Here is a 57,671-nt window from a genome sequence, read left to right on the forward strand (position 1 = left end):
GTCGTCTTTGAAGGATTCTATTTTGTCTTTTTTGTCTCAAACGGTTAAATGTCACAAGTGTACGCCATAAAACCAGCGCTAAAAAGGCTTTAAATGTCCATGAAAATATGTTTTTAACTGTAAAAAAGGCATTTTTAGGTGAGTCAAACGCTTTGGTTTCAGCAGTGATCAAGTCCTCCCCAAGGTAAGCATCCGCGGAGACAAGATTGGTTTCACAAACCAGCAAGTCGTTTAAATAATAGGAAATGCGGCCTAAAATTTCACCTTTTTCAACAGGAAGTGTAATTTGATCTTGGATGGTCTCTTGGCGGGTTAGATCAGCAACCGATATATTAGATGGCAAATCAACGGAGAGAGGTCCTTCGGTGACGAGCTGTATCGTCGTTTCTCTTTTATCCTCAAGCGTTTTTGTGGTAACGGCTTCTCCTAAATCATAAAGCTGATACGTAATGGTGCCATAGAGGCCATAATCTATCAGTTTTCTAGTATCTATATACATATTGTTGCCTTGAGATTTTATAATCACCGAAATGAAACTTCTTCCTTCTAAAGTCGCTGCGCCTACAAAGCAATGTAAGGCTTTTGTCGTATAGCCACTTTTAATGCCCGTCATAAGTTCATAGCCCTTTGTCACATTGGTATTTCTGTAAGGTATTTTTTCGTTTGAACCCGGTACACCTGGAATGAATTTATTCGTATGATTTAAAAACCTTATATCTGGTTTAACGGCATTTGCAGGAATTTCATATCGTGGGGTCATGATGATTCCTTTAAAGGTTTCATTTTGCATGGCATATTTTGCAATCATTGCCAAATCATATGACGTTGTTAAATGATCTGGATCTGGAAGTCCATGGGGATTTTGAAAATTGGAGTTCAGTGCACCCATTGAGGCTGCGCGTTCATTCATGACTTTGGCAAAGGCTTCAATGGTGCCAGAGTGTGTTTTTGCAAGTGCCTCAGCTGCATCGTTTGCACTTACCATGAGCAGGGCATGCAAAAGTTCATCGACTGTTAAGACTTCACCAGCTTCAAGTGCTATGCCACTGCCATCAACGCCTTCCATATCTTTAGTGATGGTTATTTCTTGTGTGAGCTCTAAATCCTCAAGAATGATGATGGCTGTTAATATTTTGGTTGTACTTGCTGGATACATCGGCATATTTTCATTTTTTGAAAAGAGGATTTGGCCTGTGTTTTGATCCATTAATATAGCGCTTTCTGCAACTAAGTCACTGGCCGTTAGGGTATAATCATTTTCACCTTCAGCAAAAGTGATTGCTGATATTACTATATAAAGCACTAAAAAGGGCATTATAATCGCAGTTCTAAATTTTGTGTCCAAATAAAAATGAATCATGAATCCTCCAATTGGTATATTATGGTATTTACTTTGATTATGTGATATACTGTTTTTAATAGAAAAGGGGGTAACGGCTTTGATTACAAAGAGAAAAGTGTTTATTCTTGTTTCGATGGTTATCTTGTTTAGATTTTTCAACATTTATACATCGTTACAGCACTCTATTTTATCATATAGACCAATAGAGATTCAACCCATTAAATCAAATGAAATCACAATAGATTTAAGCAATGCTGTGGCAAAGGAAACAGAAGTATTTATAAATGATCCTATAGAGCAGGATTCAAATACAGTTCACGATCCTGTTACAGATATCAATATCACTGTTGAGGCTTTTAATTTGTATACTTTAGAGGAACTCATACACTTTAAGGGGATAGGGGAGAAAACGGCACAGGCAATCATTGAATACCGAAATCAACATGGTGGTTTTACTGATTTTAAAGAACTCTTATTAGTGAAGGGGATTGGTGAAAAAAAACTAGAACAATTGTTAAATGGTAAATAATGATATTTTTATGACATCGTTTTTGGTATAATACGAGTTAGAGCGTCATAAGTCAAAAGTTGAGCAACTAACCAATACGATTAGTGCATGAATTGATGCACAGAAAGGAGGGGACACAATGGAAAATGTTAAATTGACAGCTTATACAGCCAGCGCAGGTTGAGGTGCTAAAATTGGTCCTGAGACCTTAGCACAAGTTTTGTGCGACTTACCTAAATTTGAAGATGAAGCATTATTAGTGGGGTTTGATACGTCAGATGATGCCGCGGTATATAAAATAAATGACGAATTGGCCATGATTCAAACTTTAGATTTTTTCACGCCAATTGTGAACGACCCTTATGATTTCGGACAAATAGCGGCTGCAAATGCACTCAGTGATGTCTATGCGATGGGTGGAAAGCCGACGCTCGCTATGAATATTGTGGGCTTTCCCAACTGTTTATCGCCAGAAATTTTAAAAAAAATATTAAAAGGGGGGGCTGATAAAGTAAAAGAAGCAGGTGCAATCCTCGTAGGAGGACACTCCATCGAAGATAACGAACCCAAATATGGGCTCTCTTGCACGGGCATGGTACATCCAGATCGGATTTGGCGCAATTTCGGTGCAATACCAGGAGACGTTTTAATACTCACTAAGCCCCTTGGGATAGGTGTTATTGCCACCGCACTCAAAGCGGATTTATTAAGGCAAGAAACTGTAGAAAAGGCGATCTTTAATATGAGTGAACTCAATAAATATGCAAAAGAGGCCATTGAATCTTTTTCGGTACATGCGTGCACCGATATCACGGGTTTTGGATTATTGGGACATGCGCTTGAAATGGCAAAAGGGAGTCATGTGACCATAGAGATAGAAACCTCAAAACTTGAGTTTATCGAAGAATCGAAAGAAATGGCGGCTATGGGCATAATACCAGCAGGTGCTTACAAAAACAAGTTTTTTATTCAAAAGGATGCCTCTTTTGATCAAAATGTTGAAGAGGTGATTATTGACTTGATCTGTGATCCTCAAACTTCTGGGGGCTTACTGTTTTCTATTCCCCAAGATGAAATGAGCGCTGTATTGGCTTCACTTGAAAGACATGTTAAGACGGCATATTTTATCGTTGGGAAGGTCCTAAAAAAAGAAAAACACTTTTTAAAAGTGAAATAATGCGTTAGAGTGTTAAAAGTCAAATGGTAATTTACCCATGATTAATTCATTACGATATCTTTATTAGTTTGATTATTGAGCGTATTCTTGTTAAAATAAATGAAGATACAGTAATGTAGTATTACAATTATGAGATAGTCGCTAAAAGCTTAAAGCATATTTGAAACAAAGGGACCTGATTTCTGTAGTGAGAATTTTAATAAAATAATGATTGGAGTGGCATTATGGCGGAGAAAATTTTGGTAGTTGACGATGAACCAATTCTTTTAAAGGGCTTGAAATTTAGTTTAGAGCAGGAAGGTTATGAAGTTGAAACAGCAGTTGATGGAAAAGAAGCATACGACAAAATTCTTGCCAATACGTATGATGCTGTAATTTTAGATTTGATGTTGCCAGGAATGGATGGGCTTGAGGTGTGTAAGAAAGTAAGAGAGAAGTCCATGGTTCCCATATTGATGTTAACTGCAAAAGATGATGATTCCAGTAAGGTGTTAGGCCTTGAATACGGTGCGGATGATTATATTACAAAACCATTCAACATGCTTGAATTAAAGGCAAGGATTAAGGCCATATTAAGGCGTGTTCAAGTTTCAGATCAACATTTTGCCTCTAATTTGATCAATGTTGGCGATTTCAATATCAATACTCTTGGCAGAAAAGTAGCTGTGAATGGTCAAAATGTCAATTTGACTGCAAAAGAATTTGATTTGCTGTTACTTTTGATGATGAATGAAGAACGCGTATATTCCAGAGAAGAACTTTTAGAGACGATTTGGGGGTATGAGTACTTCGGAGATGTTAGAACAGTGGATGTCCATATCAGACGGTTAAGAGAGAAAATTGAAGAAAATTCTTCTCAACCGGATTATATTTTGACCAAATGGGGAGTTGGGTACTATTTTAAGAATAAGAAAAAAAGAGTTCTTTAAAAGTATTAGGTGGAAACTTGTTTCCACCTATTTAATATTAATCGCATTTATACTCTTGCTGACGATTATTTTTATAAGAGATTATTTGATTAAATCTAACGTTTCAGAAACTCAAACAAATCAACTCGCGCAAAGCAATATTATTTCAAGTCAAATTGCACCCTTTATGAATAATGTGAACAATGCCTATACGCGCAGTTATGTTGAAGATATTATCAAGCAACATAGTCTTGATTCCAGATCAAGAGTTTTAGTGATTGATCAAGAGATGCATGTGATTTTGGATTCTTATGATGATTTTGAAAGTCAAAATCTGGACCTCGTAGAAGTAGACAATGCTTTAATGGGTATCAATTCGGCTAACATATATCGATATAAGACGGACTATATCATGTATACAGCTGTCCCTATTATCTTTCAAAATGAAATCATCGGTGTTATTTTTATGTCCGTAAATGCGGATTTTATATTTGAAAATGTTCAGAATATTTTAGATAAGTTGATCATTATTTTTTTGATTGCTTTATTTGTCTCGTTCTTCATAAGTGTTTTTTTTGCAGAAATCATTTCAACACCAATTGAGTCTTTAACAGAATCGGTTAAAAAGGTCACTTTGGGGAACTATCAGACTAAGGTTGAAGTCAAGGGAAATGATGAGATTGGTGCGCTTGGCAATGCTTTTAACTCAATGTCGGTAAAGTTGTTTCAAGTGGATGATCGGCGCAAAAAATTTGTATCGAATGTTTCGCATGAACTGAGAACGCCAATGACTTCTATGAAAATTGTCTCGGATACGTTATTATCACAAGACCATTGGGATGAAGCCATTTACCGTGAGTTTATGCAAGATATCAATAGTGAAGTAGATAGACTTAACAATATAATTGATAGTTTGCTTTATTTGGTGCGTATTGAAAAGGATGAAATTGAACTGGATTACAGCGTGACGTATGTCAATTACCTGATTGAGAAGGTCATCAAGACGATTAAACCCATTGCACAGATGAAACATATCGAGATCACTTTTATTTCTAATAATAAGATTCAGATCAATTTAGATCAAGAAAAGATGCAACAATGTCTATTGAACATTGTTGGAAATGCGGTTAAATATACACCGGAAAATGGAATGGTCAACGTTTCTTTAACGGATCGAAGAGATACCATTGCGATTTCAATTATGGATAATGGCATTGGTATACCTGAAAAAGATGTGCCATTCATATTTGACCGTTTCTATAGAGTGGATGAAGCACGTGCTCGAAAGACGGGCGGAACAGGTCTGGGTCTCTCAATTGCTCAGCAGATCGTACAGTTACATCAAGGCAGTATAGAAGTTACAAGTCATATGAATCAAGGGACAGATATAACGATTATACTGCCAAAGCATTAGGAGGACCTTATGAAATTCCCAATCAGAAGCTTTGTAATCCTCATTCTGATCGTAGCCAGTTTGATATTTGGACTCAATATCAATCGTACGTATCCAGTTGTAACGGATTCAAAGTATATATCACCAGATAAAGAGACCATTGCTTTTACGACAAAGATTTATTTTGTTTACGACCACGCGCTTCGAAGTGAAAATCGAAAAGTTGCTATACACAGCAATGATTTTGAACAAGCTGTTATCAAGGCCATTGAAGATGGCCCTAAAAATGTCAAATATAAGAGTATTTTTGATTATGATGTAGCTGTATTGTCGGTTGAATATGCCAACAATACCTGCTATCTAAATCTATCCAGTAATGTGATGCACTCAGATCTTTGGGAAAGCGATGAGCTGGATCTTTATATTTGGTCTATCGTCAATAGTCTTACAGAGATAAAACGTGTTTTTAATGTACAACTTTTGATTGACGGTGAACGTGTGGATCGAAAAGTACTTGGATACTCACTCTTAGAACCATTGCCTAAAATGGAGAGCCTTAATTATCTAAAAGAGCGTACGGCATCTGATTCGGTAATAGACTATATTGATTATATAAATTCATCCCGATTAGATCTTGCATATGATCTTTTGACCGATAGCACGAAACAAGTCTACGACTATATGGATTTTACAAAATACGCCAATACATTGAACAATGAAATCAATGGTTATACTCGGGATATGTATTTTACAAAGACCTATAATGACCGTTGGGTGATTTATGTTAAATTTGTAAAAAATTCAAGTGTTTCTGATTTCCAAGTACATTTTTATAAGAAATGGACTGTTATTTTTGTCGATGGAAATTATAAAGTTGACCTGCTGAGAAATTAAATTTAATACAATTGTCATGAGAATTTCCAATAAAAGCGACTATAATATAAGTATGTGGAGGTTCTATTTATGATGAAAAAAGTTTTGATAATAACGCTTATTTTAATGATGCTCATTTCTCAATTGTCTTTAGCGGATAATAGCGACATTCCGAAGAATCATTGGGTCAATAATTTAATAGATACACTAAAAGACGATGATATCATGATCAGCAATGAGACTATTGTTTTAGGTGGAAAAATCAAATATAAAGCATTTATCGCATGGATCAGTAGGATTGAAGAAAATGCTAAAATAAAAACACAGAGTAAAATTGAGTTTACTAAAAGTGAAACTGAGGCTTTGACTCGAATAGAGGCGGTTAAAATCAGCATCCAATATTTGGGGTTTGATTGGCTGGCGCAACAACTTAAAACTTCAAATCTCGTTTTTACGGATGTCTCTTCGGATAAAGGATATGTTCAATTAGCATTTGATTTTGGACTTGTATCTTCTGGAAAGGTGTTTAGGCCAGATGATCCATTGACTTCTGAAGAAGCGATTGCGTTCATTTATCATCTCAATAGACTTAAAAAAACGAAGATTGATAGGCTTCATTCTTATTATGCAATTAATTCTTACAGTCAACTGGATAAAGTGGCAGCATTAGATGCCTTAAGTTATGGTTGGAGTCGACTGGAAATATCTAAAGTGAATGGCGATGTGATTTTAAATTCAAGTTCTCAAAATGATAATGAATATAGAGTCCCAAGTGGTTATACCGAGGCAGTTAAAGCGGCTGATAATAATGATGTGGCTAAATACCTAATGGTAGCGGTTAAGGACGAACTCGTCTACGATGAAACTTTAAAAAAAGAATTGCCTTTAACGGAGTATATCCTAAACAATTCGGATTCGAGCTCAAAAGCGATTTCATTGATTGCTACTATGCTTGTGAAGAATAGCCAAAGAATCAATTATCAAGGTGTTTTGATTGATTTCGAATCCCTAAAAGGGCAAGAAACTGGAATAAAATTCAATTTATTTCTTTCAAATTTAAAAGTGGCACTTGAAGAAATTGACAAATCATTAATTGTTGCAGTGCATCCAGTACGAAAAGCTGGAATTGCCTATTATGATGGATATGATTATAAATCTATTGGCAGACTAGCGGATTATGTCATTTTAATGGCTCATGATTTTTATCCTAAAAAATTGACAAAAGCAGAAATGAAGTCTGGTTATACAATAACACCTTTAGTTGCAATCAATGATTTGTACTATGCCCTCAAGGGTATAACCCATAGTGAAACGGGTGTTATAGATAAAAATAAAATCATATTGCAGTTTTCTATGGATTCTGTCCAATGGAAATTGAAAGAAGGCTCAATAATTAACGAGATGCCTTATCATCCAACTTACAGTGCAATTTCGAGTAGGATTTCAAGTGGTGTAGCGATTACGTATTCAGATGGGATGAAAAGCCCCTATATTATATTTGAGGACAATGAGGATAAAACACGTAACATTGTGTGGTATGAGGATCAACGTAGCCTTCAAGCTAAGATTGACTTGATGAAATACTTTGGAATCACCAATACGTCCATATGGCGATTGGGGAGCATTGCGGATGTGTACGATCGCCCCAATGAAACGCGTCAGTATTTAAATCTTTGGGATCAATTTTTACAGAATGAATAGGGGAATGGTGCGTGTGAAACTGATTTTGACACTCTAACCTTTTAGGTAAGATATAATACGATGAAGTACGATTGTTAGCGCAATCGTACTTTTTAAAATATCGGAGGGCATTCTATGGGACAATTTCATACATTAAAAAGTTATGAAGCGGCTAAAGAGACCTTCAAGTGTGTCATAGGGGTTGCAAGAGAGCACTATAAAATATGCGAGCATCATTCGGAATCCTATAATGAAAATAAAATGCTGACCACAGAGACTGTTTATATTTGTGATTCAGATCAACCTGACAAGCTTTTGATCATAACAGCTGGAATGCATGGCGTTGAAGGGTTTGTAGGTTCAGAAATGATAAATCGAGTCATAACAAAGCACTATAAAACGATCAATGCCTCAAAAACAGCACTGCTTGTGGTTAATTTTATCAATCCTTGGGGCATGAAATATTTTAGAAGAGTTAATCAGGAGAATATCGATTTGAATCGCAATTTTCTCCAGGATCATAACGTTGTAAATCCATATTTGAATCAAGTTGACCCCCTTATAAATGCAAGCTGGCATGGAAAATGGCGCGGATTAAGCCTTATTAAGTATTATTTTACTTTGTTTAAGTGTATAATAGACAATGGTATTCTAAATACAAATCAAGCCATTTTCAGTGGACAATATGAATGCCCTCATCAGATCTATTTTGGGGGCTTAAAACCCACTTTAGAACATCAAAATGTGCTCAATATGATCACGCAGTTTTCTAAAGATTCCGTCAAGCAAGTGATTCATTTTGACCTCCATACGGGATATGGTCCTAGAAGTGAATTGTCGCTCATCAATTCCTCATACGATGCATTAAATCCTTTCTTATGGAAACGAAACTTAAAATTAGATCGTGTGGAAATTAGAGATGTAAAAGGTGATATGATTGACTATTTGTATTTGCTAGGCAAACAAAGCAATAAGGATGTATTTCATACGTGTGTTGAGTTTGGGACTTTGGGGCATTCTATTTACCACAAGTTTGAGAGCCTTAGAGTGACTATACTTGAAAATTCAATTTGGCATCAAAAAATAAAACCACAAAAGATAAAAGAAAAAATTTTAAAAAAATTTATTGGCATTTACTGTCCCAATGAAGAGAACTGGTGGCTTAAAGCTGAATCAGATTTTGATCATTTAATGGTGAATACAATATCGTATTTCAATTTATAGCATAATGAATTTAGAGAGGGGAAGTATTATAAATGAAATTTAGGCGAATTGATGACTATAAACAGTTGTTTGAGGATCAAGAATTGAAGGCTCTACTGAAGACTTGTATCTTCAATGCAACAGATGGTAAAGTACAAAATATTGCACAGTCAATTTATGCAAAGACACAGGGCCGTTTTTATGTACTCGAAGAAGACGAAATGGTTTATGGCATAATAGGGGGATCTGTGGTCGATAACGATCTTCTCATTATAAAGCACATTGCAGTACGAGAAGCGCAAAGGGGTCAAGGTTACGCTAAAAAGCTCATAAAAGAATTGACGCATTTAGGTGATTTTATGACGTTGGAAGTGGAATGTGATCATCACCTTGTCGCTTTTTATAGAGCATGTGACTTTAAATGTAGTCTCATAAAAAATGCTGATTTAACTTTAGATCAATACGCATGTGTACTCAGGATTTAAAGCATCTGTTGAGATTTCATAAAAAAAGCTGGCGTTCACGGGAACCCAGCTTTTTTGAATCTACTTTATGTTTTGGAGCCAATGGTCAATTTTTTTTCTTCGCCTCGAATCAATCGCAGTAAATTGCTGCGATGACGGTAGATCACAAATGCGCCTAGACCTGATGAAAAAATAATGATTTCAGTAGGGACAGAAAAGAGCATGCAAAGAACGGGCAATAGGACAGCACTTGTAATAGAAGCTAACGACATAAAGCGCGTAGCAAAAATAATGATAAATTGAATGACGAATAGTATTAAAAAAATCTGTGGCATCAGTATGATTAGAACACCTGCTGAGGTAGCGATCCCTTTGCCGCCTTTGAACTTTAACCAGACGGGGTAACAGTGTCCTAAAACTGCAAAGGTACCACCTACAAGGGCACCTATGTTGCCTAAAAGTAAATATCCAATCCAAGTAGGCATCAGACCCTTCAAAAAGTCGCCGATAAAGGCAAGAACCCCCACTTTTAGTCCGAGAGTTCTCACGACATTTGTGGTTCCAGTATTACCACTGCCCATCTGTCTAATATCAATTTTACTGATATACTTTGGAATTAAATAAGAAAAGGGGATGCTTCCAATAAAATAACTTATGATAGCAATAATAAATTGCATTAATAGCCTCCATGAAAATAAATTTAAGTACAACCATTATCATTTTAACATATAACCTTTTCGGTTCAAATAAGAATTTGTAAGTGTTATAATAATAATATACATCTTTATATATATTTTATGATAAAAGGGGGCAACTGTTTTGAGATATGAATTTGAATTTGATTCGTTTGAAGATTCAGTCATTAAAGGGTACAAGTGGATCGAAGATAAAACACCACTTCAAATTGTCGTTTTATCTCATGGTATGGCTGAAACGATAGAAAGGTATGATCTGTTTGCAAATTATTTGCTAGAGAGAGACATATTTGTATTTGGTCATTCTCACAGAGGACACGGAAAGACCGCGGGTTCCATAGAGCAGCTTGGACATCTTGGCGAAAATGGCTGGTTTAAAATGAAAGAAGATCTAAGGCGCGTCATAGAAATGGCTAAATCAGATTATCCAGATGCCCCCCTTGTTTTATTAGGGCATAGCATGGGATCGTTTTTGGCGAGGGATTTTATTTTAGATTACAGCTATTTACTAGAGGGGGTAATCTTATCGGGAACAGGTTATATGGATCCTTTTAAGTTAAAAGTGGCAAAGTTTTTGGCAGAGCGCGAGGGCTCAAAGATTGGCCTTCATCAAAAATCTGCATTTTTAAATCGTATTTCATTTGGTACATACAATAATCGCATAAAAAATAATACAACGGCGTTTGATTGGCTTTCACGTGATGAAAAACAAGTTCAAAAGTATATTCAGGATCCCTATTGTGGTGTCGTTCACCCTGTAAGTTTTTATATAGAATTTTTCACAAATTTGCAAAGAATACTGCATACGGATGTCTTTAAAAATCAAAAAAACAACCTTCCCATGTTGATTTTATCTGGAGATTGTGATCCAGTTGGCGCGTATGGGAAGGGTGTGAAAAAGACAAGTGCCTATTATAGTGCCAATGGCTTTGTAACCACCTTAAAACTATACTCAAAGGGACGCCATGAAATGTTAAATGAGATCAATAAAGAGGCTGTTTATAAAGACATTTGGATGTGGCTACAGGCGCTGTAGATTCTACATTTATGATGACATATGATTTTGAATGTCTTGTTCAATACTTTCAAAAAATGCATCTATATCTTGATCAGAAGTCGTGCCACCTTGTGCCATGTCGGTATTTCCGCCACCTTTTAAGCCGATCATTTGCCCATATGCCTTAAAGAAAGCATTCATTTCAAAATTAAATAAATTAGAGGCATCTTCTTTGGATTTAGATAAAACAATATGATATTTTTCATTTTCCAAAGACCTAGCGAGTACGATGAAATTGGGATTTTTACAAAGCAGTTGAACTTTTGTTCTCAAATCATTCATGCTCATGTCTTTTTCTTCAAGGCGAATGACTTTAATACCCTCTACTTCATCGAACATTGCCACAAGATCTGAAATTTCAAGTGTCATAAGTTCCACTTTAAGATCATCCAGTTCTTTTTTATCTTGTTTAGAATTTTCGATCAATTGCTTAACAAAGTCGACAATCTCATTTTCTTTAACAGACAAAAGTGTAGATAAATCATTGATGATGTCGTTGCGTGCATTAAAAACTGAAAGCGCAAAAAGGCCACAGACGAACTCGATTCGAATGCCTTGCTTATAGTTTTCTATCTTTTTGACTTTGATAATGCCAATTTCACCAGTACGCTTGACGTGGGTGCCACCGCAAGGTGAGAAATCAAATCCTTCAACTTCAATAACCCTAATATTTTCACTCACTTTAGGTTGTTTGCGAAGAGGCATTTTTGAAAGTGCCTCTGCATCTGGATAATGTGCCATAATTTCTACATTTTGATTTAAAACTTGATTTGCTAAAGTTTCCATATCGGAGACGTTTTGAGCACTTAGTTTTTGATCGAGATCAATGGTGATATAATCTTTACCAATGTGAAACCCAACTGTGTTTGCACCAAAGCGTTTTTCGGCAGAAGCGGATAGGATATGTTGCCCCGAATGCTGTTGCATCAGTGCAAACCGATTTTGCCAATCTATTTTGCAAGAGACTTCACCAGATAGCTTCGTCGCAGTTGCCACATCTCGTGGTGCTATAATATGATAAATAACGTCGTTTTCTATTTGTACATCTATAATGCTTATCCCTTGAATTTCACCTATATCAGAGGGTTGTCCACCGCCCTCTGGATAAAAATAAGTTTCATCTAAAAGGATAGCCATTTGATTTTTTGCATAAGGTACAATCTCTATTAGATTTGATTTGAATGCGCAGCAGTATGCATCTTCTAAATACTTTTTCATCTGTATTGCCTCCTAAGAAAATTAATGCTTTATTTACAAAACATTTCGTTTATAAAGTCCTTTATAGTATATAATATAATTTGATATGAATAAAGAGGAGGTCTAAAATGGACTATCAATTAATAGAAGCACAATACGAATTACTTTTTGAGTTCGCTGTTTCGCCGCAATTTAAAAAAGCCTATGATTATGCGGAGGATATTTTTACAACCGAACGCCCAAGTGATGACCTTCTTGGATTTGCAGAATGGTTTATGTTCAACTATGAGATTATAGATCAAGACAAAACAATTGCAGAAATTTTTGCAGTTCAAGAACCATCAGACATCAGAGCAGCGATAAGTCAATCTCAAAGAAGTATTTTTAAAATCTACAGGGAAAATGAAAAAGTTTATCTCAAAGATATTTTTACAAACGAGAGCCTTCTACTAGGCCATGAACTTTTTGCGGAAAGTGGCTTGCTCAATGCAAGAATTGTGATTTTGGATCACGATGCTTACATTATTGGTGATTTATTTGAGATGGATGCTTCGTTTGAAGAGGCCATTAAAAAAGCTGTATTTGAAGCCTATAATAAATTTTGTATAGATCATGATCTCATAAAAATTGATGAATTTATTAATAAAGAGAATAGAATGCTCTATAATATAGCCTCAATTATCCATGAGACAATAGAAGAGAACACCATAGATGACGATTATACGGTACATGAGGGTCTGTTTGCCTATAAATGTTCATATGATGCCCTTGTGGAATTCTTATTAAAATTGCCTTATACCTTACAGGCTGATGACGACGATGAATTTGTATACAGTCTTATATTGGACGAAGATGTGGTTGGTGAAATCGAAATCGTAAAACAAACGTTTACGATCCTCTGCTTAACAGAGCACATGCTCCATAAAATCATAGAAAATATCAACCTTTTAAAGGATGAAAACATCATTTTCATGAAGTCTCATATGTTAACTTTAGATGAATTGTTGTAGTTTTATTTGACAAAAGCCATTAATAAATAGTAAAATTTAGAGAATACCTAATTGTAGGTTGTAGAATCTAGTAAATATTCTTTGTGAATAATTGAAAGGAGTAGTTGAAAAACTATGTTAAATGCTTTATCAGATCTTCCCGCCGAGGAATATCCCGCCAGTAAAAAATTAGAGATGAATGATATTTTAAAGGATATTAAGGAGTTGCTGGAAAAGCACGATAATCCTGCTCTTGAACTTCAAAAGTATCTATCGGAAGTTGAAACAAAAATAGATTTTGAGAATCAGAGAGAGCTTGATAGTGTTGACAAAGAAATTGTTAAAAGCGTAATCGAAAAACATCCTTATTTTAAGAATCCATCATCGTATCATATTCGCTTGATCACGATTATGAAGTTTCTGAAGAAAAAAGGCGTCGACATCACCATAAGAGATTTCGATCTGCTCGTAGATGAGATCATTATGTCCGTGGATGGTGTTGAAAAAATTGGTTATGGTAAATATAGAAGAAGAAAATAAGGTACTTTATTTGGACACTTTAACTCAATATTAAAATGTATAATATAAAAAATCATTGTCCGTCGAAACTTCGTTTCGCCTGACCCGTCCTCGTCTAACCGCTTAGAGCAGGTTGAACATTCCTGCCTCTAAGCTGGACGAAAACTAATGATATTAATAAAAGTCATTGATATGGATATATCGATGACTTTTTCACAATGGAGATGACATGTTTGAAAGTTATATCAAAGCAAAGTCGAGGATATTACATGAAAGTGTAGTCCTAGGAATCAACAAAAAGCATTCAAGAGGTGCTGTTTACACACCAGAACATATTAGCAAATACATGGTCTATCTATTGGTTCGGGATTACATGTATCAACAAGATAAGCTTACAGAAGCACAAGATGCGCTTTTGAAAAGCGTATATCTGGATCAAACACTAGAAACTTGTAGCTCATATCAAGTAAGTCACAAGACACATAATGATCTCAAACATATTTTGGAAATGTTGAAACCGCTTAGTATCATGGATTTAGCCTGTGGTACAGGCCTGCTTTTATTAGCCTATCTAGAGCTCCATATGATGCTTTTGATGCTCTTAAAGGCATCTAAGGCAGACCTTTTAGAGAATCTTGGTCACATCATAGAAGGGCAATTATATGCCTATGATATAAATGAAGAGGCCACAAAGCATTTTAAGGAGACGCTCCAAATTTTAATGCGGTGTTTAAATGCAACTTATTGCTTTAAACAAGATCATATTCAAAATGGAAATAGCTTACTCTTAGATATAAGTATAAAAGTAGACCTGATGATTGGAAATCCACCGTATATCGGTGAGAAGGGCAATTTAGACTTATTTGAAGTCATAAAAGCTTCTGACTTTGGCAAAAAATATTACGAAGGCAAAATGGACTATTTTTACTTTTTCATCTATAAAGCACATCAACATTTGAAAGCCAATGGGAGTCTGTGCTATCTAACCAGTAATTATTTTTTTACAGCAGATGGTGCAACAAACTTGAGAAACTTTATCAAGAATGAGTTTAATTTTTCTCAAGTTCTCAATTTCAATGATGAAAGCATTTTTAAAGACAAAAAACTACACGCGTGTATTTACACCTTAAGCTTAAAAAAACAAGCGGAAATTCAGTTATTGGATGCAAAATTAAATTTGAAAAAAAGGCTGAGTGCTTCTGATGTCTATTTAAGTTCTAAAACGTTTCATTTCATTTCGGATGAAATCGTGACTCAAATTCTTGCAAAAATAGAGAAGCGTTTTCGGACACAGCTCGGTGCTGACTTTGACGTCAAGCAAGGCATCGTAAGTGGTGCAGACCGTTTTAATGGCTTCCCAGTATTTGTGTATAAGGAAAATGAATTATCAGAGATTCCCCAAAGTCTTCGTAAAGAGATGAAACCTTTTTTCAAAAACAGTGCGATTAAGCATTTTGAACACGATGAGCAAACCCCATTTTATGTTTTATACAGTCATAAACACCTAAAACAAGTGGAAGCCATATCCCTTTTATTAGAGCCTTATAGAGATAAACTTATGTTGAGACGTGAAGTGATCAACGGGGTGAGGCAATGGTATGAATTGACATGGCCAAGAGAAGTAACGATGTTTGAGAGACCTAAAATCGTTGTCCCTCAGCGCGGCAAAAGCAATTATTTTGCTTATTCAGAAGGTGTATTTCATGCTTCGGCAGATGTTTATTATATTTTTGAAAAAGCAAACCTGGATTCAGAGGAAGAGAAACTGCAGTCACTTAAAGGATTGACGGCCTTCTTAAATTCATACGTTATATTGATGTATTTGTATTATAAAGGGAAGCGAAAAGGGGAGGCACTAGAACTCTATGCGACGCCTTTAAAATTAATGCCTTATGAGCCATCCCTCCTAAAAGGCTTGTCTGATCTTTACGATTTAAAATGTGCTCTCTCGGATAAATTGGATGCCATCAATAAAGTGCTCTATGCATTTCTGGATCTAAATCCAGAGGAATGTGACTGGTTAAATAAATTTGGAAGGAAATTTTTATGAAGATCATCATAAAGAAACCTAAAAAGGCTTATGAAAAGTGGCTTAAAATAATGGCTGTTTTTGGGCTCGTAATATTATTTTATTTTGTTATGAAACCTGAAATTGAAGTCGTTGAAAAAAAAGTCACGACATTGCCTGAAGTTTCTGACGATGTTGTTCGTGTGAAATCGGAGGTCTTTGTCAATGGATTTGAATCCTATATTAAAGAAATCAAGTGGCTTGACAATCAAATTGTAATTATGAAAAGCAATAAAGGTGCTCAAAAGGACACTGAATTTGAGGTAGACTTAGAGGCATTAAGTGTTAATCCAGTCGATATGGATGATTTAGAATCTCGATTAATAACAATTAAAGATCATGCAATTGAGCGCTATGAAGTTTTAGACGAAGGCGCTGCGAGAACCCTTTATTTTTTAAATCAAGAGGACTATTATGGCATTTATGCCTATGATGGAGAAGGCAATTACCTCTTGGTGACAGATAAAATGAAAGTAGGGCAGAATGCTTCACCACTTTTTAAACTTTCTGAGAACCAAAAAAAAATGCTCTATGTTGAAGCTTCAACAGATAGACTTGTCACATACGATTTTGAGACTCAAAAGAAAAAGATTTTAAAGCCCGTCGTTTCAGAGCAAATGTTTTATGAAAATTATATTTTATCTCCAGATGGTGGCTTTGTAATAGAATTGATTAAGGCTGAAAAGGATGCATTTAATTGTTATGGTACTGATAGTGGAAAACTTTATATTGATAATATAGAGGGTACAAATCCAATATTCTCAAAAGAAAGTAATCGCCTTTACTATCTCTACACCGGCGATATGACTTCGCCTTTTACGGGGAGAAGGTTGGGCGTGGTTACACTTAATCAACGCGACATCCAATATCTATCCTCTGATTCTGAAGAAGTCTATTTTAATAAAATGCAACCTCTTGAGGACAATCAATTGCTTTATTTGGTGGGCGTGAACGACGGTGATCATTTTATAATTGACAGCGTTGTGATCTACTCTCCTGAAACAAACGAAAAGAAGAGTATCCGTGCTTTAAAAGGGATGCAGATTGATGAAAATTGCAATTTTGAAGTGAATCGTCAAATGTTATTGCTGCCAGAGACAGATACACAATTGACTTTGCTCAATCTTGAAATACAAGCCGTGCAGAGCTTTTATGATTTAACAAGACTCTCTGAAGATGCCCTTTATGTCAAAAACCGTGAAGGCTTTCTTTTAGGATATGGTAATGCGATTTATCGGATTGATCCAAGTGGTAAAACGCTGATTTATCAATATGAAGGTACCTATAGGACTCTATCCATATCGCCAGAAGAAGATAAAATGCTTATCATTAGTGAAAGTGACAAGGGCCTAAATTGTGTGATTACATTTAAACTCAGCATTGACTATTGATAATTAAAAGAGCATGACACAAAAAAACTCTCCTATATATTGTCAACTAAAGCGATTTATGTTACACTTTAATTGGTAATATATAGGAGGATTTTATGTTCAATCGCTTGCGTCAATTATACAACATAAAGCTCATATGGATACGAAGTATGGTGATTCTAAGTCTTGTCTGTACTTTAGCCCTTTACACTATGATGCAGTCCAATTATATGAAGAGGGTTGAAGCCTATAGAAACGCAACGCCTTCTAATATAAAACAAACCGCTAGCCTCAAAACTTTAGACGGCAATGTGGTTTCTTTAAATACTGAAAAAGGAACCTTGATTTTTAAGCCAAAAGCACTTGAACATAAAATCATGATTACTTATAATGTCGAAAACATAGATGCAAGAACCCTAGAGCATGAGATTATTGAAGAGAAAACGGCCTTTAAGATGGAAATCGATCTAAACGAAAGGCAATTTAGAGAGACGCATAATGCCTATGAATTTGATTATCAAAAGTATCTGTATGCCAATAATGTGATTGGGCAATATCATCTGAAAAGTTATGAAGTCAGTGATGGCCTTAAAAAATCGATTCTTGCTCATTTTAATTCAAGGCGCATGAAGCTGATGCGGCTTGTAGAAAACCTTAAAGTAGCAGAATACTTTAACGCACTTATTCTAGGTCATAATGACAGTCTAAGTGAGAAAGACCTTTTTAGAAGATTGGGAATTTCTCATGTGTTTGCCATATCTGGGATGCATTTTGGGCTTATATACGCTTCTTTATATAAATTGATTAAAGGACCTAGGGGTTGTAAAAGCATACTTACGATGGGCTTGTTGATTTGTTATTGGGGGCTTATTGGATTTTCCTATTCAGCGGGTAGAGCTGTTTTTTTGGTGATTTATGTTGAAGTCTCAAGAATGCTTTCAAGAAAAATAGATGCGCTCAGTGCGGTGGCGTTGACCAATTTGATCTTGTTGTTTATATTTCCAAATGCTGTTCTTGCAGTATCCTATCAACTGTCTTTTATTGCATATTTACTAATAGCTTATGTATACCAGCGGCTCAATCGCCACAAAAAGATGCATAAAATGATTGGGAGTTTTTATTTTGTTTTTTTCATCCAGATTGCATTTTTACCCATTCAGCTTTATTATTTTAATGAAGTTAATCTACTTGCGTTTTTACCGAACTTAATCATCGTGCCCCTGATTAGCGCGCTATTTCCCTTTTTCTTTTTAATCCCTCTTTTAGGAACTTCAATAGTATGGCTCTTAGAGAAGTGCCTTCATGGCATAGAATTTGTAGCCAAGCTTATGCCAATTTGGTGCGTTGAAGGGCAAATTTTGACACCAAGTCAATTTAAAATCATCTTTATTTTTGCTTTTGTCTATTTTGTCTATAAATCCATTAGAATTTCTCAAAGCCTGATTTTAAAAAAGAGCCAAATGACTTTTATGGCTTTAATGACTTCTTGGATGATTATCAGTGGCTTTAATTTTTCTAAATCCGAAATTCATTTTTTTGATGTTGGGCATGGCGATTCAGCTTTAATTATGAATGACCATCACCCTATTTTGATTGATACAGGTGATCCCTATACGGATTTAACTCAAATGCTCATCAAAAGAGATATATATAAGATTGACGCTCTCATTTTATCTCACGCACATAGCGATCACGTGGGGGGCTTAAAGCAATTGGCAGAGACCTATCCGATTTATCAAATATACTGCAATCAAGAGACCTATGAGGTTATTAAAGCAGATATAAGCGCATCCACCGAAGTGATCGTTGTGAAATCACCGATTGAAATAACGCTGGCAAATGCCAGATTGACCTTGATACCCTCTGAATCCGACGATACTAATGATAACGCCATAGCGGTTTGGTATGATTCTAAGGAGATCAAAGGCATATTTTTAGGGGATATAAGTGGGCCTGTTTATGAAAAATTTCCCAGCGTGCTCACCGAACTCGATTTTGTAAAAATTGCTCATCATGGTTCAAAGACTGGGCTCAGTAAATCTTTTCTGAAAGAACATCCAATAAAATATGCAATTATATCGCATAACGAGAAATATCTAATGCCCAATAAAAGTATTTTGGATCAATTAGAAGAAGAAGGGATAGAAATATACAAAACCTATAATTGTGGCGAGATTATTCTTAATAAAAGGGGGATTTTTTCATATTTAACGCATAAATCTACTGTAAACCCATAAGGATTTTCGAAATTGACTTTCAATTTGTTGCAATTGCTGATACTATTTTATAAGAACATTTGAGAAGGAGTCTTATTCATGGATTTTATGACCTATTACAAGCAATTGCGAAATAACGAGATTGCATCATTAAATTTGATAACGGGTAGAGAACAATATTTAATTGATAATATCATCAAAATGATTGAAAGCAATTTTTTGTCAAAAGCTTATAAGGACCTTAACTTTACCATTATAGAAGGTGTTTTTGACATAGATCAATTTTTGAACATTTCTGAAACACTGCCATTCTTTGATGAAAGAAGAATCGTGTTTATTAATAATGTGAATCTTTTTAAAAATATGAAAGAAGATGCGGAATTGAAATTATTAGATTTTCTAAAATCTATACCTGAGCAAACCGTGCTCCTCTTTGTGGAGAAAGAGGTGGACAAGCGTAAAAAACTCTATAAATTCATGGCCAAAGAGGGGACTTTGATCACGATAGACAAAATGACGCACTCTGACTTTGTCAAATGGGTTAACAAAAAATTTAAAGAGTATAATAAACCCATCTCTAATCATGCTTTAAACTATTTTATTGAGATGAGCAACTATCTTGATAAAGAATCTAATAAGAATCTTTACGATGTAGATAATACCATTAAATCTCTTGTAAACAATGAACGTGAAATTACGGAGAGCGTTATTAATCAATATCTTGAGATTCCAATAGAACATAATATTTTTAAGATGATCGACGCGATCAGTGAGAAGAAAATACAGACGAGTTTGTTGATCTTAAATGAGCTCGTAGGTAATGGAGAACCAGAAATTAAGGTGTTCTATTTAATTAATCAACAATTTAGAAATATTTTAAAAACGAAGTATTTAATAAAAAGTGGTTATTCCAGTGACAGTGTAGCCACAAAACTAGGCATTCATCCTTTTGTGGCAAAGAAAGCGGCACATTTCGCCAATCAGTATTCTTTTGAATCCCTTCATAAAATCGTGGATATTGTCGAAACTGTGGATACAGAAATGAAGTCAACAGGACTTTCGCCACACTTATTGATTGAAAAGGCCCTGTTTGAAATTCATACGGTTGGATAAAACGGATGATTTTCCCGATTAAAGTTTCAACCATCGGCTCAAATCTTGTTGTCTACAAAAAAAGACGAAAGCGTACATAAATGTACGCTTTTTAATATTTGATCAAATATTAAATTGACACGGTCTCATTTTTCGGGGAATTCCAAAATTAATATAAGTTAAACTCTATTCAGCCGCAGCGTTTAATCTTTTTCTTAATCTTGAAACTTTTCTAGAAGCAGCATTCTTATGGAATGTACCTTTAGCACCAGCTTGAGTCATTTTCTTTTCGAAGAATCTTAATTTTTCTTCAGCAAGATTTTTATCGCCAGCTGCTAATGCTTCTAAGAATCTTTTTTCAGCAGTCTTAAGAGCCGATTTTCTTGATTTATTGACAGCTGTTTTCTTGCTGATAACATTGATTCTTTTCTTAGCTGATTTAATATTAGCCATTTGTGTTCACCTCCCCGCAGTTTTTCAACAGTCTTATTTTATCACGCAGCCCCTAAGAAATCAAGTTTTTTTTAAATGTATTTGAGAAGGGGGACATCCTATGTTATAATTGATAGGTACATTTTTAGAAGAAGATTTAAACGCTTTATGTTTAGAATATACAGTCACTGTTAAGGAGGCATATAAATGTCTAGTGAAAGGCAAAAATATATAAGAAATTTTTCAATCATTGCCCATATTGATCATGGGAAATCAACGCTTGCTGATCGTCTCATTGAAAAGACGGGATTGTTGACCCAGCGCGAAATGAAGGCGCAAATACTAGATAGTATGGATCTCGAAAGAGAACGTGGCATCACCATTAAATTACAAACAACGCGCCTCGTCTACAAAGCTCAAGATGGCCATGAGTACCTTCTAAATCTAATTGACACCCCAGGCCATGTGGATTTTACTTACGAAGTCTCCAGATCACTTGCTGCCTGTGAAGGCGCTATATTAGTAGTCGATGCAACGCAAGGGGTAGAAGCACAGACACTTGCAAACGTGCATCTCGCTGATGAGCAGGGACTCGAAATCATTCCTGTACTCAACAAGATTGATTTACCCAGTGCAAGACCCGCTGAAATCATCGCAGAAATTGAAGAAATCATTGGCGTTATTGCAGAAGATGCGCCACAAATTTCAGCGAAAAATGGCATTAATATCGAAGCAGTTCTCGAGCGGATTGTTGAAGCCGTACCACCACCAGAAGGCGATGAAAATGCACCTCTTAAAGCTCTGATCTTTGATTCCTATTATGATAGCTATAAAGGTGCGGTGGCGTTTATAAGAGTTATGGAAGGCTCTATTAAAAAAGGTGACCAAATCATGATGATGGCTGCTGGTAAAAAATTTGAAGTGGTGGAAGTGGGAATTTCCGTGCCAAGTCCTCTTGCGATTCCTGAACTTTGGGCCGGTGACGTTGGTTATGTAACCGCAAGCATAAAAAATGTAATTGACTGCAGAGTAGGTGACACTATTACAAGTGCAGTGACGCCAACGGCTGAAGCATTGCCTGGATATAAAAAGGCAACTTCTATGGTTTTCTGTGGGATTTATCCTGCAGAGGGGGAAAGTTATGATGAAGTCAGAGATGCACTTGAAAAACTTCAACTCAATGATGCAGCACTTTCATTTGAACCAGAAACTTCAGTGGCACTTGGCTTTGGCTTTAGATGTGGTTTTTTAGGACTTCTTCATCTTGAAATTATTGAACAGAGAATTGAGAGAGAATTTGATCTTGATATCATTGCAACAGCTCCAAGTGTTATTTATCGTATTACCACGAACAGTGATGAAGTACTCATGATTCAAAATCCGTCTAACTTACCCCCTGTAACAGAAATTAAAATGATGGAAGAACCTATCGTAAAGGCAAATATTATTGTACCCAATGAATATGTAGGCAATATCATGGACCTTTGTCAAAACAGACGCGGTGTGATGCTTCATATGGATTATTTGGATCCAAAACGTGTTGTTTTACATTATGAGTTACCGCTAAATGAAGTTATCTATGATTTCTTTGACGCCCTTAAGTCAAAGACTAGAGGATATGGTTCTCTAGATTATGAGTTTTCTGAATATAGAGAGTCTGAGCTTGTTAAGTTGGATATATTGCTTAACAAAGAAAATATAGATGCTTTTTCAATGATTGTCCATAAAACAAAAGCAGAAGGCAGAGGCAGAATCATCTGCGAGCGTTTAAAAGAAGTTATTCCGCGTCAGATGTTTGTAATTCCAATTCAGGCAGCAGTTGGGTCTAAAGTGATTGCGCGCGAAACCATCAGTGCCATGCGTAAAGATGTTTTAGCAAAATGTTATGGTGGCGATATCTCACGTAAGAAAAAGCTTTTAGAAAAGCAAAAAGAGGGTAAAAAGAAAATGAGGCAGCTTGGTTCAGTAGATGTACCACAACAAGCCTTTTTATCCGTTCTAAAATTTGATGATAATTAATATTGGGGCAATCGGGTTTTTCCGATTGCTTTTTTGACCCTAAACATTGATATGTAAATTGTGCAATGGCCTATCAGAGCTGAAAAGGTTTCTGAGTTCGTGTTCATTTAAAAGTGATTTGAGGAGGTTCAAATGAGTTTAATGATAAACGCATTACAAGAAGATGCAATCAGTCTGTACATTCATATTCCATTCTGTGTAGAAAAATGTCTGTATTGTGATTTTGTTTCATACAAAATATCGGATACCGAAAAACAAAATTCTGTAGAAACCTATGTTCAGGCACTCAAAAATGAGATTTCAATGTATGAATCCCTTTTGAGAAGTGCTAGCATTAAAACGATCTTCATTGGAGGTGGAACACCTTCAAGTATTGAAGGCCAATATATTTTAGGTATTATCAATCACATAAAGCAGTACAACGCTCTTTCAAATCTGATGGAATTCACCATTGAAGTTAATCCCGGAACCCTTAATGACGAGAAAATAAATGCTTATCTATCTGCAGGCGTCAACCGGATCAGCATGGGGGTTCAATCGGCACAGGATACACTTTTGAAATCCATCGGTAGGATTCACACCTTTAACGAGTTTTTGACAACTTACAAAGGCATAAGAGAAAAAGGCTTTGAGAACATCAGTCTCGATCTGATGTTCGGTTTGCCAAATCAATCTATTGAGGATGTTGAATATACTTTAAAAGTCATCACAGAACTCGCACCTGAGCACATCTCGACATATGCTTTAAAACTGGAAGAAGGGACGAATATGTATCGCGCTTATGAGAGAGGTGAAATCACCTTGCCTGATGAAGAGACCGAAAGAGCGATGTATCATCTCATCGAAAAAGTTTTAAAAGAAAAGGGATATGAGCAATATGAAATTTCAAATTTCGCCAAACCCCAAAAAGAATCTAAGCATAATCTCGTTTATTGGGAAAACAAATCCTACCTGGGTCTAGGGATTGCATCACACAGTAAAATTGGACCGTTAAGATTTAATAATTTTTCAAATTTCCCTCATTATATTGAAGCTTTAAATCAAAATTTAAAACCCGTGGAAGAAGAAATCCCAATTGAAAGAGATGAAGATCTATTTGAAACCATTATGCTCGGGCTTAGATTAAATAAAGGGATTTCTATAGAAGCTATTAATACAAAATACGAAATTGACTTCGTAGAAAAATATCACACAGAAATCGAAAAACTAAAAATACAGAAACTGATCACACATCACATAGAAACCGATCGGATAGCACTCACAGCTCTAGGCAGAGACCTATCCAATCAAGTTTTCTTGGAATTTATGAAGGACTAAGTGGAAAACGGATTTGCCTTTGAAAGGGGCGGATTAAGGAAATCTGATTTTTTAACGAAATGTAAATAGACTATAAATATTTAAAAAGAAGGTTGACAACTCAATTGGTTGGCGGTATATTATATATAGATTAGCACTCCTTAGAGATGAGTGCTAACAAAAGGATGGTGACAAGATGTTATCAGAAAGGCAACTTCGCATCTTAGAGGCAATCATCGTAGACTTTATAGATACTGCTCAACCAGTAGGCTCTAGAACCATTTCAAAAAAGTATCCTTTGGGCATTAGCTCAGCGACCATTAGAAATGAAATGGCAGACCTTGAGGAACTTGGTTATTTAGAACAGCCACATACTTCTGCTGGGAGGGTGCCATCAGAGCTTGGTTATCGCCTTTATGTGGATTCGATGACAAATCTTCATACAATCGGCTTAGATCAAAAAGAGTTGATTCAATCTCTTCTTCTTAAAAAAATAATCGAAGCCAATGACATAGCGGATCAATCTGCTAAATTATTGGCGGATTTTACTGGATTGGTATCGGTAGTGACGATTCCTCAGTTTAACAAATGTCGGTTGGCAAACTTAAAAATGATCAAAGTAACTGATACTAAGGTCCTTTTAATTTTAGTGACCGATAATGGGATCGTCAAAAGTATTCAACTTGCCTTATCCAACACAGATCAGTATATTTTGGATAAGATATCAGATACAATGCTCAATTTCTTACTGGGTGAAACCATTGAGAATATAGATGTACGTTCGATAATGCGGTTGAAAGAAAAATTGAGTTCATTTGGTAATATAGTGGATTATCTAATTCCAATACTGAAAGATGCCTTAAAAAATCTAGATAACAATGAAATTCATATTGCAGGAGAGCAAAATATTCTGTCCATATTAGAATTTTCTGAATCCGAAAAAGCAAAACAAATTTTTAACTTTATGAAATCCGTTGAGAATCTGGAAAAACTGGTTCGGACTGTGGATACGAGTAAACTGGCCATTAAAATTGGTTCTGAAATTGGGATAAAAGAATTGGAAGAATGTAGCGTGATCTCATCCACCTATAAGGTGGATGGTAAGAATGAAGGCAAAATTCTAGTGATTGGCCCTAAGCGAATAGACTATGGCGCTGTCATATCCATTGTAAACTATATTAGCAATACATTATCAGATTTATTTTCGGGTATATATTTATAGGTTGTAAATAAACAAAAATGTTAAAAAGGATGAGACAGATGAGTAAAAAGAAAAAAGAAAAAATAGACGTTGAAGAAATAGTAATCGATCAAGAAGAAACCGTTTCCCAAGTGGCAGAGGAAGCAGAAATTCAAGAATCAGATGAAAGTACCCTCGAAGATCAAAATCTTGAAGCAAGTGGAGAGCAGGATTTGAAAGCAGAAATACAAAACTTAAATGATCGTTACCTTAGATTAAATGCAGAATTCCAAAATTATAGGAAACGTGTTGAAAAAGAAAAGACAGATATCTTCAAATACGGCAATGAAAAATTAATCATTGAAATGTTACCCATCATGGATAACTTTGAAAGAGCGCTATCGTCTTTTGAAGAAGATCATGCAGAAGATAAAGTCTTAAGCGGCGTAAAAATGATTAAAAAATCTTTAGATGATTTCTTTGAGAAGAATGGTGTTAAAAAGATTGAGGCGGTTAACACACCTTTTGATCCAGATAAGCATCATGCCGTAATGACTGAAGAGGTCGAAGGTGTGGCAGGTGAGACCGTCGTATCGGTATTCCAAGAAGGGTATGTGTTGGGAGATAAGGTGATTAGACCAAGTATGGTTAAGGTATCTTGTTAAAGCGTAAAATTTTAATAAAATAAGTTAAACAGGGCAACCAATCGATTGTCCGTTAAAAAAAATAAAACATGAAAAGGTTAAATTATAAGGAGGCAATACAATGGCTAAAATTATTGGTATTGATTTAGGAACTACAAACTCATGTGTGTCTGTATTAGAAGGTGGCGAAGCTGTAGTTATCCCTAATGCAGAAGGGAATAGAACAACACCGTCAATCGTCGCTTTCACAAAAACAGGTGAAAGATTAGTGGGTGAAACTGCAAAAAGACAAGCAATTACAAATCCAGATAGAACAATTATTTCTATAAAAAGAGAAATGGGTAGAGATCACAAAGTTAAAATTGATGACAAAGTATATTCGCCACAAGAAATTTCTGCAATGATTCTTCAAAAATTAAAAGCAGATGCAGAAAGCTATTTAGGTGAAACGGTAACAGAGGCTGTCATAACGGTTCCTGCATACTTTACAGATGCTCAAAGACAAGCGACAAAAGACGCTGGTAAAATTGCTGGTTTAGATGTTAAAAGAATTATCAATGAACCTACAGCAGCTTCATTATCTTATGGATTAGATAAAACAGATAAGCAGCATAAAATCATGGTATTTGACCTTGGTGGGGGTACATTTGATGTATCAATCCTCGAAATCGGGGATGGTGTTTTCGAAGTGCTTGCAACGAACGGGAATAACCATTTAGGCGGAGACGACTTTGATAAAATCGTCATGGATCACTTAGCAGAAGTTTTTAAATCGGAACATGGTGTCGATTTGAGAAACGATAAAATGGCACTTCAAAGATTAAAAGAAGCTGCCGAAAAAGCAAAAAAAGAGCTCTCTACAACGCAATCTACTAATATCAACTTGCCATTTATAACTGCAACTGCTGAAGGTCCATTGCATTTAAATATTGATTTAACGCGTTCTAAATTCGAACAGTTGACTAAAGGTTTAGTAGATCAGACAATGGAACCCACTAAAAAAGCACTTAAAGATGCTGGTTTAAATCCAAGCGATATCGAACAAGTTATCTTAGTCGGGGGTTCTACGAGAATTCCAGCGGTACAAGATGCTGTTAAAAAGTTTACGAACAAAGAGCCACATAAAGGCGTTAATCCAGATGAGTGTGTTGCACTTGGGGCAGCAATTCAAGGTGGCGTTCTTTCAGGCGATGTGAAAGATGTCTTATTGCTTGATGTTACACCACTTTCACTTGGTATCGAAACTTTAGGCAGTGTGTTTACAAAATTGATCGAAAGAAATACGACGATTCCTACAAAGAAAAGTCAAGTTTTCTCAACTGCTGCGGACAACCAAACGGCTGTTGACATTCACGTTTTACAAGGTGAAAGACAAATGGCAGGGGATAATGTCACGCTTGGTAGATTCCAACTTGATGGCATTCCACCCGCAAGAAGAGGTGTGCCACAAGTAGAAGTTACTTTTGATATCGATGCAAACGGTATTGTAAACGTAAGTGCTAAGGATTTAGGCACTGGAAAAGTGCAACATATTACGATTACAGCATCTACACATTTATCAGATGAAGAAATTGAGAAAAAAGTAAAAGAAGCAGAGTTACACGCAGAAGAAGATCGTAAGAAAAAAGAATTGATCGAAGAAAGAAATAAAGCAGACAATATGATTTATGAAATCGAGAAATCTTTGATTGATCTTGGCGAAGACGTTTCTGAAGATGAAAAAGCAGATATCAATGCTAAAATAGAAAAATTAAAAGCATCCATGATTACAGATGATGCAGACGTTATAAAAGCTGATTTTGAAGCACTTACAAATGCGTTCCAACCATTAGCTCAAAAGCTTTACTCAAAAGGTCAAGCGGAACAAGGGCCTCAAGATATGGGTCAAAATTCTTCTGATGATAATGTTGACGAAGCGGATTATGAAGTGGTAGACTAATACAGGGCACCTTAGGGTGCCTTCTTAAGATAAGAGGGTTTGAGCTCAACAGAGAGCTCAAATGTTGTTAAAAATCGGTTTCAATGAGAAAGGCGGAATTTTAGTGAGTAAAAGCGATTATTATGAGTTGTTGGGTGTCGAACGTAATGCAGATGAAAACGAACTCAAAAAAGCTTATAGAAAACTTGCGATGCAATATCATCCAGATAGAAATCCAGACAATGCAGAAGCAGAAGCTAAATTTAAAGAAATAAATGAAGCTTATGAAGTTTTAAGTGATTCTGAGAAAAGACGTCTATATGATCAATTTGGACATGCGGGTGTCAATCAGAATGGCGGTGCAGGCGGTGCTGGATTTGAGGGATTTGGTGGCTTTGAAGATATCATCAATGAAATGTTTGGTGGCTTCGGTTTTTCATCCTCTTCTTCAAGACGGAATGGCCCGAGAAAAGGTGCCGATATAAGAGCAGACATCACTTTATCGTTTGAAGAAGCGGCTTTTGGTGTCAAAAAGAAAATTGAATTCTTAAGAACTGAAGAATGTGATGTTTGTCATGGTGCAGGAAATGAACCTGGAACATCAACCCACACTTGTACGACTTGTAATGGTAAAGGTGAAGTCAGATATTCTCAAAGATCGCTATTTGGTGAATCCATTAGTGTAAAACCTTGTACCGCATGTAAGGGCAAGGGCGAAATCTTCGATACACCATGCCAGCAATGTAAAGGTCATGGTAAAATTAAAAAAAGAAATTCTAAAGAGGTTGATATTCCAGCAGGCGTATTTCATGGTGCCAATATGCAACTTAGAGGTGAAGGTGATTTAGGTCAAAATGGGGGACCGCGCGGAGACGTTATAGTGGTTCTGAGAGTGACGCCTCATAAACACTTTACACGCGATGGCAACGATGTTTATTATGATTTAAATATCACATACACTCAAGCCGTATTAGGCGCTGAGGTCATGGTACCAACCTTGGATGGAAAAGCAAAATTTGTAATTCCAGAAGGGACTCCAAGTGGTAAACAATTTAAACTTAAAGGCAAAGGCGTCCCAGTTCTTAATGGTTATGGACGAGGCGACCAGTATGTTCGAGTGATTGTGGAAATTCCTAAAGGTCTTAACAAGAAACAGAAAGAACTCCTTGAAGCTTTTGAGGCTGAAATGACTGGTAAGAAAACCAGCAATTCTACCGCAGAGGAGACCTCAAAGAGTAAAAAAAAAAATGACAAAGGATTCTTAGGCAAAATGAAGGATGCTTTGAGCTAAATGAAATCTCTTGTTTATCAAGAGATTTTTTGCAAACAAGGAGCAAAATATGAGCTGGTTTGAAATAAAAATTAAAACAAGTGAAATGGCGGTAGAAGCCGTTTCTAATATACTCTGTGACGTGGGTGCAGGTGGTGTGATGATCTTAAATCCAAACGACCCCGATTTTCACAATCAATCTCAGGGGAAATGGGATTACTATGATCCTCAAAATATAACGCTTGATTTTGAGGGCGTCTTAGTGACCGGATATCTTGAAAAAGAAAATGTTGAAGACTCAATCGATATTATTAAAGAACGTATTTCACATCTGCAAGAATTTGGTTTAGATCCAGGATTAGGCGAAATTTCATGTGAGATCGTTGATCCCAAGGATTGGGAAAATGAATGGAAAAAATATTTTAAGCCTATTCGCCTTGGTGAACATATGGTCGTTAAACCCACATGGGAAACTTTTGATGCAAAAGAAGATGACATTATAATAGAAATTGATCCTGGAAATGCTTTTGGTTCTGGAACGCATGAGACCACCTCAATGTGCATTGAGATGATCGAAAAATATATGAAAACAACCGATACTGTAATTGATGTAGGTTGTGGAAGTGGTATATTGTCCATTGCTGCCGGTCTATTAGGGGCTCAAAATGTGGTTGCAGTTGATATTGATGAAAATGCTGTAAGGACTGCGAAAGAAAATCTTGATCACAATGGCTTGACTAAGATCTCTGATGTGAGACATGGCGATCTGCTTTCGGTTATTACCGAAAAAGGGGATTTAGTGGTTGCGAATATCATTGCAGAAATTATCGTGATGCTCGTTGATGATATCGACAAAGTGCTCAAAGAAAAGGCATATTTTATTGCCTCAGGGATTATTCTGAGTAGAATAAAAATGGTAACGGATAAACTTGAATCTTCTGGATTCAAAGTGCTTGAAGTTATAGAAAAGGGCGAGTGGGCCGTTGTTGTTTCGCAAAAATAAGGAAATGAGGCGCTTAAAATGTATAAATTCTTTTTAAACCAAGAAGATCAAATTGAAGCGGATCATATCCTTGTGCGTCATGCGGACTCGGTAAGACATCTAGAAAAATCGTTGAGGGTTAAAGTTGGCGAAAGGATTACCTTTAGTACTGGTGAGCTCAGTTACATTGGAGAGATCGTCGACATCACATCTCAAATGATAAAACTAAAAATAATGGGCACTCATGAAGCCCAAAACGAATCACCGCTTAAAATTGACATCTATCAATGCTTGCCTAAAGGACAAAAATTAGAACTTATTATACAAAAAAATGTAGAGCTTGGTGTTCGTGATTTCTATCTTGTGGAATCCAAGAGATGCATCGTTGAATATAAAGGAAAAGATGTTCAAAAGAAGCTGGAAAGACTCGATAAGATTGCACTTGAAGCTGCAAAACAATCCAAGCGGGATTATATTTCCACGGTGAAAGCCGTGTTGCCATTTCAAAACCTAAAAGCATATTTAACGGCATATGATCTTGTGTTAGTGCTCTATGAGTCCGAAGAGGACCTCTTTATAAACGATGTCCTCAAGGGGTTTGAGCCTAAAACAATTGCGGTGGTTATTGGTCCAGAAGGTGGCTTTGAATCCAGTGAAATCGATCAACTTAAATCGTATGGGGCGCAAATCGTAACGCTTGGAAAACGTATATTGCGAACAGAAACAGCAGGCTTTACCTGTGTTGCCTGTCTTCAATATGCCATTGGTGATTTGTCATCAAGAAAGTAGGTTAGAGTAGGAGTTTTTAATGCATAAAGTAGCATTCGTAACCTTGGGTTGCAAAACAAACCAATATGAAACAGATGCCTTGATGGATCTTTTCTATAATCATAGATTTGAGATTGTAGACTTTGATGAATATGCGGATGTTTATATCATCAATACCTGTACTGTAACGAACGTTGGGGATCAAAAGTCTAGGCAGATGATCAGAAGGGCGAAGAAAAATAACGCCGAGGCAATAGTTGTGGTCATAGGGTGTTATGCTCAAATTTCTCCAGATGAAGTTTCTGCGATTGAAGAGGTGGATATCGTCATAGGGACGGATGCCCGAGGCGATATTATTAAGTATATTGAAGATTATCAAAAAGGACTTACTGAAAAACCTTATGTGATCGTCAAAGATATCATGAAGATCAAACAATTTGAAGAATTAACCGTGAAACATATCAAAGAGCACACAAGAGCTTTCATTAAAATTCAAGAAGGTTGTAATCAGTTTTGTTCGTATTGCATCATCCCCTATGCAAGAGGTCAAGTTAGAAGTCGATCCCTTGAGAACATTGTGAATGAAATGACAGCGCTCACGCTTGAAGGGTATAAGGAGTTTGTATTAACGGGGATCCATATCGGTTCGTATGGCCTTGATCTTGAAAATATACAATTGATTGACCTCTTGGAAGCGATCCATAAAATTCAAGGTGTAAAGCGCATAAGACTTGGTTCAATTGAACCGAGACTGATTACGAACACTTTTGTTGAACGTTTGAAACCTTTAAATAAGATTTGTGATCATTTTCATCTATCCATGCAAAGTGGCTCCAACATGGTTCTTCAAAGAATGAATCGGAAATACAATACAGCTGAATACGAGCAAGCCGTTATAGCACTTCGTCAAATTTATAAAAAGCCTTCTATCACAACGGATATCATTGTGGGATTTCCAGGTGAGACAGATGAAGCCTTTAAGGAAACACTGAACTTTGTTGATCGGATTCAGTTCAGTGAGATTCATGTGTTTAAGTTTTCAAAAAGAGAGGGAACGCCCGCCGCTACAATGTCAGATCAAATTCATGGCGATGTAAAAAAGAAGAGAAGTGAAGCGCTTATTGCTTTAGGAGAATCACTAGAGAAAGCATACAGACAATCCTACGTTGACACATGTCTTGAGGTGTTGTTTGAGTCTTATAAAGCCGGGTACTGGATTGGTCATACGACGAATTACATCAAGGTGGCAGTCCTAGGTGAGGTTTCTCAAAATTTAATCAAGCAAATTCATACGGTGCGCATTGAAGCTTATGAAAATCATCAACTCATGGGCAAAATAATTTCATGAAATGTTAAAATTATTTTGTGACTCTCAATAAAATTTGGTATAATTAATTAGACAATAATCCTAATACTGTTTAGGGTTTGTTGTCTTGTAATGTTTAAATGAATTCAGACATATGAGAGGAGGTGTTATAGTGGATTGTATATTTTGTAAGATTATAAACGGCGAAATTCCATCGTCTAAAGTTTATGAAGATGAGTTAGTCTATGCATTTGAAGACATCAATCCGAGTGCGCCTGTCCATGTTCTCATAGTCCCAAAAGAACATATTGCGTCGTTAGAAGAAATGGATGAAAGGCACACAAGCCTCATTGGACATTTACATCTTGTGGCATCAAAAATTGCCAAAGAGAGAAAGATCGATGAGAGTGGGTATCGTTTTCTTACAAATGTTGGTAAAGACGGAGGTCAAAGTGTGTTTCATCTTCATTATCATTTACTTGGCGGTAGAACTTTACAGTGGCCACCAGGTTAAAATGGCACTAAAAATATATTGCAATAGTCATATTTTTAGTGTATAATAACGAAGTATGTTCTAGGTACATTCCTCTGTACTATTTAAGAATCTATTAACGGAGGGAGGGAATGTGTATGTCTGGCATCAAAGTAGGAGAAAATGAAAGTATTGATAGTGCTTTAAAAAGATTTAAAAGAGAGACTTCAAAAGCTGGCGTAATGGCTGAGATCAAGAAAAGAAGACATTACGAAAAGCCTAGTGTAAAGCGTAAGAAAAAATCTGAAGCAGCTAGAAAGAAAAAAAAACGTCAAGCTTAGAGAGAGGGTGAAAATATGTCACTAGCGAATAAGCTGACTGATGATTTGAAAGATGCAATGAGATCAAAAGACAAAGTGAGAAAGTCTGTAATTATAATGCTTCGAGCTGCAATTAAGCAAATTGAAGTTGATGAGAGAAGAGCACTTTCTGAGGAAGATGTCATAGAGATTATCGCAAAACAAATCAAGCAGAAAAAAAGTGCCATCGATGAGTTCTCAAAAGGTGGTCGAGAAGACTTAGTTGATTTAACTAAGACTGAAATTGATATGCTTATGACTTATTTACCAGAACAGCTTTCTGAGGAGGCAATTGTTGAGATTATTGCTCAGGCAATAGAAACGACAAGTGCTACCACAATGAAAGATATGGGTAAGGTTATGGGAATCGTTTCAGAATCTACAAAAGGTAAAGCGGACGGTAAGCTTATTGCTGATCTCGTCAAAAAATCTTTATCAAAATAAGATCTGTTACTTTAACAGTTGATTAAATAGCACTTTCCATACGGGAAGTGCTATTTATTTTGAAATAATAAATCTAAAAAAACGGTCTGGAGTGGCATTTATACGGCTAATTTCTGACCGTTTTTATCATTATGGATTTTTTAGTCAATATTTATTTAAAATATAACTTAATATTATTTAAATAAAACGCTCATATTTATGATAAAATAATAGAAAATCCTTTTTTTATTATAGACAACAAGATTTGAGACATCAAGAAACCGTTCAGATGTTGTTATTAGGAGGTAAAATGTCAGAAACTTCAACAAAAAGAATTGCGCTCAATGATTTTAACGCTTTGCATTTACTCTTTGGTAATTTGGATGAAAATATAAAAATAATTGAGAAACATTATGATGTGAATATTACGTCCAGAGATGGTGAAATCCTCATTAAAGGGAACGAGGCGCAAGTTAATGCTGTGGCAGAAGTTATTCAAAATTTAATTGCGGCCCTTCAATCGGGTGAAACCATCGACAGACAACGTATTCATTATGTCATACAGTCTGTAAATATAGGCGATAGCTCAAAACTAGAAGATCTAAATAAAACTTTTGTCTGTGTAACCGCAAAAGGCAAATATCTCAAACCTAAAACGATTGGACAGGGAAATTACATTAAAGCTATTCAAAAGAATGCAGTCGTCTTTGGCATTGGACCGGCGGGAACTGGAAAAACCTATCTTGCAGTGGCTATGGCGGTGCGTGCCTTTAAAAATAATGAAGTGACTCGAATTATCATCACGCGTCCTGCTGTTGAAGCAGGAGAAAGCTTAGGTTTTTTACCGGGTGATTTACAGATGAAAGTAGACCCGTATTTGAGGCCTTTGTATGATGCTTTATATGATATTCTAGGTGCGGATACTTACAACAACTATAAAGAACGCGGTTTGATAGAAGTAGCACCACTAGCCTATATGAGAGGACGAACGCTCGATAATGCGTTTATCATTTTAGACGAAGCACAAAATACAACCAAACAACAAATGAAGATGTTTCTTACACGTTTTGGCTTTGGCTCAAAAGTGGTTGTGAACGGTGATATAACTCAAATCGATTTGCCAACGGGAAAAAAATCAGGCCTTGTGAATGCAATTGAAGTCTTAAATGATGTAGAAGGTATCCATTTTATATATTTAACGGAACGTGATGTTGTCAGACATGAGCTCGTTAAAAAAATCATTACATGTTATGATCAATATGAAAAAAAAGAAAAAAACATTGCTGAGAAAAAGCAAGCTCAAAAGAAAAATCTTACTCGAAAAAACAAGCCTAATTACTGATTCTATAGGAGTCTTTTGACAAAAACAACGGGAGGCAAACATGGATAAAATCAGAAAAAAGACGAGACAACGCTTTAAAAATAGAAATTTATTGACCAATACGATTGTTATGGTCACGAGTTTTTTAATCGTGTTCTTTTTATTTAATCAATCCGTATTTAACGGCATTTATGATTACAAAATAGGTGATATCGCTAAATCAGATATCTATTTGACCAAAGATGTCATCGATCAAAAAGCAACGCAAAGCTTGAAAGATAAAACCGCACAAGAAATTGAACCCATCATGACCATTGATTTCTCTAAACAAGTTGAGACAAAAAAACAGCTCAATGAATTTTTTGGAAGATTACTTGAACTCAAAGAGAATTATGCAAATGATACAGAACTTTTTAAAAGAGTGTATGCAGGCATTGAAAGCAAGAATCCCTATGGCTTTGATGACAAAATGCTCCAATCGATTTCAACGATGTCTGTTGATCGGATCACGCTTATTAAAAATTATTCCATGGATATCACTCAAGAAAACATGTCCAATGGCATCGAAATTGGAGAATTGCTGGATATTACAAACGGCATAAATGCCTTTGTTCAAAATCTTTCTGACATTGGTGAAAATGATAAGCTTATATTAATGAAGTTTGTTACAGGCTCTATAAAAGCGAATAAATTTGTGGATCAAGAAAAAACGGATAAAAAAATTCAAAATGAAATGGATAAGATTGACGATGTCGTATATCCGTCGGGGACTTTGCTCGTTTCTAAAGGTTCAAAACTGACGGAAAGAGAACTAAATATACTCAAAGATGGAAATATGATGATTGAGTCAAGTAAAGATCATCTTCTAAATCTATTGGGACTTTTAGGTTTACTTATAATGATTTGGGTTATCAATCATTTATACTTGATTTATTTTGAAAGGCATGTCATTGAGAAATCTAAAGAATACATTATTTTAATGGCATTGTTTGTTATGATTTTTGCAAGTTCAAAAATATTTGCCTCATATTCCATCTATTTAATTCCAATTCCTGTTTTTGCAATGCTAGTGGGTATTTTACTGACGCCAAATCTCGTGAAATTCTATGGCACAACGCTTATTATTTTGATCAGCATTTGGTTAGGTTTACCCTCTTACGTCACCCTGATGTATTTGTTGAGTCTATTGATCGTCGGTTTATTTTTGAGAAATGTGAAACTGCGTTCGCAAATTATGATGATGGGCATATACGCATCATTAATCATGGTTGTATTTATGTTGATGAATGCTTTGATTTTTAAAACATATAATGAAAATTTACTCTTTAAATTGATGATTATTTTTACGAATGGTATTATGTCGTCTGTCATAACACTTGGAACCTTGCCGTTCTTCGAGACCTTATTTCATATATTGACACCTTTTAAGTTGCTTGAACTATCTAATCCTAATAGAGAACTTCTCAAAAGATTATTGGTTGAAGCCCCTGGAACATATCATCACAGTATACTCGTCGGCAATCTCGCTGAAACAGCCGCTCATGATATTTCGGCAAATAGTATGCTCGCAAGAGTAGGTTCTTTTTATCACGATATCGGGAAATTGGAAAGGCCTTATTATTTTAAAGAAAATCAGGTTGGACCAGAAAACCCACATGATAAATTACCACATCAGGTGAGTGCAAATATTATTCGAAACCACACTGTTTTTGGTGTGGAATTGGCAGAGAAAAATAAACTGCCAGAGGAAATTCTACAGATTATTAGAGAACATCATGGGACATCTCTCATCAAGTATTTTTATCATCAAGAGCTGACGAAGAATGCCGCTGTTGATATTACTAAATTTCTATATCATGGGCCAAAACCCGTCAGCAAAGAAGCCGTTGTAGTTATGCTTGCGGATTCAGTTGAAGCAGCTGTGCGCACGCTTGAAAATCCAACAAAAGAAGCTATTGGAGATCTGGTCGATAAGATTATTGCTCAGAAAATAAGTGAAGATCAGTTGAGCAATTCCAATATAACGCTTAAAGAAATTGAACAAATTAAGAGATCCTTTATAAAAGTTTTAGGGGGCATATTTCATGAACGCATAGTATACCCAGAAATTGATATGTCCATGATTTCAAAAGAGACTTTTAATGAAAACAGGGATGATCCAAGTGAGGTGCACGAAGATGAACATTCAAAGTAAGATGACTGTGGAAGTGATAAATGAGACAAATGAGATTCTAGACCCCTTATTAAACGCTCAAATATTAGAAGTCATAGAACTTGTACTGGATTCAGAAAATATAAACGCAGAAGGTGAAGTGAGTATCCTTTTTGTGGACAATGAGCGCATTAAGGCACTCAATCGTGAGTATAGAGCTAAAGACATTGAAACGGATGTTTTGTCATTTCCACAATACGATTCGATTAAGGATACCACTGTTCAACAGTCCTATTTGTATTTAGGCGATATCGTGATCTCTTTAGAAAAAGCAAAAGAACAAGCCGAAAGTTTTGGACATACATTTGAACGTGAAATACTATATCTTGTAGTACACAGCATTTTGCATCTAATAGGTTATGATCATATGGCGGATGAGGCAAAATGTGAAATGAGGACTAAAGAAAAAGCAATCTTCAAAAGAATAGCTGTTTTTAAAGCCTAAAAGCAAGAGCAAGAGCATAAAATTTATCCGCGGAGGCAAGAATGAATAAAAATGCTAAGTTGAAAATACCATTACTCCTTATTGCATGCCTAATTTTGGTGACGGGTTGCCAAAAGCAAGTGCAAAGTGTTCCAGAAGTTGAAGAAGCTGTTAAAATAGTAGTTCCTCAAAAAATGGATGAAAAAGAAGATGACATGGATCAGGAATCTGTCGATTTGACGGGTAAAGCGCTTAATAAGCTCACTGGACTTTATATGGATGAAAAAAATATTCAAAACAGACCTATCGTTGTGATGCTGGACAATCAGTTTTCAGCAAGACCACAAGCCGCTATTGAACAAGCTGATGTCATGTATGAATTTTTAGCCGAGGGCAGAATTACAAGATATATGGCCGTCTTTTATAGCCAAAGACCAGAGCACATAGGCCCTGTGAGAAGCGCAAGACCCTATTTTCTCTTAAAAGCACTTGAATACGATCCGTTTTATGTTCATGTAGGGGGCTCTATGGATGCACTTTCCAAGATCAGGTCCTATAAAATGGCAGATATTGATGGCCTCTCAAGTGGCGCTTTCTGGAGAGAAAGTCATAAAAAGATCCCGCATAATATGTATACTTCCTCTGAAGTATTACTTGAAGATGCTGCTCGAAAGAAGTATCGAGAGATTCCTGAATTTAAATTTTTAGATTTCTACAAGGAATTTACAGTGATTGAAGGCGTTGACGCAACTGAAATTAAATGCGTTTACAAAGAACCGACTCAGAACGATAAAGTTGGCTATACGACTTCGTATAAATATAACAATGCAGATCAGTTGTATTATAGATATACTAATAATGGACCCCATGCTGACGAAAACTCCAAGGTTCAGCTCACTTGTACGAATGTCCTTGTACAATACGCGAAGACGAAGGTGTTGGATTCAGAAGGGCGCTTACAAGTGGACTTAGTGGGTTCGGGAACAGGTGATTACTTCACTGCAGGTAAAACCATACCAATCAAATGGGAAAAATCAGATCAAAATGCACTAACTCTGTTCTATACACTTGAAGATCAGCCGATAAAATTAAATCCTGGCGTCACATGGTTTCAAATTATGGAAACGGGTAGTCAAGCTATCGTGGAAAAAGATAACGAGTAGAGGTGAATATATGGATTATAAAGGATTAATAGAAAAAGCTTATGAAGCTATGGCGTATGCATATGTACCTTATTCAAAATTTCAAGTGGGTGCTGCATTACTCACTAAAACGGGGGAAATCTTTACGGGGTGTAATGTAGAATCAGCCTCCCTTGGTGCGACAAACTGTGCTGAAAGAACAGCTGTCTTCAAAGCAATTTCGGAAGGCTTTAGAGAATTCGAGGCCATTGCCGTCGTATCCTCAAGTAGAGACTTTACTTATCCTTGTGGCATTTGCAGACAAGTCCTTGTGGAATTCGGAAAAGATATTGACATCATAGTTGCAAAAGATTATGATTATGAAGTCTATAAAATTGATGATTTATTGCCAAGATCTTTTACTGGTATTGACATCAAGTAATCAGCTATAAAAACGGAGGTATGCATGTCCTTTAAATCAGGTTTTGTCACCATCATTGGAAGACCAAATGTTGGGAAATCAACGTTACTCAATAATGTCATTGGTGAAAAAATCGCTATTATGTCTGACAAGCCTCAGACGACACGTCATAAAATAACAGCAATGTACACAGACGAAGAAGTTCAGATCATCTTTGTGGATACACCAGGAATTCATCGCCCTAAAAGTAAATTAGGCGATTTCATGGTAAATAGCGCTAAAGGGGCTATTGCAAATGTGGACGTTGTCATACTCATGGTTGATAATTCTATGAAAATCGGTCCTGGTGACCAGTATTTATTAGATTTTATAACCGAAGCGAAAGCAGAAGTTATTTTAGTGATTAACAAAGTGGACTTGCTCACACCAGAAGAATTCAAAGCCATTTATGAAACTTATTCCAAGTTTGATTTTATAAAAAATATCATGGGCCTTTCAGCCATTAATGCCAAAGGGGTTAAAGAACTTGTAGAAGCCATTAAAGCAGAACTTCCTGTGGGGCCACCTTTATACCCAAAAGATTTCTTAACAGACCAATCTGAAAGAACAATCGTTTCTGAAATAATAAGAGAGAAAGTTTTGAAGTACATTGATGATGAAATCCCACACGGTGTTGCGGTTGAAGTTCAAAGTATGAAGTTTAGACAAGATAAGCCTATTTGTGATATAGAAGCTGATATTATATGTGAAAAGAAATCGCATAAGGGCATTATTATTGGTAAAGAGGGGCGTAAACTTAAAGGTATCGGTAAAAGTGCACGTCAAGATATTGAGGTGCTTCTGGATATGAAAGTCAACTTACAACTTTGGGTTAAGGTTAGAGAAGGCTGGCGAGACAATCAAGGCATCTTGAAAAATTTAGGTTATAAAGAATAATAAATAAACTTTATTAATATGGATTTAAGGTAAGTTGAATAGACTTACCTTATCTTGCGTTCGTAATATAACCTTTGAGGAGGTGCGTATGGGACTGTTAATGTTTTACGAATATCTAGATAAAATCGAACAACTTCTAGAGCAAAAAAAAGAAATAGAATTACACAATTACCTAGAGAATATGCACGCTGCCGATATCGCTGAGGTTCTGGAAAACCTAGAGGTTGACGATCAGACACAGGTTTTTGGATTACTTTCTGATGAAAAAGCGACAGATGTTCTAGAGCAGATTAATCCAGAAGATTTTAGCAGCTTGATCAAAGCTTTAACCTATGAAAAGAAAGTCACTTTACTGGATTTGATGAGTCAAGATGACATCGTCGATAAGCTCATAGAATTACCTGAGAGTAGGCAGAAAGAAATCATCGCATTTTTGGATTATGAAGATGCCCAAGACGTCAAGCAACTTTTAATCTACGAAGAAGATACCGCTGGTGGTATCATGACGACGGACTTTGTGTCCATTAAAAAGGATTATTCCATCTATTATGCGATAGAGACGCTTAGAGCAATTGCGCCTGATGCTGAAACGATCTACTATATCTATGTAACCGATGATCTCGATCGCCTAGTAGGTGTTATTTCACTCAGACAATTGATTATATCCCCGCCCAATAAAGCGGTTGACAGCATAATGAATGAAAACCTCATCACTGTTAATGTTCATGAAGATCAGGAAGCTGTTGCTAAAATTGTCACAAAATATGGTTTGTTAGCGGTACCTGTTGTAGATGATAACAACGTAATGCTGGGCATTATAACCGTAGATGATATTTTAGATGTCATTGAAGAAGAGGCAACAGAAGATATTTTTAGATTTGCAGGGACAAATGAAGATGAGATTTACGAAAATGATGATACCCTTTTTGAACGTGTTAAGAACTCTGTAACCTCTCGTTTGCCTTGGTTGATCATCACGATTTTTGGTGGTCTATTATCGGCAACAGTGTTGACCTCTTTTCAAACGACTATAAGTGCAAATGCAACTTTGGCGTTGTTTATGCCATTACTTGCGGGCATGGGCGGGAATGTCGGCACTCAATCCTCTACGATAACGGTTAGAAATATTGCCACTCATGCAATTGAAGGGATCGGTATTTTTAAGACATTGATTCATGAAATATCCGTGGGGATATTTGTTGGAATCGTGTGTTCCTTATTGGTTGCAGCGGCGGCATATTTTATGCATGGTGAATATCACATTGCAATTATTGTCGGCATTTCCATGTGGGCGAATATGACAACAGCTTCTGCAATTGGAACGATTGTACCTCTTGTTTTTAAAAAAATTGGTGTAGATCCTGCCGTTGCATCCGCACCATTTATTACCACGACGATAGATTTGACAGGCCTGACCATATATTTTTCACTTGCAACAATTATGATGGCGAACATTCCCAAATAGATAAAAGGGGGATCATCCATGTTTTTAGAAACTGACGGAATTGTCCTCAAAGCTACCAAATCAACTAATAATGATGTTTTTTTGACTGTTTTTACGCGCAAAGCGGGTAAGATTGAAATTGTAGCCAATGGTGCAAAGAGCAGTAAATCACCACTTGCAGCATGTTCAAAACCATTTGTATTCGGTCTTTTTATGATCAATACATCCAGTAAGATGATGCGCCTTAACAACTGCATTATACACCATTCTAATTTTAGAATTACAGAGTCACTTGATAAACTTGCGTATGGAAGCTATCTCTTAGAGCTTTGCAATCTTTCGACACACAAAAATATGATTGACTTAGATCATTATGCACTCATCGTTGAAATGGTGGACTTGCTCGCCAAAAAAGAAGTGGATTTGAAATTACTCCAACTTTCATACTTGATTAAACTGGCGAAATTTTCAGGACATATGCCCAATCTTTTAGCAACGTGCACTCAATGTGGTAAGCCACTAGATGAATTTATTTTTGAGGTCAATGCAGGTGGTCTTATCCATAGAGCCTGTATGACTCAAGAGGGTCAAATCTTTAAACTCAATCAACAGTTCATTCAAATCATACAGTATCTTTCGGTCAAAGATATTCGAGTGATTGTCAATACAAAGTTTCATCAAAGTTATATCGATCATCTTCTCCCTCTATTTGAACTCTATATTCTAACGCATTTGGATATTCATCATATCAATTCTAAAGCCTTTATAGAAACATTGTCCAAATAAATAGATTGGGATTGTGTTAGAAGATAGATGAAAATTAGAGATATTTGTGTAATAACGCGTTGACAATGGTATAATAAGTTTATAGAAACAGAACTTTATAAGATTGGAGTGATTTGAATGAGAATTACATTGGAAATGGTAGATGAAGTTATTAACAGAACTGGTGTTACGTACAAAGAAGCAAAAAATGCGCTTGAAAACAATGAAGGCGATCTCTTAAAAGCAATCGTGTATTTAGAAGAACTTCAAAATGAACCCTCTAAATCAGAACATAAAAATATGTCTGGACAAGAAATTATCGATAAATTAAAAAGCTGGGTTAATGAAGGTTTCATCAATCAAATTACGATTGTTAAGGCTGGAAGAACGGTTGTTGATATTCCCATTATGGCAGGTGCCATTGGTGCGGTTATCTTTACAATCCCAACAGTGGCTGCAATTATTGCAGCAGTTGCTACGGGCTGTGAAATTAAAATCGTCAAAGCAGATGGTGAAGAGATCAATATCAATGAAATGACCCAAGATAAATTTGAAGATTTAAAATCCGTTTTCAAAGAAAAAAAAGGGACTGAAACAGACCAAGCGGAAGATGAAGAGACTGAATTTGCCGAAGATGCTATTTTCGAAGAAGACCTCTTTGAAGATGAAGAAAAAAAATAATAAGCGTATTTTCAGCAAAAGTGTTTACAGTGTATTTAATATATGATATTATCAATAAAAATATTGCAGCGATGACAAAGAATAGTATTTTAACAATGACATGCAGAGAGTTGATGGCTGGTGTAAATCAACGATATTGTTAAAGGAAGGGCGCTTTAGAGCTATGCATACTTAAGTGGGCTACGGCCAACTAGGGTGGAACCGCGGAATCATCTTTCGTCCCTTTCTATAGGGATGGAAGATTTTTTTTTGATAATTTGACTATATTTCTTGTAAAATCAGCATTAAAAATGGATAATGGAGGTAAGTTATGAATCCGGTAACGATGGAAAAGGTAGTATCTTTATGTAAGTCTAGAGGTTTTATATTCCCTGGCTCTGATATATACGGTGGGCTAGCAAACTCTTGGGATTATGGTCCGTTAGGTGTAGAGCTTAAAAACAATGTCAAACAAGCTTGGTGGAAAAAATTCGTACAAGGCAGTCCATTAAACGTTGGTATTGACAGTGCGATTTTGATGAATCCAGAGGTATGGGTGGCATCTGGTCATGTAGGCGGCTTCAATGACCCTTTAATGGATTGTAAATCCTGTAAGACAAGATTTAGAGCAGATCAAATAATTGAAGCTCACATGGCTGAAAAAGGTGAACATGCAGATGCTATAGATGCTTGGGGCAATGAAAAAATGGAAAAATACATTGCAGATGAGGGGATTAAATGCTCAAACTGTGGTGAAATAAATTTTACAAACATTAGGCAATTTAACCTCATGTTTAAGACTTTTCAAGGTGCAGTAGAAGATTCCTCCACAGAAATTTACTTGAGACCAGAAACAGCTCAAGGCATATTTGTGAATTTCAAAGCGATTCAAAGAGCTTCTAGAAAGAAAGTGCCATTCGGTATAGGTCAAATTGGTAAATCATTTAGAAATGAAATTACACCGGGCAATTTTACTTTTAGAATTAGAGAATTTGAACAAATGGAACTGGAATTTTTCTGTGAACCGGGTAAGGACTTAGAATGGTTTGCATATTGGAAAGAATTCTGTATGAATTGGTTGTTGAGATTGGGGCTAAACCCTGATCATGTGAAATTCAGAGATCATGAAGCGGAAGAATTGTCTCATTATTCGAATGCGACCACGGATATCGAATTTAAATTTCCTTTTGGATGGGGAGAGTTATGGGGCATTGCAGATCGCACCGATTTTGACTTAAAAGCACATATGGAACATGCTAAAGTGGATTTATCCTATCAAGATCCTATTACAAATGAAAAATATGTGCCATACTGTATAGAACCCTCACTTGGAGCTGATCGTGTAACGCTTGCATTCTTGGTAGATGCCTACAATGAAGAAGCACTTGAAGATGGAACCAGTAGAATTGTAATGAAGTTCCACCCAGCGCTTGCACCTTTTAAAGCAGCTATTTTTCCTTTATCTAAAAAATTAAATGAAAATGCTCAAGAAGTTTTTAATACACTGGCAGAATATTTTAGCGTTGATTTTGATGATTCTGGGAGTATTGGTAAGCGTTATAGAAGACATGATGAAATCGGAACACCTTACTGTATCACATACGATTTTGACTCAGAAGAGGATCAATGTGTGACAATTCGTCATAGAGATACAATGGACCAAGAGCGCGTTAAGATAGAAGATTTAGTTGCCTATATTACCAAAGGTCTTAAATTTTAAACGATTCATTTGGAGTGTAATTTATTTGAAATCTTTTAAAAGTGTTGTGGCTTTGAAAATATATCAATAAATTTTTGATAAATGGATATATATTAAGCAAATGGAGGCGCCTATGGACAATAGATACCATATATTTATCTTATCGGATTCACTTGGTGAAACGGCAACGCACGTTGCCAAAGCAGCCATGAATCAATTTTTAAATAAAGACTATATTGTAAAAAAGTACAATTATGTACGCGACGAAGATGCTGTGGAAGAGATTGTAATAGAGGCATCAAGACATAAGTCTGTGATTCTCTTTACGACGGTACTCGATGAAATGCGGTTAAAAATAATTTCATCTTGTGAGCAACACCATGTCACTTATCATGATATTCTCTCACCTGTACTAAACCAGTTTGCAGAGTTCTTTGCGGATAAACCTGTGGGTAAGCCTGGAACCATGTACAAATTGGATGACGATTATTTTGAAAGAGTTGCAGCTATTGAATTTGCAGTGAAATATGACGATGGTAAGGATTTAAGGGGTTTGAAATATGCGGATGTCGTGTTGCTTGGCATATCAAGAACGTCTAAAACACCGCTAAGCATGTATTTATCGCATAAAAATGTCAAAGTGGCAAATGTACCTTTAGTACCTGAAATTCCAGTGGCAAAAGAAATTTTTCAAGTGCCGAAAAACAAACTGATTGGTTTGACGAACTCCCCTGATAAATTAAATGAAATCAGGATGGAGCGATTAAAAGCGCTTGGCTTGTCATCAGATGTGGAATACGCCAATATGGATCGTATTTTGCAAGAGCTGGATTATGCTGAAAAAGTTTATAAGCAATTAGGGTGTCCCATTATTAACGTTGCAAATAAGGCCATAGAGGAAACCGCAAGTATTATCCTCGAAATAACAGGTCTTAATATGAAGCTCAAGTAGTGACAGATAATTGACCCATAGTATTCTATGGGTTTTTTATAAATTTTATCTTTGTGAGGGAAGGTTAAAAATGAAAAAATTTGTTTATGCTTTTGAAGAGGGCTGCAAAGAGCTCAAATCACTGCTAGGTGGTAAAGGTGCAAACCTAGCAGAAATGAAAAAAATTGATTTGCCAGTACCAGAGGGATTTACGATTACAACTGAGGCCTGTAATCAGTACTATGTTGATGGTAAACAAATTTCAGAAGAAATTGTCACACAAATTGAGGCTAACTTAAAACTTTTAGAAGCTAAGACTCAAAAAAAACTGGGAGATTCTAATGATCCTCTATTGGTATCTGTAAGATCTGGTGCAGTGGTTTCAATGCCGGGTATGATGGATACAGTCCTTAACTTAGGCTTAAATGATTTATCCGTTGAAGGGCTTGCTAAACTAACTGAAAATCGAAGATTTGCGATGGACTGTTATAGACGGTTTATTCAAATGTTTGGAGATGTCGTACTGGAAATTCCTAAGTATAAGTTTGATAAAGTTTTAGATGGCAAGAAAGAGATTTGTGGCTATGAGATGGATACAGATCTTACAGCAACAGACCTTGAAGAAATTATCGCGGGTTATAAAAAAATTGTCAAATCTGAAAAAGGGTTTGATTTTCCCCAAGAACCTAAAAAACAAATGATGATGGCGATTGAAGCCGTATTTGGTTCGTGGAATAACGACCGCGCCATCGTATACAGAAATTACAACGAAATTCCACATAATCTTGGAACAGCTGTTAACATTCAGTCCATGGTATTTGGAAACATGGGCACAACTTCAGGTACTGGTGTTGCCTTTACGCGTAATCCCTCTACGGGGGAAAACAAACTCTTTGGTGAATTTTTAATCAATGCACAAGGTGAAGACGTTGTTGCAGGGATTAGAACGCCTCAGAAAATTGACGAACTCAAAGATGCGCTCCCAGAGGTCTATCAGCAATTTGTAGATGTTTCGGCAAAACTTGAAACCCATTATAGAGATATGCAGGATATTGAATTTACAGTTGAACGTGGTATTTTATACATGCTCCAGACCAGAACTGGTAAGAGAACAGCCTATGCTGCCATTAAAGTAGCCGTCGATATGGTGGATGAAGGTGTTTTGGATAAAGAAGAAGCACTCATGAGAATAGCACCGTCACAACTGGATCAATTACTGCATCCAACATTTGAACCCTCTGCACTTGAGTCTGCCAATCTTTTAGCAAAAGGATTACCAGCTTCACCAGGTGCTGCAAGTGGTAAAGTGTACTTCCATTCAGCCGATGTGGTCAGAGCAAGAGAACAGAGAATCAATACGATTTTAGTAAGAACTGAAACGTCACCAGAAGATATTGAAGGCATGGTCAAAGCGGAAGGTATCTTAACTTCAAGAGGGGGTATGACTTCCCACGCTGCGGTTGTCGCAAGAGGCATGGGAAAATGCTGCGTTGCAGGTTGCGGTGAAGTTAAAGTAGACGAAGAAAACCGTATTTTCAGAATTGGAGACCAAATCTTCAAAGAAGGCGATTACATTTCACTTGATGGTAATACAGGTAAAGTCTATTCAGGTGCAATTAAGACGATTGAAGTCGGCCTAACAGGCGATTTTGCCAAAGTATTAGAATGGGCTGATGAATTCAGAACTTTAGGGGTTAGAACCAATGCTGATAATCCTCACGACGCCGAAACGGCCGTGAAATTTGGCGCTGAAGGCATCGGTCTTTGCCGCACAGAGCATATGTTCTTTAGCGATGATCGTATTCTGAGTGTAAGAGAGATGATTGTAGCCTCCAATAAGGTTAACCGTGTAAAAGCACTGGATAAACTCTTGCCATATCAAAAAGAAGATTTCATCGGTATTTTCAAAGCGATGGGGTCAAGACCTGTAAACATCAGACTCTTAGATCCACCCTTACATGAATTCTTACCACATAAAGATGAGGAAATTGGCGCATTGGCTAGAGATTTGGGCGTAGATTTTGAAGTCCTTAAGTCTAAAGTGGAGAGTTTAAGTGAGTTTAACCCAATGCTGGGTCATAGAGGGTGTCGTCTGGCAATCACGTATCCAGAAATCTATGAAATGCAAGTAAAAGCGATCATAGAAGCAGCGGTGTATTGTAAAGATGAACTCAAAATAGAAGTACATCCAGAAATTATGATTCCACTGGTTGGACATCTTAAGGAATTTACAATTCTCAAGAAACTTGTCATAGATACAGCCACAGAAACGCTTAAAGCGTTAAATGCTGAGGTTGTCTATAAAGTGGGTACTATGATCGAAGTGCCAAGAGCCGCATTAATCGCAGATGAAATTGCAGCAGAAGCTGAATTCTTCTCGTTTGGAACAAATGATTTAACGCAAATGACCCTTGGGTTTTCACGTGATGACTCTGGAAAATTCCTTGATGAATACGTGAAAAAAGAAGTCTTTGATAAAGATCCATTTGAATCCATCGATCAAAACGGTGTGGGCAAACTCGTTAACATGGCCTGTGAACTTGGCCGAAAAACAAACCCATCGATTAAGTTAGGCATTTGTGGCGAACACGGTGGCGAACCGAAATCCATCGAATTCTGCCATAAGACAGGCTTAAATTACGTTTCATGTTCACCGTTTAGAGTACCAATTGCAAGACTTTCAGCGGCGCAGGCGGCGATTAACAATCCAAACCTAAAAAAATAAGTTGATTGCATAAGGCGATTTTAAATAGAAACCATATATCAAATTTTTATAGGAAGGGGGTTATCTCTGAATACTTTAAGAGATAATCCCCTTTTTTACAAGTAGAGCTCTAAGGGCGGAGTACTTATTTAGTCATAAAAACTTAACATTCTTTTAATCGAAAAATAGAGGAATTAAGGGTATAAATGTTTAATACATACTTTATAGAGAATAGAATTGGTTAAAATATTAATTTCAGTATTTCATTTTAAAAGGTGGTGACATAATGATCAAATTTAGAGAAGAGCATGAAAAACTTGAATACGTACAACTTGATTCAAAAGCCCAAAAGGTGTCTGATTCAAAGGGGAGACGTTTAGAAGAGGAACAGTGTCCTATTCGAACAGATTACCAAAGAGACCGCGATCGCATTACGCATTCCAAAGCATTTAGACGATTAAAGCATAAAACTCAGGTTTTCTTATCGCCAGAGGGAGATCATTATAGAACGCGCTTGACACATACACTTGAAGTTTCTCAGATTTCCAGAACCATAGCGGGTGCACTCAATTTCAATCTTGATCTCACAGAAGCAATTGCACTTGGTCACGATCTTGGCCATACCCCCTTTGGGCACTGTGGTGAGGAGCGGTTGAATAAAATACATCCATCAGGTTTTAAACACAATGAACAAAGCCTTCGAGTCGTTGATTTTTTAGAGCGGAGAAATAACAGTACCTTTGGACTGAATTTAACTTCTGAAGTGAGAGATGGTATTTTAAATCACAATGGTCCAAACTTACCGATGACGCTTGAAGGCCAAATTGTTAAAATTTGTGATCGAATTGCATATCTCAACCATGATATTGATGATGCCATCAGAGCAGGTGTCCTCAAAGAATCTGAAATCCCAAAGGAATTTTTATTGTCTTTAGGCGAGACGCATGGCAAACGGATCAATACGTTGATCATGGATCTTATTGAAAACAGCTATGGCAAAGAAATCATTTCCATGAGTGCAGAAAAGCAAGAAGCGTTCACTAGGCTTAGAAAATTTATGTTTGAACATGTTTATCTCAACAAGGAAGCTAAAAAGGAAGAAGCGCGTGCAGAATCAATCGTAGAGTCGTTATACAACTATTATTTGCAAAATCCAGATAAGATGCCAGAAGAACGCTTTGAGGACTATCATAAAAGCGAAGGCATAGAAGCAATTAAAGATTATGTTGCAAGTATGTCGGATCGGTATGCCGTAAATATATATAAGGAGATTTTCATTCCTAAATTTTGGCTTTATTAGGTAGGGGTGCTAAAATTTCGTGTCCAGTAAAAATTTCTTATTAAAGTTTATTAATAATAAAAGGAATTAATCGTTTGATGTCGAATTATTTAAAAAGAGAATGATTTATAAAAAAAAGGAAGGGAAATGGATGAGCGGCAGATATGAAAATAACATCTTTGATGTGATTCTTGAAAATATCAACATCATAGATGTCATCTCAAGCTATATAACAGTTGAGAGATCCGGTAAAAACCATAAAGCATTGTGTCCATTTCATCATGAGAAAACAGCTTCATTTATTATATCAGAAGATAAGCAACTTTATCATTGCTTTGGATGTGGTGCAGCAGGAAATGCGATCAATTTTGTCATGAATTATGAAAATTTAGATTATATTGATGCCGTGGAACAACTGGCCGATAAGTATAATGTGGACATTTCAAAGTTTCAAAAAGGCAATGATCAAAAAAGTTCTAGCTATTATACGCAGTTTTATGATATATTAAGAGATGCGGCAATTTATTATTATAAGAATTTGCGCACCAGTGATGAAGCCATGCAGTACCTTCAAAAACGTGGGATTGATTTTGAGATCATAAAACAATTTGGGCTGGGCTTTTCTAGTGATGCTTGGCAAGATACGATTGGTCAACTTTCAAAAAAATACGATATTAAAAGTCTTGAAAAAGTAGGTCTCGTCATTCCTGGAAAGGAAGGCAAACGCTATTATGATCGCTTTAGAAACAGAATTATGTTTCCAATCATCAATCCCAAGGGTAAAGTTATTGGATTTGGTGGGCGCGTTATGGATGATTCATTACCGAAGTATTTAAATTCTCCAGAAACGGAGATTTTTAATAAAAGTAAAACTTTATATGGCCTTAATCTTGCTAAAAATGCATTGCAAGATAAAAAGCAACTTATAATTGCGGAAGGCTATATGGATGTTATCGCACTCCATGTGAATGGCTTTACGAATGCTGTTGCAACATTAGGGACTGCACTCACAAAAGAACATGGTAGATTGATGCGTCGTTATGCAGATGAGGTGATTATTTGTTACGATTCTGACGTCGCTGGTCAAAAGGCGAGTTTAAGAAGTCTCGATGTATTACACGGTGTTATTGAGAAAGTTCGCGTCGTTGTATTAGGTGAAAATCTTGATCCAGATGATTATCTTAAAAAATATGGGATAGAACGTTTTCAGGCTAAACTGGATCACGCGATGACCTCAACAGAGTATAAACTCAATCATCTAAAGCAAGGGTTTAACCTCAATCATGAGCAAGAGAAAATTGAGTTTCTATCAAAAGCAGTTGTCATTATTGGCGAACTGAGCAACGAATTTGAGAAAAATCTCCACATTGAGCGGCTGAGTGATGAACTCAACGTCAATTATGATTTGGTTGCCAAGGAAGTTTATAAGGAGAACTACAATGGCAGAAGCCAATATGGTTTTTCAGGTGATCAAAAGAAAAAAGAGGCTGTGAAACTGACAACGGATCGGAACAAACATCTAGAAAATCAATTGATTGCGTTCTACATCCATAAGTTTATACTTTTAAATGAAGAGCAAAAGAAATTGATTCAACAGTTCCAGTTTTCAGAAGGGACTCAAGATATTATTGACTATATCATGTATTATTTTTCGATACACGAAACCTTTTCAAAACAGGAAATCATTGAAAATGCTGATATCACCATCTCAACAGCACTTATTGAAATATTGGACAGTTATATTGATGAAGTAGAAGAAATTGACATAGATTTAGTTCTCAATAACATACTCATAAAAAACATTGATGAAGAACTAAGCATCATCCAATTGAAATTAAAAACACAATTTAGCCAAGAAGTACGAGATGAATGGAGAAGGTTGATTGATTTAAAAAACACCATTTTACAAAAAGTAGAGAAGAAGACAAACTTTAAATTTAAAGAATAAGAAAACTAGTGAAAGGAGGCACTTCAATTGAACAGTAAATTGAATGCCAAACACCAAGAAATCATAAAAGGGTTAATTAAAAAAGGGAAAAAACAAGGAACACTCACTTACAAGGAAATTCAAGATAAACTTTCGCAATTTGAGTTAGATAAAGATCAAATTGAAGAGGTTTTTGAAGCGTTTAATGACTTGAATATTTCGGTTATCACTGAATCTGATGAGGATGAAGACGAAGAAGAGGATGAAGAAGAGGATATCGATCTTGATCTTGATGAAATTGATTTAGAAGACCTCGAAGATATTGAACCCCTTGATGATTTGGATGACCTCGAAGATTTGGATAAAATTAGAGATGATGAAGAAGATGAAGAGGATGAAGAAGATGACATCAAAATTGACTTGTCCTTACCTAAAGGGATAAACATTGATGATCCAGTTAGGATGTATCTTAAAGAAATCGGTGAAGTCGCATTACTATCGAGTGAAGAGGAAGTTAACCTCGCTAAGCGTATGGAAACCGGTGATGAAGATGCTAAAAAGAAACTTTGTGAAGCCAATTTGCGTCTAGTCGTCAGTATTGCTAAAAAATACGTCGGCAGAGGCATGTTATTCCTTGATCTAATCCAAGAAGGTAATTTGGGTCTTATTAAAGCGGTTGAAAAGTTTGACTGGACAAAAGGTTTTAAGTTCTCGACTTATGCAACTTGGTGGATTCGCCAGGCTATAACACGTGCCATTGCAGATCAAGCGCGAACTATTCGAATCCCAGTTCATATGGTTGAAACCATCAATAAATTAATCCGAGTTCAACGACAATTACTTCAAGAACTTGGAAGAGAACCGATCCCAGAAGAAATTGCAAAAGAAATGGATATGCCTGTTGAGAAAGTCAGAGAAATTTTAAAGATTGCTCAAGAACCCGTATCCCTAGAGACACCGATCGGTGAAGAAGAAGACTCACATCTTGGTGATTTTATACCGGATAACGATGCCCCTGCACCAGCGGATGCAGCAGCTTTCTCTATGTTGAAAGAACAGCTTATGGAAGTTCTAGAGACATTGACACCAAGAGAACAAAAAGTGCTTAAATTGAGATTTGGACTTGAAGATGGACGTGCGAGAACGCTCGAAGAAGTGGGCAAAGAGTTCGATGTTACACGTGAGCGAATCAGACAAATTGAAGCTAAAGCGCTTAGAAAATTAAAGCACCCAAGCAGAAGTAAAAAACTTAAAGATTATTTAGAGTAAGCATAAAGGGGTTTTCAGCTTTTGGCTTCTGACACTCTAAGCTTTGAAGCAGATCAAAAAGCATTCGCTTAGGCGGATTCTTTTTTTTGGTATAACCCTTGGGGAGATGAACCCCACTTCTTAAAGCGGGGTTCATCTCCCTAATTCAAAGGGCGTATTAAACCAAGCACTATCATTAAAGAAGAACTGAGGCACAATAAGTGAGAAAACAAAAATTATCTCAGAGATTAAACCAAATGGCGAAATGGATTGAGCCAGATTCAAGCATCGCAGATATAGGCACTGATCACGGCTATTTACCCTATTACCTTTTTGAGCAAGGCAGGATAAAAAATGCCATTTTATGCGATATTAATTCAGGTCCACTTGAAAATGCTAAAAATACATTTCATGGATCCCCCTATGGTAACTCTTCTGAATTTAGACTGGGATCGGGTATAGAGCCCCTGAAAAATGGGGAAGTGGACTACGTCATCATTGCGGGTATGGGCGGTTCTTTGATCAAAGCCATATTGGCAAACAACATCGAAAAAACAAAGTCTTTTAAAGGTTTTTTTCTGCAACCGCAAACCGAACAAGATGTTCTAAGAGTTTGGCTTTTGGAAAACCATTTTCAGATCGTAAATGACCTTTACGTTTTTGAGGATCAAAAATACTATGAGGCACTTTTCGTAATGCCAAATGCCCTTGATTTGAAATTAAATCCTGTATTGACGATCAGTAAATCGAGTCAAGACAGTTTTTATGTCTATGCAATTTCAAAGGATTTGGAATATGGGTATAAGGTACATCCAGAGAGCATCGTGGTCTATAGGGCTTATTTGGCGTACAAGCGTCAAAAATATGAAATGATTCAGTCTAAAATTAAGAATGTGGATAGTCTCAAATATGCACAGTGCCAATCCAAGTTACAGCAAATCAAGTTGTTGTCTCTGCATTTAGAGATGCATTTAAAGAAGCGGGATTAACGAAAAGTAAAGGAGGGTTTTATGGTTACTTCAGTGGGCAAAATACTTAAATTATTAGAGCATATCGCACCTTTAAGTCTAGCCGATGCATGGGATAATTCCGGATTGCTCATCGGGCATTCAGACCGCGAGGTAGACCGAATTCTAATTGCACTAGATCTTACAGAAGAGGTCTTAGAAGAAGCACTTGACGAAGGGTTCGATCTAATTCTCACACATCATCCTTTAATTTTCAACCCTATAAAGCAGATCACCACTGAAACGCGTATTGGCAAACTCATCATTAAATTAATTGAAAACAGGATCAGTCTCATTTCGCTTCATACCAATATGGATCGTTCTTTTGAAAACGGGATTAACCGTTACGTAGGGGAAAAACTTGAATTAGAGGATATGACTATTCTTGTGAAAGATGAAGCGTATGTAGGTTATGGTGTCGTGGGTAATTTTAGTGCAGCTCAGCCTTTAGAAAATGTTGTGGCCACTTTAAAAACGCTATTTAATCAAAAAACCATAAAACTCACAAACGGCACTTTAGATAAACCTATAAGGCGTATCGCTTTTTGTAGTGGTGCTGGAGCTGATTTTATCGAACAAGCATTAAGTGAACATGCGGATTTATATATTACGGCTGATGTCAAACATCATGAGAGTCAACTGGTAAACGGTTCTACAATGACCTTATTAGATGTAGGGCATTATGAAAGCGAAACTGTTTTCTTAGAGCGTCTTAAAGCGCTTTTAGATGAGCAAATTGCCCTTAAAAATTACGATGTTTTTACGATGGTCACCGAAACAGAAAAAGCACAATTCAAATATGTATAGAAAATGGAGCTCCACTTTAAGCTGAAGAGAACCTCTTAAAGTGGGATATATAAATTCATGATATTTTAACGATATATTGCTTTAAGTCTCTTCAAATTTTGGGTATCATGAAAGCAATAGGATAAAATAAAGCGTTAGGGGATCGTGTTGCCATGAAAAAAAAGGAAAAGACGAAACAGATGCAGAAAACAAAACACAGCTTAAGACATAAAATTACGAAATTTATGTTTTTAAATAGCAGTGTTTCAAATTTAATTTTAAGTATATTGGTTATTGTAATCATAGTAGGTGCAATGAATACTTTTGGAATGGCAACCTCAAATATAATAGCGAGTCAAATCGTTGGAGAACTAGAAAATCCAATGTCTATAGGAAAGTTCGGAAAAAAATCAGTAGAAAATATTGACCCTGACAATGAACAATATCAAAGATGGCTTAATGCGATTGGCAACAAATTTTATTTTAATATGAGTTCAGGATTTGTACTCCGTACGGAAGAAGAACTCATGAATATGGAGAATTTTGAAAAAACAGATACCGAGGGTCTTACTGAAGTAGAATTCGTATTTGTAGAAATTGATGTAAAAGAGACTCCTGTTTTTTCTACACTTCCAGAAAGTATGGATATCGAAAATCCAGAAAACAACCCATTGGGCACGCACTATTTCTATGTCTCCGAGCAGGCATTTAGAAATTCATTAGGCGAAAACGTTGGCACCGTTAGAGTGATGTTTAATCCGTATATTTTAGTGAGTATCACTTTTATTTTAATTTGCATCTTTATTTTTGCCACTTTACTTTCAAATATCGTTTCATTTTTTATAAGCAAAGTCATGGCGAAATCATTGACCAATCCACTTAAAGAGCTACAATTAAAATTGAATAATTTAGCAGAAGGCGATATAGAATCTGCATTCACAACTGAGGTGTCTTTAAAAAAACCAATGCTTGAAATGGCAAACCTCGCATCAGCCACAAATTTGATCATAGAAAAAATGAGAGATTATGCTGAAACTCTAGAAGACCATCGGGTGGAGTTGACCGCTCAAAATGAAGAGCTTGAAGAAAAAGGGACTCACCTCATTCGTATTAACAATCAACTTGAGTCTATGAATGTTCAGATGAAAGATATTTTAGATAACGTGGGGCAGGGCTTTTTAAGATTTGATGAAGATTTGATGATTCACAGTGAATATTCTAAGGAGTGCATGGATATATTCAATCACAATATTACGAATCGCGTGTTTTCAAAATTAATTTTCCCAGATGATCCTGACCAGGGCGCTTTTGTGGATGAACTTCTTGTAATGATTCTAAAAGAAGAGTCAGCCATGACCAAACTCTATTTGCCCTTGTTACCAGATGAAGTGTGTCTCAATGATCATATTATTGAGATTGACTACAGACTTTCAAAGCGAGATGCAAATAAGAAATCAATGATTGTCATATTAACCGATATCACTGAAAAAAGAAAATTAGAAGCTCAAATGGATAAAGAACAGCATATTTTGAAAATGGTTGTAAAAGCTTTAGTCAATCGCACCATGTTCATTGAAGTTGCTGAAAGTTTTGAACGCTTTATGGCAGAAGGCATAGAGAGCCAATGGCAATTTGCACAAAATCAAGAGGAAAATCTTCAATACATCATGCGTCAACTTCATACCTTTAAAGGTAACTTTAGCCAGTTTGATGTGGTTCAATTATCGGATGCGCTTCACATTGCTGAAAATCAGCTTTTAAACATCATTCGAAGTGAAGGCAGCTGCAACGTAGATTCTTGTTTGGATACAAAAGCGCTTATGTCCGCTTATGATCACGATATTAACATTATCAAAACCTATATCGGGGATGATTACATGCTACAAGATGATTATTTCTTAATTGAAAAATCCCGGATTATAGAAATTGAATATAAAATGCAAACTATTTTATCCGAACAAGATTGTAAAATTTTGTTGCCTGAAATAAGGAGTCTCTGTTATAAACCCATAAAAGATCTCTTCAAAATGTACCCTGACTACACGCTAAAACTTGCTGAGCGGTTAGATAAAACCCTTTACAATTTTGAAATTGAATCCGAAAATCTATTAGTGGATGAACTTAGATTCCAAGATTTCAGCAAAAGTATGGTGCATGTCTTTAGAAATGCGGTGGATCACGGGATTGAATCTCCAGATGAGCGTGTGGATGCAGGCAAAGAAATGATGGGCAGTGTCAAGTGTCTCATAAAAAAACGGGGTGAATCTGTAGAAATAACCATTATGGATGATGGCAGGGGGATTGACCTAGAACGCATTAAAGAGAAACTGACCCATTCGGGGTATGGTCCAAAGCAACTCGATGAAATGAGTGTATCGACATTGCTTTCTAAAATATTTGACGATAACTTTTCGACCAAAGAAGAGGTTACCCTGTTTTCTGGTCGCGGCGTTGGCTTATCTGCAGTTAAAAAAGAGGTTGAAGCGCTTCAGGGGACAATCAAGGTAGATTCAGAACTTGGCAAGGGGACGACGTTTATATTCGAACTTCCATTGGAGGGTAAAACTGAAATTGAAGCTATTGTGCCTATGCATCTGATGGAAACTTTGGCGAATACTTCAGCAGATTACTTGAGAAATCAGGTTGAAGGTCATCCCATAACAACTTTTACAGAAATTCTAAAATCTAAGAAAATTGAATTGAAACAGTTGACAGCCCTTGTGAGTCTAAAAGGAGTTATCAATGCGCTGATTATGATCAGCGTAAATCAGCCTATGGCTCAAAAGCTTGCAAGCAGTTTTCTAATAGAAATCAATAAGGATGAGGATATGGAACCATATATTGAAGATGTCCTCGCAGAAATTGCAAACACAGTTCTTGGAAATACACTGGGGCGGCTAGATGACACAAGTGAATTTTTACACATGGGCATCCCTGCTATTATTACCAATAATGGTGCTTATGTC

General features: G+C 36.3%; 49 protein-coding genes (2 of these 49 running past the window's edge). 45 read left to right on the top strand and 4 right to left on the bottom strand.

The window, feature by feature from the left end:
* On the bottom strand, positions 1-1,360 hold the 5' portion of the coding sequence (locus F3D3_RS10035) for a D-alanyl-D-alanine carboxypeptidase family protein (protein WP_069873533.1). It extends 17 nt beyond the left edge of the window; only the first 1,360 of its 1,377 coding nucleotides appear in the window; its start codon is at positions 1,358-1,360; its stop codon lies off the left edge, out of view.
* A 79-nt stretch (positions 1,361-1,439) separates the two neighbouring features.
* Between F3D3_RS10035 and F3D3_RS10040 the strand changes: the two genes are divergently transcribed.
* The 8 genes from F3D3_RS10040 (at position 1,440) to F3D3_RS10075 (ending at position 9,569) form a co-directional block, all read left to right on the top strand.
* Complete coding sequence (locus F3D3_RS10040) at positions 1,440-1,871, top strand: helix-hairpin-helix domain-containing protein (protein ID WP_069873535.1); 432 nt, start codon at positions 1,440-1,442, stop codon at positions 1,869-1,871.
* 118 nt (positions 1,872-1,989) lie between these two features.
* Positions 1,990-3,027: a selenide, water dikinase SelD gene (selD, locus tag F3D3_RS10045; RefSeq protein WP_084388939.1), complete on the top strand. Its 1,038-nt coding sequence runs from the start codon at positions 1,990-1,992 to the stop codon at positions 3,025-3,027.
* Between the two features lie 224 nt (positions 3,028-3,251).
* The gene (locus F3D3_RS10050) at positions 3,252-3,956 is read left to right on the top strand and encodes a response regulator transcription factor (protein ID WP_069873539.1); all 705 of its coding nucleotides are present in this window, start codon (positions 3,252-3,254) and stop codon (positions 3,954-3,956) included.
* Between the two features lie 85 nt (positions 3,957-4,041).
* Positions 4,042-5,349 carry a cell wall metabolism sensor histidine kinase WalK gene (locus F3D3_RS10055; RefSeq protein WP_139132062.1) on the top strand — a complete coding sequence of 436 codons (1,308 nt, stop codon included), beginning with the start codon at positions 4,042-4,044 and terminating at the stop codon, positions 5,347-5,349.
* A 9-nt stretch (positions 5,350-5,358) separates the two neighbouring features.
* Positions 5,359-6,222 (top strand): GerMN domain-containing protein, encoded by an 864-nt coding sequence (locus F3D3_RS10060; protein ID WP_069873541.1) that lies wholly within the window; start codon positions 5,359-5,361, stop codon positions 6,220-6,222.
* A 69-nt stretch (positions 6,223-6,291) separates the two neighbouring features.
* Positions 6,292-7,902, top strand: a complete 1,611-nt coding sequence (locus tag F3D3_RS10065; RefSeq protein WP_069873543.1) for a glycosyl hydrolase family 18 protein — start codon at positions 6,292-6,294, stop codon at positions 7,900-7,902.
* Between the two features lie 114 nt (positions 7,903-8,016).
* Positions 8,017-9,105: a M14 family metallopeptidase gene (locus tag F3D3_RS10070; protein WP_069873545.1), complete on the top strand. Its 1,089-nt coding sequence runs from the start codon at positions 8,017-8,019 to the stop codon at positions 9,103-9,105.
* Between the two features lie 32 nt (positions 9,106-9,137).
* The gene (locus F3D3_RS10075) at positions 9,138-9,569 is read left to right on the top strand and encodes a GNAT family N-acetyltransferase (protein WP_069873547.1); all 432 of its coding nucleotides are present in this window, start codon (positions 9,138-9,140) and stop codon (positions 9,567-9,569) included.
* A 65-nt stretch (positions 9,570-9,634) separates the two neighbouring features.
* Here the strand turns inward: F3D3_RS10075 and plsY are convergent, their stop codons facing one another.
* Positions 9,635-10,225, bottom strand: a complete 591-nt coding sequence (gene plsY, locus F3D3_RS10080) for a glycerol-3-phosphate 1-O-acyltransferase PlsY (RefSeq protein WP_069873549.1) — start codon at positions 10,223-10,225, stop codon at positions 9,635-9,637.
* A gap of 142 nt (positions 10,226-10,367) precedes the next feature.
* Here plsY and F3D3_RS10085 point away from each other — a divergent pair, with 142 nt between their 5' ends.
* Entirely contained in the window at positions 10,368-11,279 is a 912-nt protein-coding gene (locus F3D3_RS10085; RefSeq protein WP_069873551.1) for an alpha/beta fold hydrolase, read from the top strand.
* Between the two features lie 9 nt (positions 11,280-11,288).
* Here F3D3_RS10085 and F3D3_RS10090 read toward each other — a convergent pair whose 3' ends face one another.
* Complete coding sequence (locus F3D3_RS10090; protein WP_069873553.1) at positions 11,289-12,518, bottom strand: DHHA1 domain-containing protein; 1,230 nt, start codon at positions 12,516-12,518, stop codon at positions 11,289-11,291.
* Positions 12,519-12,625: 107 nt separating this feature from the next.
* On the opposite strand from F3D3_RS10090, the gene F3D3_RS10095 reads away from it, so the two are divergent.
* From F3D3_RS10095 to holA, 6 genes are all read left to right on the top strand, one after another.
* Entirely contained in the window at positions 12,626-13,507 is an 882-nt protein-coding gene (locus tag F3D3_RS10095) for a hypothetical protein (RefSeq protein WP_069873555.1), read from the top strand.
* 114 nt (positions 13,508-13,621) lie between these two features.
* The gene (locus F3D3_RS10100; RefSeq protein WP_069873557.1) at positions 13,622-14,026 is read left to right on the top strand and encodes a hypothetical protein; all 405 of its coding nucleotides are present in this window, start codon (positions 13,622-13,624) and stop codon (positions 14,024-14,026) included.
* 208 nt (positions 14,027-14,234) lie between these two features.
* A complete protein-coding gene (locus tag F3D3_RS10105) occupies positions 14,235-16,055 on the top strand; it encodes an Eco57I restriction-modification methylase domain-containing protein (RefSeq protein ID WP_069873559.1) in 1,821 nt (606 codons plus the stop codon).
* Positions 16,052-17,464, top strand: a complete 1,413-nt coding sequence (locus F3D3_RS10110) for a hypothetical protein (RefSeq protein ID WP_069873561.1) — start codon at positions 16,052-16,054, stop codon at positions 17,462-17,464. The genes F3D3_RS10105 and F3D3_RS10110 overlap by 4 nt, the downstream gene beginning before the upstream one ends.
* A gap of 95 nt (positions 17,465-17,559) precedes the next feature.
* On the top strand, positions 17,560-19,680 hold the full coding sequence (locus tag F3D3_RS10115) for a ComEC/Rec2 family competence protein (protein ID WP_069873563.1): 2,121 nt from the start codon (positions 17,560-17,562) through the stop codon (positions 19,678-19,680).
* A 78-nt stretch (positions 19,681-19,758) separates the two neighbouring features.
* Entirely contained in the window at positions 19,759-20,772 is a 1,014-nt protein-coding gene (gene holA, locus F3D3_RS10120; RefSeq protein WP_069873565.1) for a DNA polymerase III subunit delta, read from the top strand.
* 165 nt (positions 20,773-20,937) lie between these two features.
* On the opposite strand, the gene rpsT is transcribed toward holA, so the two are convergent.
* Positions 20,938-21,204, bottom strand: coding sequence for a 30S ribosomal protein S20 (gene rpsT, locus F3D3_RS10125; RefSeq protein ID WP_069873567.1), 267 nt, complete (start codon positions 21,202-21,204; stop codon positions 20,938-20,940).
* 186 nt (positions 21,205-21,390) lie between these two features.
* On the opposite strand from rpsT, the gene lepA reads away from it, so the two are divergent.
* The 30 genes from lepA to F3D3_RS24995 form a co-directional block, all read left to right on the top strand.
* Complete coding sequence (gene lepA / locus F3D3_RS10130) at positions 21,391-23,202, top strand: translation elongation factor 4 (RefSeq protein WP_069873569.1); 1,812 nt, start codon at positions 21,391-21,393, stop codon at positions 23,200-23,202.
* Between the two features lie 132 nt (positions 23,203-23,334).
* Entirely contained in the window at positions 23,335-24,519 is a 1,185-nt protein-coding gene (gene hemW, locus F3D3_RS10135) for a radical SAM family heme chaperone HemW (protein WP_084388941.1), read from the top strand.
* A 175-nt stretch (positions 24,520-24,694) separates the two neighbouring features.
* Positions 24,695-25,720: a heat-inducible transcriptional repressor HrcA gene (hrcA, locus tag F3D3_RS10140; RefSeq protein ID WP_069873571.1), complete on the top strand. Its 1,026-nt coding sequence runs from the start codon at positions 24,695-24,697 to the stop codon at positions 25,718-25,720.
* Positions 25,721-25,758: 38 nt separating this feature from the next.
* On the top strand, positions 25,759-26,343 hold the full coding sequence (gene grpE, locus F3D3_RS10145) for a nucleotide exchange factor GrpE (protein ID WP_175438343.1): 585 nt from the start codon (positions 25,759-25,761) through the stop codon (positions 26,341-26,343).
* 100 nt (positions 26,344-26,443) lie between these two features.
* Positions 26,444-28,261 (top strand): molecular chaperone DnaK, encoded by a 1,818-nt coding sequence (gene dnaK, locus F3D3_RS10150; RefSeq protein WP_069873573.1) that lies wholly within the window; start codon positions 26,444-26,446, stop codon positions 28,259-28,261.
* Between the two features lie 61 nt (positions 28,262-28,322).
* Positions 28,323-29,531, top strand: a complete 1,209-nt coding sequence (gene dnaJ, locus F3D3_RS10155; protein ID WP_069873575.1) for a molecular chaperone DnaJ — start codon at positions 28,323-28,325, stop codon at positions 29,529-29,531.
* A gap of 49 nt (positions 29,532-29,580) precedes the next feature.
* Complete coding sequence (prmA, locus tag F3D3_RS10160) at positions 29,581-30,513, top strand: 50S ribosomal protein L11 methyltransferase (RefSeq protein ID WP_069873577.1); 933 nt, start codon at positions 29,581-29,583, stop codon at positions 30,511-30,513.
* Positions 30,514-30,531: 18 nt separating this feature from the next.
* Positions 30,532-31,281 (top strand): 16S rRNA (uracil(1498)-N(3))-methyltransferase, encoded by a 750-nt coding sequence (locus F3D3_RS10165; protein ID WP_069873580.1) that lies wholly within the window; start codon positions 30,532-30,534, stop codon positions 31,279-31,281.
* Between the two features lie 19 nt (positions 31,282-31,300).
* Complete coding sequence (gene mtaB / locus F3D3_RS10170) at positions 31,301-32,608, top strand: tRNA (N(6)-L-threonylcarbamoyladenosine(37)-C(2))-methylthiotransferase MtaB (protein ID WP_069873581.1); 1,308 nt, start codon at positions 31,301-31,303, stop codon at positions 32,606-32,608.
* A gap of 127 nt (positions 32,609-32,735) precedes the next feature.
* Complete coding sequence (locus F3D3_RS10175) at positions 32,736-33,080, top strand: histidine triad nucleotide-binding protein (RefSeq protein WP_084388951.1); 345 nt, start codon at positions 32,736-32,738, stop codon at positions 33,078-33,080.
* Positions 33,081-33,196: 116 nt separating this feature from the next.
* Positions 33,197-33,379 (top strand): 30S ribosomal protein S21, encoded by a 183-nt coding sequence (gene rpsU / locus F3D3_RS10180; RefSeq protein WP_069873585.1) that lies wholly within the window; start codon positions 33,197-33,199, stop codon positions 33,377-33,379.
* Positions 33,380-33,394: 15 nt separating this feature from the next.
* Positions 33,395-33,841 carry a GatB/YqeY domain-containing protein gene (locus F3D3_RS10185; RefSeq protein ID WP_069873587.1) on the top strand — a complete coding sequence of 149 codons (447 nt, stop codon included), beginning with the start codon at positions 33,395-33,397 and terminating at the stop codon, positions 33,839-33,841.
* Between the two features lie 289 nt (positions 33,842-34,130).
* Positions 34,131-35,162, top strand: coding sequence for a PhoH family protein (locus tag F3D3_RS10190; RefSeq protein WP_069873589.1), 1,032 nt, complete (start codon positions 34,131-34,133; stop codon positions 35,160-35,162).
* 40 nt (positions 35,163-35,202) lie between these two features.
* Entirely contained in the window at positions 35,203-37,335 is a 2,133-nt protein-coding gene (locus F3D3_RS10195; protein WP_069873591.1) for an HD family phosphohydrolase, read from the top strand.
* Positions 37,319-37,798, top strand: a complete 480-nt coding sequence (ybeY, locus tag F3D3_RS10200) for an rRNA maturation RNase YbeY (RefSeq protein WP_175438344.1) — start codon at positions 37,319-37,321, stop codon at positions 37,796-37,798. Before F3D3_RS10195 ends, ybeY begins: the two co-directional genes overlap by 17 nt.
* A 41-nt stretch (positions 37,799-37,839) precedes the next feature.
* Entirely contained in the window at positions 37,840-38,940 is a 1,101-nt protein-coding gene (locus F3D3_RS10205) for a DUF3048 domain-containing protein (RefSeq protein WP_069873593.1), read from the top strand.
* A 10-nt stretch (positions 38,941-38,950) separates the two neighbouring features.
* Positions 38,951-39,340 (top strand): cytidine deaminase, encoded by a 390-nt coding sequence (locus F3D3_RS10210; RefSeq protein WP_069873595.1) that lies wholly within the window; start codon positions 38,951-38,953, stop codon positions 39,338-39,340.
* A 24-nt stretch (positions 39,341-39,364) separates the two neighbouring features.
* Positions 39,365-40,255 carry a GTPase Era gene (gene era, locus F3D3_RS10215; RefSeq protein ID WP_069873597.1) on the top strand — a complete coding sequence of 297 codons (891 nt, stop codon included), beginning with the start codon at positions 39,365-39,367 and terminating at the stop codon, positions 40,253-40,255.
* 88 nt (positions 40,256-40,343) lie between these two features.
* Positions 40,344-41,720, top strand: coding sequence for a magnesium transporter (mgtE, locus tag F3D3_RS10220; protein ID WP_084388944.1), 1,377 nt, complete (start codon positions 40,344-40,346; stop codon positions 41,718-41,720).
* A gap of 18 nt (positions 41,721-41,738) precedes the next feature.
* Complete coding sequence (recO, locus tag F3D3_RS10225; protein ID WP_069873599.1) at positions 41,739-42,485, top strand: DNA repair protein RecO; 747 nt, start codon at positions 41,739-41,741, stop codon at positions 42,483-42,485.
* Positions 42,486-42,602: 117 nt separating this feature from the next.
* Positions 42,603-43,145, top strand: coding sequence for a DUF4342 domain-containing protein (locus F3D3_RS10230; protein ID WP_069873602.1), 543 nt, complete (start codon positions 42,603-42,605; stop codon positions 43,143-43,145).
* A gap of 310 nt (positions 43,146-43,455) precedes the next feature.
* On the top strand, positions 43,456-44,844 hold the full coding sequence (locus F3D3_RS10235; RefSeq protein ID WP_069873604.1) for a glycine--tRNA ligase: 1,389 nt from the start codon (positions 43,456-43,458) through the stop codon (positions 44,842-44,844).
* A gap of 112 nt (positions 44,845-44,956) precedes the next feature.
* Positions 44,957-45,775: a pyruvate, water dikinase regulatory protein gene (locus F3D3_RS10240; RefSeq protein ID WP_069873606.1), complete on the top strand. Its 819-nt coding sequence runs from the start codon at positions 44,957-44,959 to the stop codon at positions 45,773-45,775.
* Between the two features lie 70 nt (positions 45,776-45,845).
* Positions 45,846-48,479: a pyruvate, phosphate dikinase gene (gene ppdK, locus F3D3_RS10245; protein ID WP_069873608.1), complete on the top strand. Its 2,634-nt coding sequence runs from the start codon at positions 45,846-45,848 to the stop codon at positions 48,477-48,479.
* A gap of 265 nt (positions 48,480-48,744) precedes the next feature.
* On the top strand, positions 48,745-49,758 hold the full coding sequence (locus tag F3D3_RS10250; RefSeq protein WP_069873610.1) for a deoxyguanosinetriphosphate triphosphohydrolase: 1,014 nt from the start codon (positions 48,745-48,747) through the stop codon (positions 49,756-49,758).
* 130 nt (positions 49,759-49,888) lie between these two features.
* Positions 49,889-51,685 carry a DNA primase gene (gene dnaG / locus F3D3_RS10255; RefSeq protein WP_069873612.1) on the top strand — a complete coding sequence of 599 codons (1,797 nt, stop codon included), beginning with the start codon at positions 49,889-49,891 and terminating at the stop codon, positions 51,683-51,685.
* 27 nt (positions 51,686-51,712) lie between these two features.
* Positions 51,713-52,933: an RNA polymerase sigma factor RpoD gene (rpoD, locus tag F3D3_RS10260; protein WP_069873613.1), complete on the top strand. Its 1,221-nt coding sequence runs from the start codon at positions 51,713-51,715 to the stop codon at positions 52,931-52,933.
* A 200-nt stretch (positions 52,934-53,133) separates the two neighbouring features.
* Positions 53,134-53,901 carry a class I SAM-dependent methyltransferase gene (locus tag F3D3_RS10265; RefSeq protein ID WP_069873615.1) on the top strand — a complete coding sequence of 256 codons (768 nt, stop codon included), beginning with the start codon at positions 53,134-53,136 and terminating at the stop codon, positions 53,899-53,901.
* 21 nt (positions 53,902-53,922) lie between these two features.
* Complete coding sequence (locus tag F3D3_RS10270; RefSeq protein WP_069873617.1) at positions 53,923-54,726, top strand: Nif3-like dinuclear metal center hexameric protein; 804 nt, start codon at positions 53,923-53,925, stop codon at positions 54,724-54,726.
* A gap of 152 nt (positions 54,727-54,878) precedes the next feature.
* A protein-coding gene (locus F3D3_RS24995) for an ATP-binding protein (RefSeq protein ID WP_069873619.1) crosses the window boundary here: on the top strand, positions 54,879-57,671 show its 5' portion. 120 nt of this gene lie beyond the right edge of the window; the window shows 2,793 of its 2,913 coding nt (coding positions 1-2,793); its start codon is at positions 54,879-54,881; its stop codon lies off the right edge, out of view.

Origin of the sequence: Fusibacter sp. 3D3, assembly GCF_001748365.1 — a bacterium.
Classification (GTDB): Bacteria; Bacillota; Clostridia; order Peptostreptococcales; family Acidaminobacteraceae; genus Fusibacter_A.

What these genes read in the sequence shown, in the direction of transcription:
- F3D3_RS10050 (WP_069873539.1), top strand. Translation starts at nt 3,252, where the DNA reads ATGGCGGAGAAAATTTTGGTAGTTGACGATGAACCAATTCTTTTAAAG.
- F3D3_RS10060 (WP_069873541.1), top strand. Translation starts at nt 5,359, where the DNA reads ATGAAATTCCCAATCAGAAGCTTTGTAATCCTCATTCTGATCGTAGCC.
- F3D3_RS10065 (WP_069873543.1), top strand. Translation starts at nt 6,292, where the DNA reads ATGATGAAAAAAGTTTTGATAATAACGCTTATTTTAATGATGCTCATT.
- F3D3_RS10070 (WP_069873545.1), top strand. Translation starts at nt 8,017, where the DNA reads ATGGGACAATTTCATACATTAAAAAGTTATGAAGCGGCTAAAGAGACC.
- F3D3_RS10075 (WP_069873547.1), top strand. Translation starts at nt 9,138, where the DNA reads ATGAAATTTAGGCGAATTGATGACTATAAACAGTTGTTTGAGGATCAA.
- plsY (WP_069873549.1), bottom strand. Translation starts at nt 10,225, where the DNA reads ATGCAATTTATTATTGCTATCATAAGTTATTTTATTGGAAGCATCCCC.
- F3D3_RS10090 (WP_069873553.1), bottom strand. Translation starts at nt 12,518, where the DNA reads ATGAAAAAGTATTTAGAAGATGCATACTGCTGCGCATTCAAATCAAAT.
- F3D3_RS10095 (WP_069873555.1), top strand. Translation starts at nt 12,626, where the DNA reads ATGGACTATCAATTAATAGAAGCACAATACGAATTACTTTTTGAGTTC.
- F3D3_RS10100 (WP_069873557.1), top strand. Translation starts at nt 13,622, where the DNA reads ATGTTAAATGCTTTATCAGATCTTCCCGCCGAGGAATATCCCGCCAGT.
- F3D3_RS10105 (WP_069873559.1), top strand. Translation starts at nt 14,235, where the DNA reads ATGTTTGAAAGTTATATCAAAGCAAAGTCGAGGATATTACATGAAAGT.
- F3D3_RS10110 (WP_069873561.1), top strand. Translation starts at nt 16,052, where the DNA reads ATGAAGATCATCATAAAGAAACCTAAAAAGGCTTATGAAAAGTGGCTT.
- F3D3_RS10115 (WP_069873563.1), top strand. Translation starts at nt 17,560, where the DNA reads ATGTTCAATCGCTTGCGTCAATTATACAACATAAAGCTCATATGGATA.
- holA (WP_069873565.1), top strand. Translation starts at nt 19,759, where the DNA reads ATGGATTTTATGACCTATTACAAGCAATTGCGAAATAACGAGATTGCA.
- rpsT (WP_069873567.1), bottom strand. Translation starts at nt 21,204, where the DNA reads ATGGCTAATATTAAATCAGCTAAGAAAAGAATCAATGTTATCAGCAAG.
- lepA (WP_069873569.1), top strand. Translation starts at nt 21,391, where the DNA reads ATGTCTAGTGAAAGGCAAAAATATATAAGAAATTTTTCAATCATTGCC.
- hemW (WP_084388941.1), top strand. Translation starts at nt 23,335, where the DNA reads ATGAGTTTAATGATAAACGCATTACAAGAAGATGCAATCAGTCTGTAC.
- hrcA (WP_069873571.1), top strand. Translation starts at nt 24,695, where the DNA reads ATGTTATCAGAAAGGCAACTTCGCATCTTAGAGGCAATCATCGTAGAC.
- grpE (WP_175438343.1), top strand. Translation starts at nt 25,759, where the DNA reads ATGAGTAAAAAGAAAAAAGAAAAAATAGACGTTGAAGAAATAGTAATC.
- dnaK (WP_069873573.1), top strand. Translation starts at nt 26,444, where the DNA reads ATGGCTAAAATTATTGGTATTGATTTAGGAACTACAAACTCATGTGTG.
- dnaJ (WP_069873575.1), top strand. Translation starts at nt 28,323, where the DNA reads ATGTTGTTAAAAATCGGTTTCAATGAGAAAGGCGGAATTTTAGTGAGT.
- prmA (WP_069873577.1), top strand. Translation starts at nt 29,581, where the DNA reads ATGAGCTGGTTTGAAATAAAAATTAAAACAAGTGAAATGGCGGTAGAA.
- F3D3_RS10165 (WP_069873580.1), top strand. Translation starts at nt 30,532, where the DNA reads ATGTATAAATTCTTTTTAAACCAAGAAGATCAAATTGAAGCGGATCAT.
- mtaB (WP_069873581.1), top strand. Translation starts at nt 31,301, where the DNA reads ATGCATAAAGTAGCATTCGTAACCTTGGGTTGCAAAACAAACCAATAT.
- rpsU (WP_069873585.1), top strand. Translation starts at nt 33,197, where the DNA reads ATGTCTGGCATCAAAGTAGGAGAAAATGAAAGTATTGATAGTGCTTTA.
- F3D3_RS10185 (WP_069873587.1), top strand. Translation starts at nt 33,395, where the DNA reads ATGTCACTAGCGAATAAGCTGACTGATGATTTGAAAGATGCAATGAGA.
- F3D3_RS10190 (WP_069873589.1), top strand. Translation starts at nt 34,131, where the DNA reads ATGTCAGAAACTTCAACAAAAAGAATTGCGCTCAATGATTTTAACGCT.
- F3D3_RS10195 (WP_069873591.1), top strand. Translation starts at nt 35,203, where the DNA reads ATGGATAAAATCAGAAAAAAGACGAGACAACGCTTTAAAAATAGAAAT.
- ybeY (WP_175438344.1), top strand. Translation starts at nt 37,319, where the DNA reads ATGAACATTCAAAGTAAGATGACTGTGGAAGTGATAAATGAGACAAAT.
- F3D3_RS10205 (WP_069873593.1), top strand. Translation starts at nt 37,840, where the DNA reads ATGAATAAAAATGCTAAGTTGAAAATACCATTACTCCTTATTGCATGC.
- F3D3_RS10210 (WP_069873595.1), top strand. Translation starts at nt 38,951, where the DNA reads ATGGATTATAAAGGATTAATAGAAAAAGCTTATGAAGCTATGGCGTAT.
- era (WP_069873597.1), top strand. Translation starts at nt 39,365, where the DNA reads ATGTCCTTTAAATCAGGTTTTGTCACCATCATTGGAAGACCAAATGTT.
- mgtE (WP_084388944.1), top strand. Translation starts at nt 40,344, where the DNA reads ATGGGACTGTTAATGTTTTACGAATATCTAGATAAAATCGAACAACTT.
- recO (WP_069873599.1), top strand. Translation starts at nt 41,739, where the DNA reads ATGTTTTTAGAAACTGACGGAATTGTCCTCAAAGCTACCAAATCAACT.
- F3D3_RS10230 (WP_069873602.1), top strand. Translation starts at nt 42,603, where the DNA reads ATGAGAATTACATTGGAAATGGTAGATGAAGTTATTAACAGAACTGGT.
- F3D3_RS10235 (WP_069873604.1), top strand. Translation starts at nt 43,456, where the DNA reads ATGAATCCGGTAACGATGGAAAAGGTAGTATCTTTATGTAAGTCTAGA.
- F3D3_RS10240 (WP_069873606.1), top strand. Translation starts at nt 44,957, where the DNA reads ATGGACAATAGATACCATATATTTATCTTATCGGATTCACTTGGTGAA.
- ppdK (WP_069873608.1), top strand. Translation starts at nt 45,846, where the DNA reads ATGAAAAAATTTGTTTATGCTTTTGAAGAGGGCTGCAAAGAGCTCAAA.
- F3D3_RS10250 (WP_069873610.1), top strand. Translation starts at nt 48,745, where the DNA reads ATGATCAAATTTAGAGAAGAGCATGAAAAACTTGAATACGTACAACTT.
- dnaG (WP_069873612.1), top strand. Translation starts at nt 49,889, where the DNA reads ATGAGCGGCAGATATGAAAATAACATCTTTGATGTGATTCTTGAAAAT.
- F3D3_RS10270 (WP_069873617.1), top strand. Translation starts at nt 53,923, where the DNA reads ATGGTTACTTCAGTGGGCAAAATACTTAAATTATTAGAGCATATCGCA.